Source organism: Acidisoma sibiricum, from assembly GCF_057837225.1.
The window spans coordinates 3685477-3742415 of record NZ_CM174445.1 but is presented as its reverse complement, the minus strand read 5'-3'; the positions used below and the strand labels follow the sequence as shown (position 1 = coordinate 3742415).

Below are 56939 nucleotides of genomic sequence, written 5' to 3'. Positions count from 1 at the left end.
TGGAGCGGTCGAGAATACGTTGCGGATCGACCCGGCTGACGATGCTGTAGCCAAGCGATGGGTCAGAGGCCAAGGCGGCTTCGACGGCCAATGCGGCCTCGCCGGTGCCGATCAGCACGATGGGTAGCCGCCAAGAGCCCAGTTGCACAAGCATAGTTTTGGCGAATGCCGTGGCGAATGTGGCCAAGATCGGAAACAGCACGAAGGTCAGGAGTTGCGGCGCATGGCTGACGATGTGGCCCGCGAAAAATCCAGCGAGAAACTGGACGCCGAAGGCCCAGCATGACGCCGAAAAAAGCTGGCTTGCTTCCGCCCAGAAAGGCGTCCGCGCCGTATAGCGTCCGCGCAGCGCGAGATAGGAGATGGTGACGGCCAGGATGATCGTCATGTTGAAGACGCTTGTCCTGGCAATCGGCAGAGCCGATTGATAGTCGTCACTCAATAGAAATTGCACACCGACCGCGGCCGCTTCAGCCAGGGCGGCCGCGATCAGGTCGGCTGCCAGGAATGAGATTGAGCAGATGATCGGTGCAAGCTTCGGCCGCACACGAGGTGAAAAATCCACCCCGTCTGCCGCTACCAGTTGAGAGCTGGAATGATCCTTCAAAATCTTCAAAATCCCTCTGAAACACGCCGTTTCGGATGGAGGGAGATCTAAAGCGCGCGAGGATCGTTGAGAGGTCGCCATTTCGGGCGAGTACGGGTTTATCGGCGCGCCAGATGAGGCATCGATTTCGTAATGCGTATAGACCACAGTGGTGAGAGCGGGGTTCCATCCAACCTGACGGAGGATGTCCGATGGCGGGAAAAGCGATCCCAACCCAGCCGGGTGGTTGGCGCTTCGGACTAGGCTATGCCGCAGTGCAGCGCTGCGCTACCTCGTTTGGCGGGGGTCCGCACACAGATTGCCCCCTTGGCTGATCATGGAGGTAGCACGGCCGGTGGCATCACGTTCCCGTGCTGACGGGCGGAATGGCCAGGGGAGAGTGGGCCGCAAGTCGTGGTATTTTGCAAGATAGGCTGGATTTGTAACGGCCGGCGGTTATGGTTTAGGCATCAGCCGGCTATGCCTCGTCGATCCTATTCACGCGACCGCCATGATGTCACGCTTGTCTCGCAACCGCGCCATCGGACGGAGTTTTCTTTGATGGAGTTTTCTTCGTCCATGCCGCGCCGCAGTCTTCGACCGGGCCTAAAGCCCTGGATCATTCCCCTGCTCGGCATCGCGCCCGTCGCTTGGGCGCTACCAGCGCAGGCACAGACGCAAGCGAGTGCCTATTTTCCGACGGGCAATTACGGGTATGACCAGGATCTGGGCGTTACCGTGCTGACGCGGGCGCGCCCGGACTATGATCAGGCCGGTATTCGGCTCGGCGGCTTTACCATCCGCCCGCAGCTTGATCAGTCGATTTTCGACAATACCAATGTCAACGGCAATGCCGGCAATGATTCGGGCAGCTGGGGCTCGCGGACATCAGGCAGCATCACGGGCCAGTCGGATTGGAGCCGCAATAGTCTGGCTGCAAGCCTGGGCTTCGACCATGACGCCTTTTTTGCCCTGCCCAACGAAGACTACACCAATTGGAATATCGGCCTTGGAGGTGGATATACGATTGCCGGGGGGGAGCTTAAGGCCCAATACGCCCATTCCACCTATAATCAGCTCGGCACAGAAATCGGCATGGCGCGATCGGAACTGCCGGCTGAGAACACCACCGATACGGGCGAGCTGTCCTATGACTTCAATCTTGGCCGCGTCACTATTACGCCGTCGCTGGATGTCAGCGCCTACCGTTTCGGCGACATCACCGCCAATGGCGTGAAGACCAGCCAGGCCGAGTTCGATCGCAATGTCCTGGCCGGTGGCATTGTCACCCGCTACGCGCTGACGGGCGATTTGGGCTTGCTACTGGTCACGCGGGGCAGCAGTTCGACCTATGTCAATCAGGTTGAGGGTCAGCCGAGCAATGATTCGGTCAGTGGCATGGTGCTGGCCGGTTTCGACTTTCAGCCCAAAGACGTATGGCGCTATTCCTTTGTTGTGGGAGTCGAGACCCGAACCTTCTCGGCGTCGCAATATGGCACCTATACGGCGCCTGTCCTGTCAGGCCAGGTGGTATGGACGCCCGATCCCGTGCTGACCTTGACGGGCAATCTGACCCGGAGCATCGAGGATGCCGATACCACCGGCAATGACGGCTATGTCTTGAACGAAGCCAAGATCGTCGGTGATTACGAGCTGATGCGCAATGTGCTGTTGGAAGGGCGGGTGGGTTTGCAATATGTCTCCTATCTGCAAGGTGGCACGCAGACGAATGAGACAGTCGGTGGTGGCGTCACCTGGCTGATCAACCGCAATATGCGCCTGTCGCTGGATGATGACTTCACCAATCAGAATGCACCTGGCACATCGACCGTGACCAGCATCGCCTCCGATCAGCTCAGCGGTGCCTTTACGCAGAACCTGCTGATGCTGACGCTGCATTTCGCACTGTGACCCGACACCCCCAAAAGGCATAAAAAAACCCGCGGCTGGCGCGGGTTTTTGGGGTTATCGGGATTTCAAAAATAGCGCTCAAAGATAGTGATGACATCGCCGGGCTCGATTTCCTCGCCCCTTGGCGCGCGGCCCTCAATGACATGCCCGTCGACCTTGCGCAGGACGGAGACATAGCCTGTCTGGGCGCGATAGGTGAAGCCGCCGGCGACGGCGACCAGCGTGAGCGCGGTCATGCCGGGCTCATAGCTATACTGGCCTGGCTTCTCGACCTCGCCCAGGATGAAGACCGGCCGATATTTGGCAATTTCGACGGAAACGCTGGGGTTGTTGAGCAGCTTCCGCTGCTGCAGCTCGGTCGAGATCGCCTGTGCCAGCTCATCGGTGGTCTGGCCGCGGGCTGGCACGTCACCCAGCAGCGGCACCGAAATGTTGCCGAGGTCGTTGACCGTGAACAGACCGGTCAGCTGCGTCTGCCCGAAGATGACGACACGCACCTGCTCGCCTGTGCCCAGCGTATAGGTCGAGGCCGTTGTCTGCGGCAGCGGCGGCAATGCGGAGCCTGGCGCACAGGCCGAGAGCGCCAGACACGCGGCGAGCCCCACGGCAGGCAGGCGCCAGCCTGCGCGGCGCGCTGAGGAGGAGACGGAAGAGAGAAGGGTCATTGTGGCCACCATCGGGCTTCAGGTCTGTTCAAGAGATCGACATCTGAGCTGTCTGAGCGCGCTTTCAATGTGCGTCGCTCAGCATAATTGGTGCCGGGCGATGCCGGCGCGAAATCGCTTTGGTTGCAGGCACGGCAAGAAGGCGGGTCCAATTGCCCGACAGGTCAGCCGATGGGGACCCCCCTGCACCGCTGCTGAGCGTCGCATTCCAGGCGGTCTGCAACTGCTGCAGGCGATTGTCCGGGGGTGCCAGCGCCCTGTCTCCACCGCTCAGCATCGCTTCCACGCGCTGGCGGTAGGGAATGGCCAGCGCCAGGGTTTGTGAATGATACTGGCCCGCGGCCTCCTGCCAATCACGGGTTTGGGCGTGTAGCGATATCAGGAATCGGGCGGCGTAATCGGCATTCTGAGCAGGATCAAAAGCATCATCCAGCGTTTTGAAAGCGGTCGGGTGATACATCAAGTTAACCTGCATGCAGCCGACATCGATGGAGCTGATGCCTTGCGCCTGAGCTTGCTGCACCCAGCGAATGGCTGCGGCCTTGGTGGGGAAGAAATGGCTTTGGTTTTCGGCCTGCACGCTCCAGGGCCAGGGCCGGCGGCCGCCATCGGCCGGACGACCGGATTCCACCTGGGCGATGGCGAAAAGCAAGCCCGTCGGTAGCGCGTAGCGGGTTTCCGCTGTCTGCACGGCGTCACCGCAAACCTGGGTCGCATCCTGCGGCGGATCGAGCAAGCCTGCCTGGGCCTTGCCGCAGCCCAGGCCCGCGAGCAGCGCGATGCCCGCCGTCAGGCCGAGTGTCGAGATGAATTTCGACGTCTGACACCTCATGATGGCATCTGCTGCAAAACATTGCCCAGCAGGCGCGCGGCCGAAAGCCAGCTCAACCGCTCGGCACGGTCCAGGCCACGTTGACGAAGATCCGCGCGCAGACCTGGCTGATCCAGCAGCCGCTCGACGGCTTCGACGAGGGAGGCCGGCTTGTCCATGGCGAAATAGAGCGCATCCTCGCCGCATATTTCCTCGACCGCGCCGCCGCGCGTCGCGATGACCGGGCAGCCGCAGATCATCGCTTCCACCGGCGGCAGGCCGAAACCCTCATAGCGGGAGGGAAACAGCAGGCAGGCGGCGTTTTCATAAAGCGTCCGCAACTCGGCATCGCTGGCGCGACCAAGGTTCCGCAGGGCGGCCTGATCGGCGGTGTCCTGAAAGACGGTGCGATTGGCACCCCCGGTCATGGCGACCACCATGCCGCGCCGGCGCAGGGCCTGCACTACGTCGGTGAGCGCGCCGAGATTCTTGTGGGCGGCCCGGCTGCCGACGACCAGGGCATAGCCGCCCGGCGCCAGATCATGGCGCGTCAGCACAGTCGGGTCCGCGGTGACGCGCCGGATATGATCAGCCCCTTCGTAGATGACGGCAATCCGGGCGGGATCGAGCTTGAGCCGGGCCGCGATGCGCTGGCGCGAGAATTCAGAGACCGTCGCGATCTGCGCATCCCGGCGGACCAGCGCATGCTGGAGGCTTTTGTAGAGAAGGCGGAATTTCCAGGAATAGGAATAGGGCGTGTCGAAGACGCCGGCATCATGGATGACGACGATCTGTCGCGCGCCGCTGAGCACGGGGGCGGTATTGCCGAGATTGATCAAAGTGCCGCCGCGCGTGGCCTGGGGCAGGTCGATCTGCTCCCACAGATGGCCTTGCCGGTTTCCGACGGAGCGGACGGGCAGGCGCAGGCCCTGAATCATCTCCGGCTGATGTCCATCTTCCAATTGTGGCGTCAACAAAGCGGTCTCTGGCCACTCTCCCTGAGTGGCCAGACTGTCGATTGCGCGCGTAATTTCGGCGGCAAAGCGCTGCACGCCGGTAACGGGCTGCGACAGAAAGCGCCCGTTCACATAGACGGGGCCGGGCATCATGCGAAACTGCCTCTTTTTCTCGGATTGTCTGAAAGGATGGTGGTGCTGCCGGCCCTGGGTGCCATGGCACGGGCGCTGCGGCTTTCCGCCAGCATGCGGGCGGCCGTGCCGGTGACGCAGCCCAGCTGCAGATAGAACGGCAGCGAGGTGATGGTCGGCGCCGAGACGAGGGCGGCGGCCAATTGGCCACACAAAGCGGCGCCGAAACCGTCCAGCACGATACTGCCGGCATGACCGGGGTTATAGCGGCGCGCGCGGCGCATCAGCATGGTCACCTGCAAGGCCAGAAGCAGCACCATGGCAAGCCCGAAGATGCCGCCATTGGCGGATAGGCCCGGGACCAGGCTGGAGGCGCGAAAACTGCCCCAGCCGACGCCCAGGCCATCGGTCTGCGCGAGGGTGGCCAGGGCCGCGCCGTCCAGCCCGCTGCGTTCCTGATAGGATTCACTGTCACCCTTCGACAGGGTGGAATTCACAACCTCATTCACCGAGGATTGCAGGCTAGGGTCGAGGAGGAAGGCCGGAACCACGATGATGGCACCGACGCACAGCAAGGCCGCGCCCTTTTTGGCCAGGCGCCCGACCGCCCGGCCGTTCCCTGAGAGGGCCGCGAAGGTCATCATCATCGGAAAGCCGGCCGCGAGCGTCAGGATGCCGGTGGTGGAGGTCGATAGCAGCATCGCCAGGATCGAGAGGCCAAGCAGAATATCGACGCGCATGATGCGGTGGCCCCGCGCATTCAGCCACAGGCAGCAGAAGAACAGGCCCGATAGATAGAAGGCCAGGGCGGCAGGCTCCGAGAAGGTTGCCTGAATGCGCGGCACCGGACCCAGGCTTTGGTTGACGATCGCCCAATTGGGATTGGAATAGATGACGGCGGCCGGAAAGGGCACATGGGCGACGCGGTAGGCGAAATCCCAGAAGGTGATGACGATCACCGCGTAGCCGCTGAGCAGATAGGCGCGCAGCAAAGTCTCCAGGCGGAAGCCGCTGCGCGTCACCAGCAGGCCGGCGCAGAGCGCGACCATGGTGTAAAGACCGAGATAGAGCGTCTGCGTGACATTGCCGGAGGTGAAGCTCAGCGGCACATAGCCAGGATTGATCAAGTCCGGCCGCTGCGGCCAGACCATGATGCGGCCCTGAAAAGCCTGCGGCAGCACCATGATGGAGATCGCGGCATAGACCAGCAGAGCCAGAAGCGGCGCCAGGGTTTTGAACACCTGCGCCTCGCCCGGATAGCGCATGCCCAGCATATATTGGGCCACGACATAGGTGACAAAGATCAGACCCGGAACAAGTGCGGGCTGCAGGCCGAAACTTCCGAACAGGAAGGCGGCGCCGGCCTCGAAAATGGCGGCGACGAAGGCAAGCTGCAGCAGCCGGACCGGGTTGGTGGCCCAGACAAGGCTCAGCGGCAGCAAGACGATGCCAAGAAGCGTGATTCCCATGACCGGTCAGGCGCGCTTCGGCTGGTAGCCTTCGTAGTGGCGGAAGGCATAGGAAATCCGCCCGCCGGCGGCTGCGGCTTTCTTTTGATGGACTTGAGTCATCACGATGCCAAGCATGGGAATGCGGCTTTCGCGCATCAGGCGGATTGCGTCTGTCACGGCATCGCGCCGGGTCTTTTCCCACTGCACCACCGCCACCGCCGCATCGACATGCTGGCCCAGCACGAGTGCATCTGCGACCGCCAGGACGGGCGGCGTATCCATGATGACGAGATCGTAGCGATCGCGCACGTCGGCCAGAAGAGCTGCCATACGGGAAGAGGCCAGCAGTTCCTGGCTATCCGCGCGCACCCGGCCTGCGAGCATCACATCCAGATTGGCGGCAGGGCGGTGCATGAGGGATTCGCCGTCACCGATAGCGTGGCCGGACAGGATCTCGCACAGACCCGCCCCGGATTTCAGGCCGAGATGGCCCGCCAGAGAGGGACGGCAGAAGTCGCATTCCAGCAGCAGCACGCGCCATCCGGCGGCGGCCATATTCTGCGCAAGCCGGGCGGCAAAGACCGATTTGCCTTCTTTCGGCAGGGAAGAGCTGATCATCAGCAGCTTCGGCCGCGCTTCGCCCAGCACCCGCATTTGACCGCGCAGCCGGTTGAGCGATGCGGTCATCGCAATATCCGCCCGTCCGGCACGGCGCAGCGCAGGCTTGCGGCGGTTGAGATGCGGCAGCATGCCAAGCAGGGGCAGGCCGAGCACCGCTTCCACTTCCTCAGGCCGGCTGAAACCGCCCCGCAGCCGTTCCAGAAGAATGGCAATGCCCACGCCGACAGCGACCGAGAGGAAGGTCGCCAGCGCCAGGATGCGCATGCGCTTGGGCGAGGAGGCCCCGAGCGGCGGCTCGGCGCTGGAGACGAGCGAGGCATCCGCCTCCTGAATGCCGGCGACATTGGCAAGCTGCGCCGCGCGGGTCAGGAAGCTCTCATACAGATTGCGGGTCGCGCGTGCCTGGGATTCCAGCGTATTGAGGCCGAGTTCGGCGGCGTTTTCGTCGCCGACCGAGCCGCGCAGACCGTCCAGTTGCTGCTGCAACGCTGCTTTCTGGTCGCGGGCCGCCTGAACCTGGACAGAGAGGCTGCGGGCGATGGAGCCCATCTCAGTATTGATGCGGGCCTGCAGGGCGGCGGCGCGCGCCTGGGCCGATTGCAGTTCCGGGTTGGCGGAGCCGAGCGATGCACCGAGTTCCGCCGCGCGCGCTGAGGCCGCGGCCGAATCCTGCACCAATTGGGCAATCACCGGCGAGGCGAGGACCGCCGGCAGATCCGCGGGCGAGACATGGCCTTTGATGGCGGCTTGCGCCTGCGTCAGCGCGCCTTCCTTTTCGCTCAAATCGCGGGAGATTTGAATCAGCTGCGTGCTGATCGCGTCAAGCTGCTGCCGCGCGACGGTTTGGCCCTGGGGCGCGCCGCCGTTATCGGCAGAATAAGGCGATGCCTCTGCCAGGCCGTGGGATACGCGATAGGCCTCTACCGCGTTATCCTTCTGCCGCACATCATCGGCGACGGAGGCAATCTGACCTTGCAGCCAATCATGAGCGCGCTGCATGGCGGCGTATTTTTCCTGCACCTTGAAGGCCAGGAACTGCTTGGCAATCTCATTGGCGATGCGGGCGCTGAGATCGGGATTGAGCGTGGTCACGGTGATGCCGAGCAAGCGGGAATGCGGTTCGTTGGAGAAGCCGATTTTGCCGCTGAGCGTGGCGGCGGCAATGGCCTGCTTCTCACCTTCCGTCAGCGGCCGGTTGTCCGGTGCTGCGATGATATGATGCCGGCTCGCCCAGGCCTGCACGATCGCGCTGATGCCGCTGGCATGGGGCATGAATTCGGGGTTACGCGTCAGATCCAGGGCCTGCACGACACCGAGTGCCAGCGACGGCGAACCCAGCATATCGATCTGCGTGCGCATCAGGCTTTCGGTATCCTCGGCGTCATTGGAGATCGCCTGCAGATCACTCACCTGGGTGTGCTGCGGTTCGATAATGACCGAGGCTTCAGCGGAATAGAGCCTGGGCATTCTCGAGACCGCAAAACCAGCGCCGCCCAGCCCGATGATAAGGGCCAGGACGATAATCCATAGCCGCCGGCGCAGGATTCCAATCAGCCGTCCGAAGGGGACCGCGATAGGTTCGATGCCGGACGCTGGATCAATCACCGGCCTTAGTGCGAACTGGCCGCCCAGGCTCACGTCATTATGGGTAGGCTGAAAATTCTCATCCCGCATAAGGGAAATTGTCCTGCTGCAATGTCAGCGCGATTACTAATACCAAGCAGCAGAATAGCATCGGATCGCAATATTGCTTGATCATTCCTGTGGCCGATGCAAAGGCGGATTCCTAATCCCTTTGGGTAGATCGACTTGCCCGAAGCAGCAGTCTAGCGACATGCGCTGCACAGACTCCGCACGAAAGCCGCGGTTTCGGTACAGTGTTTTCAGCCGCGGGAGGCTTCGGTGACGCTCAATATTGTGATCGGAATACCAACTGTCGGGCGCGCTGGCGTGCTGCGTGAGATCCTGTCCGGTCTCGTGCGGCAGTCCCGGCAGCCGGACCGGGTCATCGTCTGTGGCAGCAAGGCCAGCGATGTCGCGGGACTGGACGCCTGCGCGGGGGTTGAGATCATTCTTGCCCCGGCGGGGCTGCCGCGGCAGCGCAATGCGCTGGTCTCAGCCGCGGCCGGCGCCGATGTCATGCTGTTCCTGGATGACGATTTTGTTATGGCAACGGACTATGTCCTGCGCATCGAACAGGCGATGAGCCGCGACCCCACAATCATGGTTGCGACCGGACGCGTGGTCGCGGACGGCATCGGCGGTCCCGGTCTGGCCATCGCTGAAGCGGAGCGCGCGATCGCTCACGACCATGGCCAAAGCACCGCGATCACGCCCGTTTTTTCCGGCTATGGCTGCAACATGGCGGTTCGGCTGGCGCCGATGCGCGTCCACGGCATCGCCGTCGACGAGCGGCTGCCGCTGTATGGCTGGCAGGAGGATGTCGATCTGTCACGGCAATTGGCGCCCTTCGGTCGTATCGTGAAAGTGGAAGCCGCGGTGGGGGCGCATCTCGGCGTCAAGACCGGGCGCAATTCCGGGCTTCGCCTGGGCTATTCGCAAGTCGCCAATCCGCTGTATCTGGCCGGCAAGGGCGCGGGCTATCCGTGGCGGCGGGCGTTTGAGCATATCGGGCGCAACCTGGCCATGAACATCGCCCGCGCGCCGCGTCCCGAACCTTATGTCGATCGACGCGGACGTCTGCGCGGTAACCTGCTGGCCTTTATCGATCTCGCCCGGCGGCGCATGGCGCCGGAGCGCGTGCTGGACCTGTGAGAGACAGGTCCGTCAGGCGGCTATGACATGGGTGAGCGGGAAATCGACCATGACATTCGTGCAGTCGCGATAAGCCGCCTGCGCGAGCCGTGCCTGCAGTGCCGGGTCCTCGGCCAGCCGGCGTAGGGCCGCACTCGCGGCCGCGAGATCGGGCTCCGCCCAGTGACTGTCACGATAGACGGACGCCGCGTCTTGCACCGGGACAAGCTGGAAGGGCACCAGGATGCTGTTGTCGGCTGTGGTGAAGTCCATGTTGCCGGACCAGCCGGTGGCCACCACCGGCACCCCGCGGGCGAGCGCCTCCAGCATCGGCAAGCCAAACCCTTCCGAGCGATGGAGAGACAACAAGACGTCGGCGCGCGCATAAAGAGCGGACAGCGCCTCGTCGCTCATGAACTCGCGCATGATCTCAATATTGGGTGCGCGCAGCAGACCGCCCAGCCGATCGTCGAGCGCCTGCAGTTCTTCGTCGCGCGCTGAGATTTTGAGAATCAGCCGGGCTGCATTCGATTGTCCGAAAGCGGAGACGAAGGCGCGGATGGCGCCCTCGGGATTTTTGCGTGACAGGCTGGAGCGGCTATCCGCCATGGTCAGCACCGTAAAGGGCGCGCCGGCGTGGCGCTGGCGGGCCGGGTGCGGCGGCAGATAATGCGGAACCACCGCGACCGGCTTGCCCATCATGCGCGCGAGGCTGTCGCGGGAAAAGCGGCTGGGCGTCCAGATCTCGGTCAGGCTGTCATCGCATCCGCGCCAGTCTGGCGGCGGATCAGGCAATTCCCAGGCCCAGTACCCGATGCGCCAGGCATCGCGTGCGGCGGGCAGAACCGCGCTGACCAGGCTTGCCGTCTGTGGCGCGCCTGAGTGGAAGATATAGGCTGTCGCCGGGCTGTGCGGCGCACGGTAGAAGGGGTTGCGCAGCGCCGGGGTCGCATCGACCATCTCGGCTGCAATGCCGATGCGCCGCAGCGCCTGCCATTGCAAGAAGGCGCCGCGGGTGATGCCGTTGTTCTTGCCGAAAGCTGCGACAATGGCGACGCGGTCAAAATGCCGCGGGCCAGCGCGATGGCCGATCATGCGCCTGGTCCAGGCGGCACAGCCGGCAAGATAACCATCCTGCAGATAGCGCTTGAACGTGCCGGTCATGGCTTGATCCTGACAGTTGCGCCTGGCGGGAGGGCCATTTCAACAGGTGGGGTTTGCGGGACCGGCTTGCGGCGGCGGGGCCGGGGGTTGCGCAAGGCGACGGCATCCGGCGCTCCCTGCTCGTCAGACAGCAGCAGGTTCATGGCCGCGAAGGTGCCGCCCGCATGCGCGAAGGCAAAAGACGAAATTGCCATTTCAATCCCGGTCGACCGTGTGGACAGATGGCCGCTGGCGCCCAGTCGCAGCGATTGCTTGACCGCGTCTCTCTCGGCGGCTTCATGCTCCGTGACCAGAATGACGGGCTGGGCGAAACCAGCCTCACGTAGGTTCGTCATGTCTGCCGGCAGATGATCGCCCAGGCTATGGCCATGCAGGACGACCAGATCGACATCGGACGTCGCCGTGCGGGCGATAAAGCCGGCCACATCCTCGTACGGGGCTGCTGATATGCGCGTGCTCCCCCGTGAGAGGGCGGTGCTTATGCATTCTCGTGTCAGCTGGCAGCGGTCTACCCAGGCTATGCGGATCAAACCGTGCATCACCCTAGCCAGACTGCGAGGCATTTTGGCATATTTGAAATCCAGCCTCTTTGGTTGCTGCTATATCGGCAAGGCGAGGCACGCGGCCGACGCGCGCCACGAGACCGCGAAAACGATTGGTGAGCGTATCTCCATTGTTGCGTCATCCCTGTTGTGCGCTACGCCGTGAAATAGAAAAATAGCGCCGCGCGAACAAGGCTTGGGGCCATCATCACTAGTGACGATGGTGGTATGGATTTTGAGCCAAAGGGGTGGAACCAGATGCGGCGCGGGGGTTGGCCGCGCCCTGCGGCCATACAGCCGGTGACCGGCGGCTTATTGCACGGCAGGGCGAGCGTCGCTGCCGGCATAATGCTTGAGGGCGTTGAAAGCGGCCTGCGTGCGGTTGGTGGCGCCCATTTTGCGCATGATGTTGCGGATATGAACCTTGGCTGTGCTTTCGCTCATCCCGAGTTCATGCGCGATTATCTTGTTGGCCTTGCCCTGCTGCAGCTGCGCCAGCACATCGCGCTGACGCGCCGTCAGCCGATAGGGCGAGTCCTGTGCGGGCTCATCGGCAGTCACGGTGGCCTGATCCGACAGCAGCAAATCGAGTGGTGCGAAGGTTCCACCGGATTGGACAAACCGGATTGCCGATAGCGTCATGCCAAGGCCCATGCTGCGCGTCGAGATGAAGCCGCTCGCGCCAGCGCGGAGCGCATCGCGAATGGTCTGGATCTGCGACGTCTCTTCCTGATCGGACAGAACGATCACGGGCCTGTCAGAAAGAAGTCCATTGAGCGTATCGATATCCTGCAGGCTCGAATCGTACGACCGATGGGAGTACAGGATGATGACATCGACATCCGTGCTGTCGCCGGCCAGAAACGCGTCAACCGACTCAAACGGGTGGACGATCAGGTTCGGCTGCTGCAGCGACAGCACCTTTATCATGCAGTCCCGCGTCAGCGCGTAGGGATCGATCCAGGCGATGCGCGAACACAGGCCCTGCGGATTATCCAAAGAGGTGACAACGTCGTCGGAAAGGGCGGCGACGGTACCGATTGATGAAGCGTCTTCATGCGACGTCACATCTTCTGATGTGGCGAAGCTTTGAAAATGTCGTTCAAATTGCAATGTCGAATGACCCATGTGCGAATCCCTCAGGGAAAGTGATGAGCCGTTATGTATGTGCGCGTGCGCTAATGTCACTAGTTGGATCTTCGGGATTGCCCGTTAGTGTAAGATCACGCGTGACTAAACATTATTGGCTGTATTGGCCTAAGCCATTTGGCGTCACGAAGCGGTGACAAGCAAAATGCGTGCTTTGGCGGATTAGATCTTAGCGAGTCCCGTAAAATCCATGAAGCATGCGGGACCCGACTATTAAAGTTGTAAGATCAAAAAATAATCGTTTGAAAATAACAGTCTTTATGTCTGCTGCTGCCGTCCGGCTCCGATATACTGGTCGGCGGTCAAAGCGACCTGCGTGCGATTGGAAACACCCATTTTTTGCATAATGTTGCGGACATGCACTTTGACCGTGCTGGCGCTCATGCCGAGTGTTTCTGCGACGAGTTTGTTGGAATGTCCAAGGCGGATGAGATCGAGTACGGCGAGCTCGCGCTGTGTCAATCTTCCAGTCTCACTGGCTTTGCGCCCGGTTGAAGATGGCGCCGCCTCACCATTCATGAAGATAAAATCTCGCGGCACGAAGGTTCCGCCCGAATGCACGAGGCTGATCGCAGAGATAACCAACTGCAATCCTGTGCGGTGGGTCAGGATGAATCCCGCGACATCGTGCGACAGAATATCGCGCACGAGGGTCGGTGTCAGCGTGGATGCATCAGACAGGATGACGAGACGCGCCTGCGGATAGGCCGCGTGCAGCGCCTGCACGGCGCGGATATCGACCGTGTCTTCGGCATGGCAATAATAGACGACCAGCTCCGGCCGTAATTCCTGCAGGCGCAGACAGTCTTCGACCGATTCCACAGGATGAATGAGGAAATGCGGCTGTGCCGCGCGAACGGCGCTGACCAGGCATTCCCGGCTCAGTTGGGCGGCGTCTACCCACATCATGGTCAAGGATGCCGCGTCGGGCGATGCCGCGTCGGAGAGGTCCAGGCCAGTCATCCGATCACCGATCCCGTCGGAAATGTCGGTCTCTATCGTCACGGTTAGTTCCCCAAGCCGGTGCCCGGCAAATCCTCCCGATGAGGCCTCATCGCGATAGCGTGAGGTCATAACATCGGTGTCACGAAATCCATGTAGCTCTTAGTCGTTTGGCGAAAGCCTCAAACGGGGCTCTTTTCGGTCAATCTTGACCAGATCGGTCGCGCCACTTAACCGTAAGACCTACGGTCGGCGTTTCGACGCAGATGCATAAGACACTAAATTTTTTATGATAACCATAAGCGGCACTATGATTTTGCCGTGATATGGGGCGATTTCAAGCAAAATGACCTAATATTGCTTATGCATAGCCCGAAAGTGGTAGAAATTTGATGCGTCGGGCCTAAGTCTATCGGCGGCCTCTTTTCCCCGTTCCAGACCGAACCGCGGAACACAAAGCTGCGAGATCATGGGGGCGTGATGCTGGCAGAGTGATCGCGCTGCAGCTTACCTCTTTCTGAAAACCTCCTGATGCGGGCGGGACTTCTGGCAAGCCGAGCATGAGGCGCGCAAAGAATGGCAAGTGTGGCGCCAAGTTTGGCTTTTTCCATGGCGGCCCGGGGATGTGCCGACAGAATGCGAGCCTTCCGGCGCAAAACTATGCTGTGGTGAAGCTGCTTGATCTCAGCACGCCTTAAAGCAAGGCGTGACCTCAGCGATCGTCTTGCAACCCTGCTGATCGGCGGAGCTGGTCGATCACAGTGAAACAGACTGCAATAAACATTCTGTCATGTAACAATATTTAGCATGTCTTGGATGATGGGCATGTGCCCAGTATCGGGCGGCTGCTCTTTTATAGCGCCTATTGAACACTGTCGCCGTCTTGGCGCAGGCCAGCCCAGACTCGGCTTGCGCTGGCCCCGTGGCGGCAGCGATCGACGGAGGCGAGATACAGGAATGTTCGCGGCGGGATTCGAACCCACGGCCCCAGGATTCATACCACTTCGGCTTTCGCCGCCGCCGGCGGGCAGGTGCCCGGCGCGTTCGTGGTCTGGACTGTCCCTTCGCCATCGGCCGTGAAGGCCCTTAGGCGCCACCCATCCAGTCTCTACACCTTCCCGGACCTTTCGGGCCGGGCTTGGCTCGGGATTGGCACGGGGTCATCGGCGACCCCAAGCTTTCCCCGACTTTGAGCGGTTCCGCCGCGCGGTTTCCCCTCGCGACGCCCAGTTCATAACAACAAGGAATCCTGTGCTCTATCCTGCTGAGCTACGCGAACACACGGGCCTTTCATACTGAAGCAGAAAGCCTGCCGCAAGCACTGCCCAAAGCCTCTTTTCTTCGGCTAGGCTGGGGAGGATTCGGAACATCCTGCCCAGGGGCTGCGCTGCATGTGCAAAAATTGCGATTTTACGATCCACGCGGCTCAGCACCATTTCGGCTGGGACAATAGCTTCACGCCCGTGCTGCGCACCGAGCCCGGCCGCACCATCGCCTTTGAATGTAACGACGCGTCCGCCGGGCAGCTCACACCATCCAGCACCGTCGCGGATGTGAAGACACTCGATTTTGGCCTCATCAACCCGGTCACCGGGCCGGTCTATGTCGAGGGGGCGGAGCCCGGGGATATCCTCAAGGTCAGCATCCACAGCTTTACCCCGTCAGGCTTCGGCTGGACGGCCAATATTCCAGGCTTTGGCCTGCTGGCCGATCAGTTTCCCGACCCTGCACTGAAGATCTGGTCCTATGACGCGCAAAGCCTGGCGCCGGCGCTGTTCTCGGATATCGCGCGCGTGCCGCTGAAGCCTTTTGCCGGCACCATCGGCGTGGCGCTGTCGGAACCGGGCCTTCATTCCATCGTTCCGCCGCGCCGGGTCGGCGGCAATATGGACATTCGCGACCTCGCCGCAGGGACCGAGCTGTATCTGCCGGTGGAGGTTGCAGGCGCGTTGTTTTCGATCGGCGATACCCATGCCGCCCAGGGTGACGGCGAGGTGTGCGGCACCGCGATCGAAAGTCCAATGAACCTGACGCTGACGCTGGATCTGATCAAGCAGACGCCGCTGGAGACGCCGCGCTTCACGACGCCGGGCCCTGTCACGCGGCATCTCGACGGCGCCGGCTATGACGTCACGACCGGGATCGGGCCTGATCTGATGACGGGCGCGAAGGAAGCCCTGGCACGGATGATCGACCTGCTTAGCCGCCAGCACGGACTATCGGCGATGGATGCCTATATGCTGTGTTCGGTCGCGGGCGATCTACGCATCAGCTGTATCGTCGACATGCCCAACTGGCTGGTTAGCTTCTACTTTCCCCGCATCGTCTTCGCCTGAGGCGGGGCCGGCCTGGGCGCTGGCTTAGGCCGGCGCCAAAGCCTCGGCATTGAGCTGCCGGAGGACGGCCAGGGCATCGCGCGGCTCCGTGCGCTCAAAATGCACCGGCGAGACATGGGCAAAGCGCACGATGCGGTCGCGGTCGATCAGAAATTCGGCCGCGCGTGGCAGTCTGAGATCGCCGGAGGTGTTTTCGTCGGTCAGGTCACAGCCGAGTTTGAGCAGGATTTCACGGCTGAGCGGCTTGACGTTGCTAACGATGCCGAAGGCCTCCGCGACCTTATTGCCGACATCGGCCAAAATCGGGAAACTGACGCCGTTATGCTCCTGAACCAGGGCGGCCCGGCTCGCTTTTTGCGGCGAAACCGCGATAATGGAGCCACCGGCGCTGCGAATCTCTGCAGCGACATCCTGCCAGGCGCGCAATGTCAAGATGCTGTACGGGCACCAGCCCCCTTTGAAAAACAGAACAAAAACAGGTCCCTGGGCGGCATACTTGGCAAGGTGGTGCGGTTTCCCGTCCGCCCCGTGCAGAGCAACGTCCGGGGCCCGATGACCAACCGCCAGCGGCGTCGCCGTCGCGGCTTCAGCGCGATATTCTGCCTCCAAGGTTTTCAAGGAACACGCGGTATGCGCATCCGCGCGCTCGAAAACAGAGGTTTTGAAGGCAAGTAGCTGAGCGTTCAACGATTTCATGGCGGCACCCGAAAACTCGTTATCCAATGCGTTTATCGCAGGGCTGGCGTCGAATTGTCTATATCTAAGACTGTAAGTGGTTCATGCCTTATCCGGTTGAAATGCCTTCTCCTATGATATCATTCATGCTACCGAGTATGCCTTATGGATTTATTGGCCGCTTTTAGATGTTTTGTGCGCGTTGCGGAGACGGGGTCCTTCTCCGCTGTCGCGCGTGAAGTCGGTTCCACCCAGCCGGCGATATCGCGACAGATAGCGGCTTTGGAAGCGCATTTCGACGTTCGTCTCATTCAGCGGACCACCCGCAGCCTGACCTTTACCCAGGACGGGCAGGATCTGCTCGCCCATGCGCGCCGCGTCCTCGATACCGTGGACGAAACCGAGGAAGTTCTGGGCAAGCGCCGCGCATCGCCGTCCGGCACGGTGCGCATCGCGTCCTCCACCTCCATGGCGCGCCTGCATCTTATACCCCGGTTGAAGCGCCTGATGGAGCGTTATCCTGATCTGGAAGTGGAAATCAGCATTTCCGAACAGGTGCAGGATCTGGTGGCCGAAAATATCGACATTGCCATTCGGGCCGGCCAGATCGCGGATTCCTCTCTCGTCGCCCGTCACCTCGGGTCCACCAGCCGCGGCCTCATCGTCTCCACCGACTATCTGGAAGCGCATGGCGAGCCAAAGACGCCGCAGGAACTCGCCCAGCATTCCTGTCTCGTCTATACCGGCGGACAGAGCCGCGCTTCGGCCCATCAATGGGAATTCGACGGGCCCGACGGCACCACCATGGTGCAGGTCAGCGGCCGCTTCCGCTGCGACAGTATTGAAGGCATCTGCGATGCCATCCGCGCCGGTCTTGGCATCAGCCGGCTGCCGACCTGGATGTTCGACGAGGATATCGCGAACGGAAAGGTGAGGGCGATATTGAAAGACTGGCAGCCGCCCCGCATTCCGATCCATGCCGTCTACCCGTCCCGCCGGCATCTGGCGCCGCGCGTCCGCGCGGTCATCGACTTTTTCGTCAATGAATTCCGGCTCGATCCGACGGTATCGGACTACACAGCGCTTTAACGCGGCGGTGCTGACGGCGATCAGAAGAGCTGCGGTCGTCCGCAGATCGTGCTAAGGCCGTCATACCCGCCCGGCACGACCGGGCCAAAAGGGCGCCCGCAGGCAGAACGCTCATGAATATGCTTGCTTTTTCTCGCGCGCCGGTGGTCGTTGAGATCGTCTATGACCTCATCTGCCCCTGGTGTTTCATCGGTACGCGCCGGCTGCTGCGCATGCTGCGGCGGCGGCCCGAGATTGGCCTGTCCATCGAATGGCGCCCGTTTCTGCTCAACCCGGACATGCCGCGCTCCGGCATGAGCCGCCATGCCTATATTCAGCGCAAATTTGGCGCCGAAGATCGGGCCCGCCGCGTTTTTGCGACCATCACGGAGATCGGACGGACGGAGAGCATCGGCTTCCGTTTCGATCGTATCCACACCACGCCCAATACGGTCGATGCGCATCGCCTGGTTCATTTCGCCTCCGGCTTCGGCCGGGCAGAGGCGGTGGCGGATGCCATCTTCTACGCCTATTTCTGCGACGGTCAGGATATCGGCGCGCCGGAGGTGCTGTATGGCATCGCGCTGGCCGCTGGCCTGCCGGCGACCGAGACGCGGGCCTTCCTGGCGGGCGACGTCGCGACCGAATTGGTTCATGCCGACAATTTGCGGGCCCATCGCCTGGGCATCAACGGTGCGCCCTGTTTCATCCTCGGCCGCCGTCATGCCATTGCCGGCGCGCAGGAGGCGGAAGTGCTGGAATGCCTGCTCAATGTCGCTCTGTTCGATCTGTCGGCGGGCGACAGCGAATAGACGGCGCGACGCCGGTTAGTCGGTCTCGACCGGACGCAGGCGGCTCGCGAGCAGGTTGCCGCGGGTCTCCAGCACCGGATAGGCGGCCGCGGCGACCAGATGGGCGTTGACGCGCTTGAGGTCGCGCAGCGCATCCAGATGCAGGGAACTGGTCTCGGCCGTATCGACGCGGCCGGCGCGCAGACGGGCGAAATGCGCGGCCGTCGCCTGGGCTTCCATCTGGCGGAAGGCTTCCTTCTCCTCGGCCAGCAGACGCGCCGCGCGCTGATCCGCCGTCATGAACAGCGAGCCCGCGGCGCGGCTATTGGTGATCAGACGGTCGATGATGCCGATCAGCTCGCTCTCGCCATCCTTCGAGAAAGCAAGACCCCGCCGCAGCTTCTTGGTGACGATGCCGAGCAGATCGCGCTCCACGATATCGCCGGCCTGCTCGATATGGGTGGCGAACGACAGGATCTCCGTCACCCGGTCATGGTCGGCAGGCGTCAGGTAATCGGGGTCCAGACCGGTGAGATAGGCCTTGATCGCCGTGTTCAGCTTATCCAGCACATCGTCCAGTCGTTTGGTTTCGGCAATCTGCCGGCGGTCGGCGCGGCCGAAGGCGTCGCGCAGCCCGAGCAGCATCATCTCAAGCACATCGGACAGGCGCAGCGCCTCGCGGGCGGCGGCGCCGATCGCAATCACCGGCGCTTCGTTGGCGACGGAGGTCAGATAGAGCGGCTGGCAGGGATCGGCCGGGTCTAGCCGCGCCGGCAGCAGGCGGCGCAGTAGGCCGGCATAAGGCTTGAGGAAGGGGAAGAAGGTCGCTGCCAGGACGAGATTGAACACCGTATGGAAGTCAGCGACGGCGCGAGACGGGTCGGGCTCGATCTGGATCAGCAGCGTGCCCAGCCAGGGCAGGGCGGAGAGCGCGATCAGGGTGCCGATGGCGCGGTTGATGAGATTGCCGATCGGCAGGCGGCGGGCTGCCGGGTCTGCCCCCGTTGCCCCCTCCAGCACCGGATTGATGGCCGTGCCCAGATTGGCGCCAAGCACGAGGGCGAAGGCCGCATCGGGTGGCACCACGTTATTGCCGGCGAAGGACATCACCAGCAGCACGACCGCGACCGAGGAATGCGCGGCCCAGGTGAGACCGGCCGCCAGAATGACATCGACCAGCGGCTGATTGGCGACGGCGCCCAGAAAGACTTTCAGGTTCGGCACGTCCTCATAGGGCGTGACGAGGCCGACGAACTGGCTCAGCGCCATCAGCACGAGGCCGAGGCCGATGAAGACGCGGCCGAAATCGCGTGTGCCGGCAGTGGCGCGGCGGAACATCAGCACGCCGATCAGGATCAGCGCGGGCGCCACATCGGTCACGTTGAAGGACAGCAGCTGCACGATCAGCGTGGTGCCGACATTGGCGCCCAGCATGACCGCCAGGGCAGGGACCAGGTCCACCAGGCCGCCGGCCGCGAAGCCCGTGACCATCAGGCCGGTCGCTGTGCTGCTTTGCAGAATGGCGGTGACGCCGATGCCGGCCAGGAAGGCCTTGAAGCGATTGCGTAGCGCCTGTCCCAGAAAGCCGCGCAGCTTGGCGCCGAAGGCTCTCTGCACGCCGGTCTGGACCATGTGGACGCCCCAGAGCAGCAGGGCGACGTAGCCGGCGAGCTGAAGCAGGGTCAGCGGTAGGTCCAAAGCGATCTCCTCAAACGTCCAAGCGCCGGCAGCGGCGTGAAAGCCTCATGTGCTGTGTTGGGTGATCGGGTAAGATGGGCCTTCAGGCGCGCGGGGCCATTGTCAAAAACAGTCCCCTGGTTTGATGTCGGGCGACATGCCGGCCGCAGCGGCCGGCATGCAGGTGATCAGGTCTTGGTTTTCAGCGGTTTATGGGCATGGTCGAGCAGGCGGGACAGCAGTCCAGGCGGCTTCGGTGGCGCGGGCGGCAGCTTGGCGGTGGTCGCCTGCTTCTTTTCCTGCTCCTTGCTCGCCAGCCATTTGTCCAGGCTCATGCCATTCTTCGCTGCGCGCTTGGCTTCGTAAGCACGCTGGGATTCGGTCATCTTTCGGTCCATTGAGGCCCTCCTCGTCTCTCGCCTCATCTGGCAGGCAGAGCGCGGCGAGTCGAGTGGGCAAAGGACGGTTTCATGGAAGCACGTGTAAAAGCCCAGATCTGGGTGCAGGCCGCTTTGCGACTGGGCGATAAGGACGGCCGCCCGGGCATGGTCCTGCGGCGGGGGGACGCGGATGCCGGCGGCATCCTGGTGGTGCTGCGCGACCGCGAGAACCGGCTTGTGGTCCTGTCGCAGACGCGCAGCACGGGCGGCGAACTCGCCTGGCTGCGCGCGACGGGGCCCGAGCCGGTCGATCAGGCCCGCGCCGATGCCTATATCGACCGGCAGGTGAAATTCGATCCCGACCTTTGGGTCGTCGAATTCGAGTCGCCGGATTTCCTGCCGCCGTTCGAGGGCAAGATTCTTTAGCTTGTCCGCACCGAGTGGTGGTTCTCCAGCTTGATTGTCGCGTCGACGGAATAGCGACCGCCGCCGCCGACATAGAGGGCGAGGAGACCACCGATGATCGAGATATTCTTAAAGAAATTCAGTTCGGCATCGGCCGCGGCCCCGCCGGTCATCGTCCAGAAGGGATGGCCGATGATGGCGGTTGCCAGCGTATAGACGGCCATCAGCAGCGCGAGCAGGCGGGTCATGACGCCCAGGACAATGCCCAGGCCGATGAAAAACTCCATGACGATGGCGAAGACCGCCGCGGCGGGCGCGTCCGGCACCCCGGTCTGCGACATATAGCCGATCGTGTCGCCGAACTGGGTGAACTTGTCCCAGCCGAACAGAACGAAGAGCAGCATCAGGAGGATGCGGGCGGCGAGCAGGGCGCCGTCCTTTGTTTTGCCAATACCTAAGTCGAGCATCGCCGGAACTCCTTCTTGCGGGAGTAATGAAGGCAGCCTGATCAGGATCTCTGAACGCCCTAGCTTGGGCTCCTGTTGCTTCGCTTTGTCAACAACTTGGCGATCACGCCCCCGCGTGCGCGGGCACCGCGTCGGATGGCCTAGGGCCAGCGCACCTCGGGCGGCATGCTCATCAGGATCGCTTCCGTCTTGCCGCCGGTCTTGAGGCCAAACAGCGTGCCACGGTCGTAGAGCAGGTTGAACTCGACATAGCGGCCGCGGCGGATCAGCTGGTGCTCGCGCTCCTCTGGGGTCCAGGCGTCAAACATGCGGCGGCGGACGATGCGCGGATAGACGTCGAGGAATGCAAGCCCGACATCGCGCGTGAAGGCGAAATCGGCTTCGACATCGCCGGTCTTGTGCTGGTCATAGAAAATGCCGCCCAGCCCGCGCGGCTCGTTGCGATGGGGCAGAAAGAAATACTCGTCGCACCAGCGCTTGAAGCGCGGATAGAAATCGGTGCCATGGGCGTCACAGGCGCCCTTCAGCGCGGCATGAAAATCCGCGCCATCTTCCTGCGCTTCCGGTGTGTCCATGCGCATCGGCGTAAGATCGGCGCCACCCGCGAACCAGCCGTGACGGGTGATGATCATGCGCGTGTTCATATGCACCGCCGGCACGAGCGGACTATGCATATGGGCGACAAGGCTGACGCCGGAGGCCCAGAAGCGCGGGTCTTCCGCGGCACCGGGGATGGACTTGCGGAATTCGGGGCTGAATTCGCCGGACACGGTCGAGACGTTGACGCCGACCTTCTCGAATACCCGGCCGTGCATCACGCTCATCACGCCGCCGCCGCCCTCTGGACCCTCAGCCGCGTCACGCTGCCAGGGCGTGCGCGCGAACCGGCCGGCCGGCCGATCGGCCAGCGGGCCGGTCTGCGCATCCTCGATGGCCTCGAAAGCGGCGCAGATCCGATCCCGCAGGGTCGCGAACCAGGCGGTCGCCTCGGCGCGCAAATTCATATGGGCCAGGGCAGGGTCGGCCGCCGCGTCCTGTGCCGGGGGAAGGGTATCGGGCATAGGGTCCATTCCTTCAGCAATGCGGCGGAAGGTGTGCCACCCGCCGCGGGGTCGCCTGCCTAAGGCCGCTGATTCCTATACGCGTCTTGCCAGCGAAATTCACGCTGCGGCATTGCTCTAAATCAAGAGGCGCCTTGCCTCATCCGGCCGGCTGTTGTTGAAGCCCACATAGATTGCGCACACCCTCTGGCACCTGGCCAGACAGGGCCACCCACAGTTTTACCGAAGGAGAGCCCTATGGCTGATAACGCGACCGGACCGGTGGTGGAGCCCCTTGTCGGGATTATCGGCGGCTCTGGCCTCTATGACATCGACGGCCTGGAAGAGAAGACCTGGCAGAAGGTCGAGACGCCCTGGGGGCCGCCTTCCGACGATCTGCTCTTCGGCCGTCTGCATGGCCTGCGCTGCGTCTTTCTGCCGCGTCACGGGCGGGGGCATAAGATGACGCCGAGCGGCCTCAACTACCGCGCCAATATCGATGCCCTGAAGCGGGTCGGCTGCACCGATGTGCTGTCGCTCTCGGCCGTCGGCAGCCTCAAGGAAGAGCTGCCGCCCGGCCATTTCGTGGTCATCGACCAGTTCATCGACCGCACCTTCGCGCGCGAAAAAAGCTTCTTCGGCACGGGCTGCGTCGCCCATGTCTCGATGGCCCATCCGGTCTGCTCGCGCCTGGGCGATGCATTGGAAGGGGCGGCGCGCGGCCTGGGCCTGCCCGTCACGCGCGGGGGCACCTATCTCACGATGGAGGGCCCGCAATTCTCAACCTATGCCGAGAGCGTGCTCTATCGCAGCTGGGGCTGCAGCGTGATCGGCATGACCAATATGCCGGAGGCAAAGCTCGCCCGCGAAGCCGAGCTTTGCTACGCGACCGTCGCCATGGTCACCGATTATGACTGCTGGCATGAGGGGCACGACGCCGTGACGGTCGATCAGGTCGTGAAGGTGCTGTTCGGCAATGCCGACAATGCCCGCGCGCTGGTCAAGGCCGTGCTGCCGGTGGTGGGCCAAAGCCGTGATCTGTGCCCGGCCGGTTGCGACCGCGCGCTGACCTATAGCCTCATCACTGCGCCCGCGGCGCGTGATCCTGAGATGGTGGCGAAGCTCGACGTCGTCGCCGGCCGCGTGCTCAACGCCTGATAGTCTCGCGTCATCGCTCTCAGCCGGGGTCTTGGGCTCCGGGCTGAGAGGCTTTGCTTCGCTTTGCCGTCCCCTTGCCCAAGGCGCCCCCATGCATCTGACCTCCGTCATTTTGCTCCTGCTGTTCATTACGGCATTGACGAATCTCGTCGTCGCAGTGGTGCGCGTGCCTTTGCCGCTGCTGCAGATTGCCGTGGGCGCCGTCTGCGATGCCCTGGGCTTCCACCTGTCCTTCGATCCGGCCCTGTTTCTGCTCCTGTTCATCCCGCCGCTGCTGTTCTCGGATGCCTATCGCATTCCGAAACGGGAATTGTCGGAGTCGCGGGTGCCGGTTTTCGCGCTGGCCTTCGGCCTCGTCCTCTTCACCATTTTCGGTGTCGGTAGCTTCGTGCATTGGCTGCTGCCCTTCGTGCCGCTGGCGGCGGCCTTCGCCCTGGCTGCCGTGCTGTCCCCGACCGATGCCGTGGCTCTGTCCGGCATTCTCAACGGCCGGCCCTTTCCCCGCCGCTTCATGCATATCCTGCAGGGAGAGGCGCTTCTCAACGACGCGTCCGGCCTCGTCTCCTTCAACTTCGCCGTCAGCGCGATGGGCGGCGCTGCATTTTCGCTCGGCACTGCGAGCCTGGAATTCGTCGGTGTGGCGGCCGGGGGGCTGGCCGTGGGCGCGGCCCTGGGCTGGAGCTTTATGCAACTCGACCGCCGGGTCCTGTCCCGGCTGGCCGAAGAAGCCTCCATCTATGTCGTGCTCGTCCTGCTGCTCCCCTTTGCCGCCTATCTGGCAGCGGAGGAGCTGCACCTGTCCGGCATTCTGGCGGCGGTCTCGGCCGGGCTCACGCTCAATATGCTCGACCCGTTCGGCGGCAGCCATGGTGCCATCCGGCGCCGCACCTTCGCGCTGTGGAGCGTGCTGGAATTCGCCTTCAACGGGCTCATCTTCCTGCTCCTGGGTCTTCAGCTCCCGAGCATTCTGGGGGAAGGGCTGAAACGCACGATGCATGCGGGCTATTCGCCCTGGGCGCTGGTATGGCTGATCACCCTCGTCACCCTGTCGCTTCTGCTGCTGCGCTTCGTCTGGGTGATGCTGACGACACTGCTGCGCTCGGGCGTGCGCCGCGTCAGCGGTCACGGGCGGCGCCTGCCCAGCATCGGGGTCATGGGCCTTGCCTCTGTCGCCGGCGTGCGCGGCGCCGTGACGCTGGCAGGCATTCTCTCGCTGCCTTTGTTCCTGCCCGACGGGTCCGAGTTTCCGGCCCGCGCGCTGCTCATCAGCGTGGCGGCGGGCGTCATCGTGCTGACGCTGCTGATCGCGACCATCTTCGTGCCGCTGCTGCTCGCCCGTATCGACATTCCAGACGACGACCATTTCGAGGACGAACTCGCGTCCGCACGCCGCCAGATGGCGGAGCATGCGCTGAAAGAGCTTGAGGAGCGGGTAAGCGATGGTTTGCAGCGGCGGGAGGGGCCCGGGCGCGAAGCGTATCAGGAGGCGGCCAATCGCGTGATTGCCGACTACCGGCTGCGCCTGCTTGGCCGGGACGACGATAATGACGACCAGGCGCAGGCGCAGGAGGATCACCGGCTGGAAATGGCGCTGCGCCTGCGCGGCGTGCGCGCGGAACGGGCGGAAATGCGGGCCTTGCGCCAGCGCCACGCCATCAATGACGAGGCTGTGCAGATTTTGATCGAAGAGCTGGATCTGGAGGAGGAGGCGCTGTCCCGCACCGCCGCCAGCCTGCCGCCGCGCCCGCCAGCGGCGACGTGAGTGCGAGCGCATAGGACCATTGCAAGCCTCCCGGTTGCACGCAGGCCAGCGTGAAGGCACGGTCGCGCCGTTATGACGATGCAGGACATCCCTTCGGACGCTTTGGCGCTCCTTCGGCGACTTACGACCGCGGCCCTCTGACAAAGGCCGTTTGTCCTGCTGCGCGCGGCTTGTCCGCGCTGCTCCCCCATCGTCGTTGCCGGAAGTCTCCTCCTCATGCCCCGTCTCTATCCACAGTCTTCATCCGCTCGGCGGCCCTGGCGTGCGGCACCGCGACTTCGATGCGGTCGCGTGCGCTGACCGGCCAGCCCGCGACCGTATGACGCCGTCCTGAACCGACTGATGCGTTCCTGAAGGCCTAAGAGGACTCGAGACCGTTATGATGCTGAGCAACCCGGCTTCCAAATACCGCCCCTTCGCGACCATCGACCTGCCGGACCGGCAATGGCCCAGCCGCCGCATCACCCAGGCGCCGCGCTGGTGCTCGGTCGATCTGCGCGACGGCAACCAGTCGCTGATCGACCCCATGGATGGCGAGCGCAAGCGCCGCTTCTTCGACCTGCTGATCAAGACCGGCTTCAAGGAGATCGAGGTCGCTTTCCCTTCGGCCTCGCAGACCGATTACGATTTCGTCCGCAGCTTGATCGAGGGCAATCTCATCCCCGAGGATGTCGCGATCCAGGTGCTGACGCAGAGCCGGGAGGAGCTGATCCGGCGGACCATCGAAAGCCTGTCCGGCGCGCACCGTGCGATCGTGCATCTGTATAATGCGACTTCGGAAGTCTTCCGCCGTCTGGTTTTCAACCAGGACAAGGCGGGCACCATCGCGCTGGCAGTATCAGGCACGAAACTGATCAAGGAACTGACGGACCAGCATCCCGAGACGATCTGGACCTATCAGTATTCGCCCGAGACTTTTTCGTTTACCGAGCCGGAATTCGCGCTGGAAGTGTGTGAAGCGGTGATGGATGTCTGGCAGCCGACGCCTGAGCGCCCGATCATCCTCAATCTGCCGGCGACGGTGGAAGTGGCGACGCCCAATGTGCATGCCGACCAGATCGAATGGTTCTGCCGGAACCTGACGCGCCGGGATTGCGCCATCATCTCTCTGCATCCGCATAATGACCGCGGCACCGGCATTGCGGCCGCCGAACTGGGGCTGATGGCGGGGGCCGATCGCGTCGAAGGCTGCCTGTTCGGCAATGGCGAGCGCACCGGCAATGTCGATATCGTCACCATGGCGCTGAATATGTATACGCAGGGCGTCGATCCGCAGCTGGATCTGTCCGATATGCGCCGGGTCGTCGGCACGGTTGAGCATTGCAACCAGATCGCCGTGCATCCGCGCCACCCCTATGCAGGTGAGCTGGTCTTCACGGCTTTCTCTGGCTCGCATCAGGACGCGATCAAGAAGGGCTTCGCCGCGCGCCAAAAGCAGAATGACGCCTTCTGGGAAGTGCCTTATCTGCCGATCGACCCCGCGGATATCGGCTGCTCCTACGAGGCCGTCATTCGCGTCAACAGCCAGTCCGGCAAGGGCGGCGTCGCCTGGGTGCTGGAGCAGGACCAGGGGCTGCGCCTGCCGCGCCGGCTGCAGATCGCCTTCAGCCGCGTGGTGCAGGAAATTGCCGACCGCACGGGCCGGGAGACGACGACGGCGGTAATCGTGGAGGCCTTCCGCCAGACCTATGGTCTGGATGGGTCAGGGCGGTTCTCGCTGGTCGATTATAGCATCTCGGGCGCCGACCGCACGGGCGCGCCGCGCGCCTTCACCGGACGGATTGAAGTGGACGGGCAGACCCGCAACATTACGGGCCAGGGCAATGGGCCGCTGTCGAGCTTCGTCGATGCGCTGAACAGGGCGCTGGGCCTGAGCCTGGATATTGTCAATTACGACGAGCATGCGATCGGCACCGGGTCTGGCACGCAGGCCGCGGCCTATGTGGAATGCGTGCTGCCGGACGGCCGGTCCGTCTTCGGGGTCGGTATCGACGTCGATAGCAGCGAGGCCTCGATGCGGGCCGTTTTGAGCGCGGCGAACAACGCCGCCGGTGAGAGTGGAGTGGCGGCATGAACGGGATCAGTCAGGCAGAGACGGTCGAAAGACAGTTCGGGCCGCAAGCCGAGATGTATCTGCAAAGTGCGGTTCATGCCCAGGGCGAGGATCTGGCCTATTTCTCGGCCATGCTGGCCGAGGACGGGGCGGGGACGCGCGTTTTGGATATGGGCTGTGGCGGCGGCCATATGTCCTTCGCGGCGGCGCCCTTCGTGCGCGAAGTGGTGGCCTATGATCTGTCACCCGAAATGCTGGCCGTGGTGGCCCATGCGGCGGGCGACCGTGGTTTCGGCAATTTGCTGACCGAGCAGGGTGAGGCGGAAGCGCTGCCCTTCGAGGATGAGAGTTTCGACTGGGTGGTGTCGCGCTTCAGCGCCCATCACTGGGCCGGCTGGCGGGCCGGGCTGCGGGAGGCGCATCGGGTGATGCGCCCTGGCGGGCGCGGCATCTTTATCGATGTCGTGTCACCGGGCGCACCCGTGCTCGACACTTATCTGCAGACGGTGGAAGTGCTGCGCGATACCTCTCATGTACGGGACTACAGCCCCGGCGAATGGGAAGTGGCGCTGGCCGAAAGCGGCTTCATGACCCAGGCGACGCGCCGCCACCGCCTGCGCATGGAATTTGCGAGCTGGACCCAGCGCATGCGCACGCCCGAGGTGATGGTGGGGGCGATCCGCGCCCTGCAGATGGCGGTGGCCGAGCCTGTGCGCCAGCATTTTGCCATCGAAGCCGACGGAAGCTTCATGATTGATGTGGCAACATTCGAGGTCGTGCGCGGGTTCTGAGCGAGGCCTGTCACGCCGGCTTGCGATGGCGTATCGCGGGCCGGCTTGCGGGCTGCGGTTTGTGAGATCCTGATTGAAACAATTTACCCCGTCATGCCTACGAAAGTGGGCATCGTCTTGACTGTCGCAGGCGGTCACCGCCCCGGGACTGGCGCCGCGCCGTCATAGGATACCCGCTTGCGCGGGTATGACGGTGTTGATTGGGCTACACTAACCGAACCTGACAAACGCTGCAGGCACGAAGCCCAAAGTCCTGTCAGGTCCAAATTTATTCATGCAGTAATAGCATACGCAGACGTCGCTCTGGCTGACCAGAGTGTGATTATGCCGTGATGCGCGCCGCGCGTCGTTGAAGGGGGCAGGTGTGGTATCATTGCAATGACCTCACCATGGCTGCTATCTTAATGTGAAACCCCCACTTTCATAATGTAAAATCTTGTCTTGAAATCGAACTATGTCTTGAACCGCGACGGCAATGGCAATCTCTATGCCGTCGACAAGCAGCAGGTCACCAGGGGCAATGTCATCTCTATTGTCATAAAGGCCGATGGCAGGCTGTGATTCAATCGCATCATTGTTCAAGGTCGATTCGATCCACATGAGAGCGGGAACCGCGTCCCTGTTAAATCGGCTTCTGAATGCGTTCAGCAGGATTGCTATTCTGCTCTTTGCTTCAACGGAAATCGACAATCGAATATCGGTTTGCATGCTGACCTCATCTGACGGCCGCCATTAATCTGGCCATCGTCTACTATGGGCCTTGCCTATGTGCAGCCTCAGCCATGACGGCTGCTGCCGCGAGCGCCCTCAGCCGAAAAGCTCGGGCAGCGCGAACCAGATTCCACCCAGCGACGGTTCAGCGAAGCTCCACCCACTCCACTCAACGATTATCTTTTGAGCAATTTCTTCCGGCGTCGAACCGTAATGAGTCTGCTCGATCCAATCGTGCTCAGTTCCCCGACCACCGCGAACCGGCTTTGCACCATGTTGAACGAGCGTGATAATGGCGCGCCTGACGCAGGCGGTCAGTTCTTCGCCTTCGAGGCCAAAATCGTCTATCGCCACTGGAATTATCTGCCAGAGACCTACGGCGTCACGAGGCAGTTCCTCAGGCAGAAGATCGATCCATTCGGTCAGAGTGATGCCATCGGATCGGCTGGTGGGGTCATTGCTCACGCTGGTGTACCTTCAATTTTCGATTGAGTAAGCTTGTTTTCGTGTACAGAACGTCGATAGTTAAACCGTGCAGCTTACTCATGCGAATGCCGAAAATCTCTCCATCGTGTAGTTGATATATATCGCCTTCGTAGCTTTCATCTTTCTGAAGTCTTTTCGCATTCTTCAGTAGTTCCTGAACGATTTTTTTAAACTGGTTAGGCGTGACGGTTCTCACAGTCTTGTTCGACCCTTCTGCCCATCCGACCCTTTTCCCTCCCGGTGCGAGGATGCGGGAAAGCTCCGTCTCGCCACTATAGCTCGGCTCGGTCTTGCGGCTGTCGAGAAGGACCGGCGTATTGGCGACCGGTGGACGGCCGGGCCGCAGCAGGATGGGTGGCGGGGCCGGGGTAGAGCCGCTTTACGCTGTTGCGGACACCCTCAGCCAAAAAGCTCGGGCAGCGCGAACCAGAGGCCGCTGACGGTGGGATTGCCCAGGCCCCAGCCGCGCCACTCAGCGATGATATTGCCTACAATCTCGTCAGGCTGCGTACCGTAGTGAGTTTGTTCGATCCAGAAATGCTGGGTGCCGGCACCGCCTATGACAGGTCTTGCGCCATGCGCAAGGAGAGCATGAATTGCGCGTTCTACGCACGCAATAAGTTCTTCGTCGGCGAACCCAAACTCTTCTCGTGCCTCAGGTACAAACTGCCAAAGGCCGACCGCGTCCACAGGGAGTTCCGCGGGGAGTTGGTTGATCCACTCACTGAGCGGAATGCCATCGGTTCTGTGTATCGGTTCGCTGTTCATTTCTGATGTACCTTAAAGCCTCGTCTGATCAGACGAGTGGTGCTAGACAAGATGTCGATCGTTTCCGCATTTTCTTTACTTATCCGTAAGCCGAAGACATCGCCATTTGGCAAATCGTATGCGTTGCCATCGTAACGTGGGTATCGCGAAGGATCAGTAATTAGCCTAGCGTTGCGCAGCAGTTCCTTCCTAATTTCGTTAAATTGCTCAGCAGTGACGGTCCGAGTAGTGGATCGCACCCGCGATTCAACCCACCCGACCGGCTGCCCACCGGGGGCGAGGATGCGGGAAAGCTCCGTCTCGCCACTATAGCTCGGCTCGGTCTTGCGGCTGTCGAGAATGACCGGCGTATTGGCGACCGGTGGACGGCCGGGCCGCAGCAGGATCGGCGGCGGGGCCAGGGTGAACCTGGGAAGCGGCTTTTCGGCGGGCGTTGGCGTGAAGCCGTATTTTCACACTGGGCCCCGTATGCAATCCGCCGTCGAATTACAGTTATTATGCGGCCATTACCCGATCATTTTCGGTAACGCGAACCAGGGTGCATCCACAGTTGGATTTCCCATCCCCCAGGCACACCATTCGATAATAAGATTCGCGACAATCTCATCGGGCGTCGACCCATATTGAGTTTGTTCAATCCAACTTTGGGCCATGCCCCGCCCGCCGATGACGGGCTTTGCGCCATGGTCGAGAAGAGCCAGCAAAGTGGCGCGCACAGCCGTTACTAGGGCGTCACCTTCCAGTCCGAAATCACGGCGCAGCTCGGGAATAATCTGCCAAAGACCGACAGCATCGACGGGCAACTCACCAGGCACGAGTTCAATCCACTCGCTAAGCAGAATGTTGTCTACACGGTGTTTCACGTCATTGCTCAATTCGTTTGCCTTCGACATGAATTTTAAACCCGTCGGGGAGTGCTGATTGGTTGACGCTATGAAGAACGTCAATTGTATCGCCAAAACGCTTACTAAGCCTTATGCCAAAAACATCACCGCTAGGCATTAGATAGGCTTCGCCGTCATATTTTTGATAGGGTAGAGGTTTGGGTAAGCTGACGGCCTTTCTCTGCAGCGCGTTCACCAGTTGATCAAATTCGTCCTGTGTCACGGTCCTTATACTGGCCTTTGTGCGTTTGGATGTTCTGCCGACCGGCTGCCCGCCGGGGGCGAGGATGCGGGAAAGCTCCGTCTCGCCACTATAGCTCGGCTCGGTCTTGCGGCTGTCGAGAATGACCGGCGTATTGGCGACCGGTGGGCGGCCGGGCTGAATCGGCCGCGGCGGCGGGGCCGGGGTAAAGCCGGGACGCGGCTTTTCGGCGGGCGTTGGCGTGAAGCCGCCTTCGCCGGGATTTCGCTTGGGTTCTGGCGGCGGCACCAATCCAGGCAAGGGCGGGCTGGGTGGCAGCATGTCAAAATGCTGCCCGCCCTTAGCCTTAAGGCCGGCCAGCGCGCGGCGCAGCGCCTGTTCCTCCCCCGCACCGGCGGGGTTTGGCGTCAGCAGGATGGTGCCCGCGATGGCGGCAGGGTTCATGAATTCCGCGACCGCCGCAGCGCGCGCAGCCTGGCCCGCCAAACTATCCAGCATCGCCTGGGTTGACCGGATCAGCGCGGCCCGGCCGGTGGCGCCGGTCGCGGCTGTGGCGGCGAAAGCGCCGGTCAGGCTCTGCGGCCCCGTATAGGCTGCGGGTAGGGGCGCCTGAGCGCTGGGCAGGTGCGGTGGCGGCGCCGGCTGCTTGACGATGCGGGGCGCCGCCAGACGGGCGCTGTGCTGGAGGGGCTTTGGGCTCCGCGCCTCCTCCATCGGGACGATCTGTTCGTCCGCCTCCGTCTCCGGGGCCATGGTGGCGGCGAGGGGCGGCAACCCCGGTTGCGGCCGGAAGGTCGCCCGGAATGTGACCCAGCCGGGATAATCCGCCTTGAACTGCGCGAGCGCCGTCAGATCGGCCGTGCCATCGGGCACGAAGATGAAAGGAACCCGAAGATGGCTGGAGAAGGATGGCAACTGCGTGACGGTCATGGCATCCAGGTCACAGAATGTCAGAATTTCTAACGCAAATTAGAACGATTATGCAATGAAAATCCCTTTTCGGCCCCTTTCTGCCCGTTATAGCGAGGGCGCAGTCTTTTTCCGGCAAGACTTGGGAAGGCAGGGCCGCGCTCAGGGCAATAACCGGTCGAAATAAGGCCCCGATAAGTAATGCCATGTCAGGCCTGATCGGCCTCTGGACAGGCTGATCAGAGACTTAACCACAAATCGGTTAACGACCTATATTGCGTTGCAACATAAGGCTTTTTCCACCTCGGCTTGTGGCCGGCGGCAGGAATGGCTAGGTGTCAGGCCAGAGTTTTCGACGACGCGGCCTCTCGCTTGCGAAACGGAGAATGGCATGGCCCAGGCAGCGGCACCCCGCAAACGGACCAAAACCCCCGAGGTATCAATGGGCAAGGACGACCTTCTGCGCTTCTACCACGACATGCTGCTTATCCGGCGTTTCGAGGAGAAGGCGGGTCAGCTGTACGGCATGGGGCTGATCGGCGGCTTCTGCCATCTTTATATCGGCCAGGAGGCCGTGGTGGTGGGCTTGCAGGCGGCGCTGAAGCCGGGCGACCAGGTCATCACCAGCTATCGCGATCACGGCCATATGCTGGCGACCGGCATGGAAGCCCGCGGCGTCATGGCGGAACTGACCGGCCGCGCCACGGGCTATTCCCGCGGCAAGGGCGGGTCGATGCATATGTTCAGCAAGGCGAAGGGCTTCTACGGCGGCCACGGCATCGTCGGCGCGCAGGTCTCGATCGGCGCGGGCCTGGGCTTCGCCAACTGGTATCGCGGCAATGACAATGTCTCCGTCACTTATTTCGGTGAGGGCGCGTCGAACCAGGGCCAGGTGTTTGAGAGCTTCAACCTGGCGGCGCTGATGAAGCTGCCGGTGGTCTTCGTGATCGAGAATAACCGCTACGGCATGGGCACCAGCGTCGAGCGCGCCTCGGCGTCGAAGGACCTGTCCAAGAACGGCAGCCCTTGGGGCATTCCCGGCCTGCAGGTGGACGGCATGGATGTCGTCGCCGTCAAAGACGCGGCCGAGAGAGCCATCGCCCATTGCCGCGCCGGCAACGGGCCTTTCCTGCTGGAGATGAAGACCTACCGCTATCGCGGGCATTCCATGTCCGACCCCGCGAAATACCGCACGCGTGAGGAAGTGCAGAAGATGCGCAGCGAGCGCGACTGCATCGAATCCGTGCATCACCTGCTGACGGCGCAGGGCGTGGACGAGGCTGAGATCAAGAAGATCGACGACGCCGTGAAGGCGGTCGTGCAGGATGCGGCGGACTTCGCCCAGACCAGCCCCGAGCCCGATCCGAAAGAATTGTGGACCGATATCCTGGTGGAGGCGTGAGCGCTATGGGCACCCAGATTTTGATGCCGGCTCTGTCGCCCACCATGACGGAGGGCAAGCTCGCCCGCTGGCTGAAGACGGTCGGTGACGAGATCAAGGCCGGCGACGTGATCGCCGAGATCGAGACCGACAAGGCGACGATGGAAGTGGAAGCGGTGGACGAGGGCACGCTCTCCTCCATTCTCGTCGCTGAAGGCACCGAAGGTGTCGCCGTGAATACGCCGATCGCCGAAATCGGCGGCGGCAGCAGCAATGGCGCGGCCGCAGCCTCGCCGGCCGCGTCCCCGGCCGCCGAGGCTCCGGCGCCTGCCGCGAATACGACGCCGTCTGTCGCCCCCACGGTTGCCGCCGTGGCGCCCGAGAAGGATTGGGGCCCGACCAAACCCATCACCGTCCGCGAAGCGCTGCGCGACGCCATGGCCGCCGAGATGCGGGCCGACGCCGATGTGTTTCTGATGGGTGAGGAAGTCGCCCAGTATCAGGGCGCCTATAAGATCAGCCAGGGCCTGCTGGATGAATTCGGCCCCCGCCGCGTCATCGACACGCCCATTACAGAACATGGTTTCACCGGCATGGCCGTGGGCGCGGCGATGAGCGGCCTCAAGCCCATCGTCGAATTCATGACCTTCAACTTCGCCATGCAGGCGATTGACCAGATCATCAATTCCGCCGCTAAGACGCTGTATATGTCCGGCGGCCAGATGGGCGCGCCCATCACCTTCCGCGGCCCCAATGGTGCGGCTTCCCGCGTCGCGGCCCAGCACAGCCAGTGCTATGCCTCCTGGTACGCCCATTGCCCCGGCCTGAAGGTGGTCTCGCCCTATTCTGCGGCGGACGCCAAGGGCTTGCTGCGCGCCGCCATCCGTGACCCCAACCCGGTCATCGTGCTGGAAAACGAAATCCTCTACGGCCAGACCTTCGACTGCCCGACCGATGAGGACTTCATCCTCCCCATCGGCAAGGCCAAGATCGAGCGAAAGGGCGAGCACGTCACCATCGTCGCCTTCAGCATCATGGTCGGCGTCGCCCTGCAGGCGGCGGAAGCGCTGGCCGAGCAGGGCATCAGCGCCGAGGTTATCAACCTGCGCAGCCTGCGTCCGCTGGATACCGCGACGATCGTCGAAAGCGTCAAGAAGACCAGCCGCCTGGTGACGGTGGAGGAGGGCTGGCCCTTCTCCGGCATCGGCGCCGAGGTCGCGATGCAGATCATGGAAAATTGCTTCGACTGGCTGGATGCCCCGCCGGTGCGCGTGCATGGGCTGGATGTGCCGCTGCCCTATGCGGCCAATCTCGAAAAGCTCGCGCTGCCGCAGCCGTCCTGGGTTGTGGACGCCGTTCGCAAAATCGTCTGAGGGAGCAGGTCCATGGCCATCAATATCCTCATGCCAGCGCTCTCCCCCACCATGACGGAGGGCACGCTGGCCCGCTGGCTGAAGAAAGAGGGCGAGGCGGTGAAGGCGGGCGACGTCATCGCCGAGATCGAGACTGACAAGGCGACCATGGAAGTGGAAGCCGTGGATGAAGGCATCCTGGGCAAGATCCTGGTCGCCGACGGCACCGAAGCCGTGAAGGTCAACGAGCCGATCGCCATTCTGGTGCAGGATGGCGAAGCGGTGCCGAGCGGCGCTGCCGCGCCGGCGCCTGCTGCCGCGCCGGCTCCGGCCGCCGCCCCGGCTGAAGCACCGAAGGCCGCACCGGCTGCGGCCGCATCTCAGCCGGTCGTCAATGGCCATGACACGGGCACGCGGATTTTCGTCTCGCCACTGGCCAAGCGCATCGCGCAGGACAAGGGCGTCGACCTTGCCAGCGTGACGGGCACGGGGCCGAACGGCCGTATCGTCCGCGCCGATGTCGAAGGCGCCAAGGCAGCGCCAGCGGCTGCACCCGCCCCGGCGGCCAGCTCCGCTACCGCCGCTCCGACCCCTGTTTCCGCGCCGGCGCCTGCGCCCAAGGCAGCACCGATCAGCGCGCCGCATACGCTGGTGCCGCATACCAGCATGCGCCGCGTCATCGCCAAGCGCCTGACCGAGAGCAAGCAGAACGTCCCGCATTTCTATCTGACGATGGATATCGAGCTGGACGCGCTGCTGAAGCTGCGCGCCGAACTCAATGCCCGCTCATCCAAGGATGGCGCCGCGTCCTTCAAGCTGTCCGTCAACGACATGATCATCAAGGCGGCGGCGCTGGCTTTGCGCCGCGTGCCCAAGGTCAATGCGAGCTTCACCGAAGAGGGTGTCGCCTTCTATGACGACGTCGATATCTCGATCGCCGTCGCCATTCCCGATGGGCTGATCACGCCGATCATTCGGAAGGCTGACCAGAAGGGCCTCGCCACCATCTCCAACGAGATGAAGGATCTGGGTCTGCGGGCGCGGGCCGGCAAGCTGAAGCCGGAAGAGTTCCAGGGCGGCGGCTTCTCCATCTCCAATCTCGGCATGTTCGGGGTGAAGGACTTCCAGGCCATCATCAACCCGCCGCAGGCAGCCATCCTGGCCGTCGGCGCCGGTGAGCCGCGGGCCGTGGTGAAGGATGGGCAGCTGGCGGTCGCGACGGTGATGTCCGCGACGCTCTCCGTCGATCACCGCGTGGTTGACGGCGCGCTGGGCGCGGAATGGCTGCAGGCCTTCAAGGCCATCATCCAGGAACCGCTCAACCTGATGCTCTGACCAGGACGCGGATCACAGACATGGCGAATGTGACACTCCGCCTTGCGACGGCTGAGGATGTGCCGACCATCCTCAGCTTCGTGAAGGCGCTGGCGGCTTTCGAGCATCTGGAAGACGAGGTCGAGGCGACGGAGGCGGATTTGCATGTCTCCCTGTTCGGCGTGCCACCGCGCGCGGAAGCGCTGATCGCAGAGCTGGACGGCGCTGCCGTCGGCTTCTCGGTCTGGTTTTACAATTTCAGCACCTTTCGCGGCCGACACGGTCTGTTTGTCGAGGATATCTATGTCGATCCCGCTCATCGCGGGGCTGGCATCGGCCGCAAGATCTTCCGTTTTCTGGCCCAGCACGCCATTTCCCAGGGCTGCGCCCGCATGGATTGGGATGTCTTGAACTGGAATGCCGCGGCGATCGGTTTCTACCGCTCGATCGGCGCCTTTCCGCTGGATGGCTGGACCCGCCAGCGCCTGACCGGGCCGGCCTTGACTGCGCTTGCCGAAGGCTGACGGCGGGTTCGCGCCGCGTCGATATAGAGGATAAGATTCATGGCCGAGCAAAGCTTCGACGTTGTTGTGGTCGGTGGCGGCCCCGGCGGCTATGTCGCCGCCATTCGCGCAGCCCAGCTCGGCCTGAAGGCAGCCGTGGTAGAGCGCGAGCATCTGGGCGGCATCTGCCTCAATTGGGGCTGCATCCCGACCAAGGCCCTGCTGCGCAGTGCCGAGATTTCCCATCTGCTCGCCCATCTCGATGAATTCGGCTTCGCGGCCGACAATATCCGCTTCGATCTCGACAAGGTGGTGAAGCGTTCCCGCGGGGTCGCGAAGCAGCTCGCGACCGGCGTCGGCTTCCTGCTCAAGAAGAACAAAGTCACCGTGTTTGACGGCCAGGCCAAGCTGGCCGGCAAGAACACCGTGTCGGTGGAGAAGGACGGCAAGCCGGTGGCGACCCTGAAGGCGCCGCATATCATTCTGGCGACAGGCGCGCGGGCGCGCGATCTGCCGGGCATGGAAGCGGACGGCAAGCTCATCTGGAACTACAAGAGCGCCATGGTGCCGACCATGATGCCGAAGTCGCTGCTCGTTATCGGTTCGGGCGCCATCGGCATCGAATTCGCGAGCTTCTACCTGAACATGGGCGCCAAGGTCACCGTCGTCGAAGTCATGGACCGCATCCTGCCCGTGGAGGATGAGGAGATCAGCGCCTTCGCGCGCAAGGCGCTCGAAAAGCAGGGCATGGTCATCCACACGGGCATTGCCGTGAAGGGCCTCAAGAAGGGCGCGGACACTGTGACGGTCACCATTGAGGTTGCCGGCAAGCCGCAGGAGATCACGGTCGATCGCGTCATCTCGGCCGTCGGCATCGTCGGCAATGTCGAGAATCTCGGCCTGGAAGAGGCCGGCGTGAAGGTTGAGCGCACGCATGTGGTGGTCGACGGTTTCGGCCGCACCAATGTGGACGGCATCTACGCCATCGGCGATCTGGCGGGGCCGCCCTGGCTTGCCCATAAGGCGAGCCATGAGGGTGTCATCTGCGTCGAGCTGATCGCGGGCCGCCATCCGCATCCGCTCAATACCGGCAATATTCCGGGCTGCACCTATTGCCGCCCGCAGGTCGCCTCCGTCGGCCTGACCGAGGCGAAGGCCAAGGCCGCGGGCTACGAGGTGAAGGTTGGCCGCTTCCCCTTCATCGGCAATGGCAAGGCCATCGCCATGGGTGAGCCGGAAGGCCTGGTGAAGACCGTCTTCGACGCCAAGACCGGCGAGCTGCTGGGCGCGCATATGGTCGGCGCTGAGGTCACCGAGATGATCCAGGGCTATGTCATCGGCCGCACGCTGGAGACGACGGAGGCCGAACTCATGGAGACGGTCTTCCCGCATCCGACGGTGAGCGAGACCATGCATGAGGCGGTGCTTGACGCCTATGGTCAGGCCATACACTTCTAGGCCGTCAGAGCTGTCCGGGTGGGCGTTGCGCCCGGCCGCGGCTCTCGGCGAGGATAGGGACCATGGCCACTCGTCTGGTTATCGACCACCGCCATCCTGAAAAGGCCCACCGGCCTGACAATCCCGTCGTGCGCAGCAAGCCCGACTGGATACGCGTGCGTGCGCCGCAGCACCCGATTTATCATGAGACGCGGGCGCTGATGCGCGACCACAAGCTGGTGACGGTCTGCGAGGAAGCGGCCTGCCCGAATATCGGTGAATGCTGGTCACAGCGTCATGCTACCATGATGATCATGGGCGATACCTGCACGCGCGCCTGCGCCTTCTGCAATGTGCGCACGGGGATGCCGGACGCACTGGACGCGGATGAGCCCAATCGTGTCGCGGACGCGGTAGCCAAGCTCGGCCTGCGGCATGTGGTGATCACCTCGGTGGACCGCGATGATCTGGCCGATGGCGGGGCCCGGCATTTCGCGTCCGTCATTGGTGCCATCCGCAGGGCCGCGCCCGACACCACGATCGAGGTGCTGACGCCGGATTTTCTGCGCAAGCCGGGGGCGATCGAAATCGTCGCGGAAGCCGCACCCGACGTCTTCAACCATAATCTGGAGACGGTGCCGCGCCTGTATCCCGGCATTCGTCCGGGTGCCCGCTACTACCAGTCGCTCCGTCTGCTCGATCAGGTGAAGATGCTCAATCCCGCGATCTTTACGAAGTCTGGACTGATGGTGGGTCTTGGGGAAGCGAGGCCTGAGATCGGCCAGGTGATGGACGACCTGCGTATCGCCGATGTTGATTTCATCACGCTGGGCCAATACCTGCAGCCGACTCCCAAACATGCGGCGGTCGCCGCCTTCGTGACGCCGGATGAATTCGCCGATTACGCGACCCTCGCCCGCGCCAAGGGCTTCCTGATGGTCTCAGCGACGCCGCTGACCCGCAGCTCTTATCATGCGGATGCGGATTTTGCGCAGCTGCGTGCGGCGCGCGAGGCCCAGCACACCCAGATGGCAGCAACGGCCTGATGCCCCGCTACGCTGAGCAGAAGCGCGTTCCCTATTCGCCCGAGCAGATGTTCGATCTGGTCGCCGATGTCGGCAAATATCCGCAATTTCTGCCCTGGTGTGTGGGCGCGCGCATTCGCACCCAAACTGCCCAGGAGATGGTGGCGGATCTGACGATCGGCTTCGGTCCGTTCCGCGAAAGCTTCACCAGCCGCGTGAAGCTGGAACATCCGCATACCATCATGGTCCATTACGAAAACGGTCCGTTCAAATATCTGAACAACCGCTGGATCTTCAAACCTGATGCCCAAGGATGCGTGATCGACTTCTTTGTCGATTTCGAGTTTCGCAGCCGTGTGCTGCAGATGGCGATCGGCACGGTTTTCGCGGAAGCCGTGCGCCGTATGGTCAATGCGTTTCTCAAGCGGGCGCGGGATGTCTATGGCGCACCGAAAGCGACGACGCATGTGGTGCCGGCCGCGGCCAAGGGGTGACAGCGCCGGCGATGGCAGCTTGGCTTAGGCGCCCTCTGCCATCCTGACGGCATAGGCCGCGCGCGCAGCTTCGAGCGCCGGGAAATGTGTCTCAGCCCAGTGATCCAGCAGCACAAGCATGCGGGTGAGGGAGATACCCAGATCGCTGAGTGAATAATCGACATGGGGCGGATTGGCGGCATGGTCGCAACGGTTGACCAGTCCGTTACATTCCAGGTCCTTCAGCGTCTGGGTCAGCACTTTTTGGGAAATCCCGCCGATCCTGCGTAGCAGCGCGCCATTGCGCACGGGACCGTCTTCAAGCGCCGTCAGCACCAGGATCGCCCATTTCGATGAGATGAGTTCGAGCGCAGCGCGCGCGGGGCAGGTGGCGTCGAAGACGCTGGGCGGGTGGCCGGAGGGCGAAAGCTCCGAAGACATGCAATCCTCTCCCTAGGTACTTTCAGGTGCGTACTTGTCTCAAAGGCGCGCCGCTCCAAAAAAGGAAGAGACGCCGCAGGCGCGTCGATCAAGCGGAGACGATGGCATGAGTTGGCTGTTTCTGGTCGCGGCCGGTTTACTCGAAATCGGCTGGGCGATGACGATGAAATATTCGCAAGGCTTCACGCGGCTGGTGCCCAGTGTGCTGACGGTGGTGCTGATCATGGCCAGTCTCAGCCTGCTCAGCCTGGCATTGAAGACCCTTCCCATCGGCCTTGCCTATGCCGTTTGGACCGGGATCGGCACGGTGGGCGTGGCGTTGGTCGGCATTCTTGTCTTCGCCGAACCAGCCAGCGCCGCGCGGCTTGGCTGCATGGGGCTGATCATTGCGGGCGTCGCCGGCCTGCGGTTTTTGAGCCCAGGTTGATGTAACAATAAGGTCACATCGTGCGCGGCTTGGCCAGCCGCGCATCATGCCGTGCATCTATTCGGCCAGGCGCCGAAACGGGTAGGTATTCGAGACCAGCCCAGGGATGACGGTGTGGAGCTAGTCCTTCGGCACGCCGTTTTCCCAGTCCGGCCAATGCGTGACGATCGCCTGCACCAGCGGATTGCCGGCGCGGTAGAGGTTTTCGAGCGCGATCATGAAGCCGCCCTGCTCGCCATATTTGAGCAGGTTCGTGGCATTGTCTGCGCCCGGCGCCGCACGGTCGAAATCCGAGCCCGCGCGCAGCACGGCGACCCGGGTGTCATCCGCGAGGCCCGCGGCGGTGGCGCGGGTCAGCGCCTCATAGGTTGCGTTGTCTTCCTGCTGGGTGGTGCAGTAAGTGCCGTGACCGTCGGTCAGGATTTTGGTCCAGGCTTCGGCCCGCTCGCCTAAGCGCGTGCCGCTCCACCAGGTATCGCCCGCCAGCGTATCGCATTGAATGACGGTGGGCGGCTTGCCCCCGATGCCGGGATAGCCAGCGCGGGCGTGGACTGCCTCGGGGGCGTCAGCCAGCGTCACATTCTTCGACAGGGCATAGGCGCGGTCGAGCAGCGCTTCGTTGACCTGGAAAACCTCCGTCTTGTAATCGAGCGGCGGCTTCTGGCCCGGTCCCGTCGTATTGATGCCGGTATAGCCGGTCGGCCAGGATGCCGGTGCCTCGCGGTCATCCAATTCCCATTGCAGCCCCCAGGAGACGAGATAGCGCGCCCAGGCAGCGGAGCCGAGGGTTCCGTCATGCGGGTTGATGCCGGCGATGCCGGCGATCAGCCAATAGGTCTTCCGAAAATCAAACTTGCCGGAGAAGGCGAGGGCGGTGACTGAGGCGGCGGCATTGGCCTCGCCCATGCCGGTCGTCAGCAGGCAGACACCGCTCGGGGCGCAATGGATGTCAGGATAGTCGGGCGAGAGGCCCGGCACCGGAATGCTCTGCGTCAGCGGCAGATGCTTCAGCCAGACGCCGCCTTCCGGCCCGAACATGGAGACGATCACGACCTTGACGGGAATGGGGGAGGCGGCCTGCGCGGCCTGTCCGGCACCGATCGTCAAAGCCGCGATGGCCGCCCCTGCCAGCCATGTCCGAAACCGCATCCCATAACCCCCAGCGCTGAAACAGCGTCTATTCTGCCGGTTCTCCCGGCGCAGGGGCAAGGACTGTCCGCTCAGCCGGGAATATACGGCCGGTAGGCAGGTTCCCAGATCGTCGCGTCCACGCGGGCGGCAATCTCATCCTCGGTGAGTGCCGGGATCAGCCCATCCTGCACCGCCGCCAGTCCGACCTTGATGGCGATATGGCGGGAGACGGCGCGCACATCGGACAGCGGCGGCAGCAGCCGCGGCACGGTGTCACCCGCCTCCGCCGGTGCGGCTTCCGTCAGCGCGCGGGAGGTCGCCATCAGCATGGCGTCCGACACCCGTGGAATGCCGAGGGCCAGCACGCCGAGGCCGAGACCCGGGAAAATATAGACATTATTGGTCTGGGCGATGGGAAAGGTCTGGCCGCCCAGATCCACGGGCGGGAAGGGGCTGCCGGTGCCGATGATGGCGCGGCCCTCCGTCCAGGCGAGAACATCGGCCGGCTGCGCTTCGGCGCGGGAGGTCGGGTTCGAGAGCGGGAAGATGATCGGCCGGTCGACATGCTGGGCCATTTCCCGGATGATCTCTTCGGTGAACAGGCCCGGCTGACCGGACACGCCGATCAGAATGGTGGGCTTCACGCCACGGATGGTTTCGAGAAAAGAAACCTGTTTCGGGTCGCTATGCGCGATCCGGGCGAGGTCGGCCTGGCCGCGGGCCAGTTTCTGCTGGAAGGGATAAAGCCCTTCCTGCCCGTCATGCACCAGGCCGAAACGGTCGACGATGTAGAAGTGGTCGCGCACCGTCGCGGGGTCAGCACCTTCCTGAAGGGCGGCGGCGATCAGCTGCTCGGCAATGCCGCAGCCGGCCGATCCGCCGCCCAGCACCACGACGGTCTGTTCCGGCAGCGGCTTGCCCGAGGTGCGCACGGCGGAGAGCACCGTGCCGACCACGACGGCGGCGGTGCCCTGTACGTCATCATTGAACATGCAGAGCTGGTCGCGGTAGCGCTCCAGAAATTTGGTCGCATGGTCGATCGCGAAGTCTTCAAACTGCAGCAGCACGTTCGGCCATTTGCGCTTCACGGCCTGCACGAAGGCATCGACGAAATCTTCGTAGTCCTGGCCGGTGATGCGTGGATTGCGCCAGCCGACATAAAGCGGATCGGCGAGCCTTTCCTGATTGTTGGTGCCGACATCAAGGGTGATCGGCAGGGTATTTTCAGGCGCGATGCCGCCGCAGGCGGTGTAGAGCGACAGCTTGCCGATAGGGATGCCCATGCCGCCGGCGCCCTGGTCGCCCAGGCCCAGGATGCGGCCGCCGTCAGTGACGACGATGGCGCGCACGTCGAGGTTTCCCACCGCGTCCAGCATCGCGTCCATGCGGTCGCGCAGGGGATAGCTGATGAAAAGGCCCCGCGGCCGGCGATAGATTTCGCTGAATTTCTGGCAAGCCTCGCCCACGACGGGCGTGTAGACCATGGGCAGCATTTCGACGACGTGATCGACCATCAGGCGGTAGAACAGCGTCTCGTTCCTGTCCTGCAAGGACCGCAGATAGATATGCCGTTCGATATCGGCATCTTTCTGGCTGTAGGCGGCATAGGTACGGGCGACCTGGGTTTCAATCGTCGTGACCGCGGGCGGCAGCAGGCCATGCAGGCCGAAGGCGCTGCGCTCATCATCGGAAAAGGCGCTGCCCTTGTTGAGCAGAGGCTCGTCGATCAATTCAAAGCCGCGGACGGATACGGTTTTGGGCGAGGTGCTCATGCCGATGTCTCCTGCAGAGGAAGGCGTGAAGGTTCGCAGAGTCGTAAGAAAGCCTCAGTGCATTAACGAATAATCTGATAATGCATGGTTGCCGTGACCGTCACAGTGTCTGATTTCGCGTCCTGCCCGAGTGGGGGCAGTTGCGCATTGCGGAACAAGCCCAGCCAGTCCTGATCGAGCAGAGCATAGCCTGTTGGGGTGACCATAGTGAGACCGGAAACGTGGCCCGCTTTGTCCACGGTGAAGCGCACCGTCACATCGCCCTGCTGCCCCATCTCGCCCGCAATTTCTGGATAATCGGCACGATCGTTCACCCATTTCTGGAGTTCGCTCATCCAGTTGCGGCCCGGGTTGCCCTGAACGGTGACGTCGCCGCCGAGTTGCGGCTGCATGGAGGAGGGCAGGTTGAGGTTCATGCCCTTTGTCTGCCCGGCGGTCCCGCCACCGCCATTGAAGGACATGCCGTTTACCATCACGCCCTGGCTGAAGGCATTGCTGCGGCCGTGGCCGGACCGGCGCGCCGGCACGGCCTTTTGTGGCGCCGGCGGGGCGGGCGGCATAGGCGGTGGCGGCGGCAGGTTCAGCGGTGCCAGTTCCGGCATCGGCGGCAGGTTGAGGTTCACTTCCGCCGGCGTGTTGTCGGTCAGTTCGGACGGTAAGGGCACCGGCGCTGGGACCGGCTTAGGCGTCTTCGGTACCGCCGGCGTGGGGGGCGGTGGTGGCGGCAGATTGACCTTGGGCAGCGGCAGCGGCGGCGGCGGCTTCGGCGCGGTCGGTACTGGTTTCGGCTGAGGCGGTTTCGGCACGGGCGGCTTGGGCAGCGGCGTCGGCGTCGGTTTAGGCGCGGGTACCGGCTTGGGCGCCGGCGGTGTCGGTGCCGGCGGCACCGGGGTGGGCGGCTTAATGGTGGGCTGCGGCAACGGCGCAGGCGGGGGGGCGGCCTGCACCGTGCGCTGCGGCGTCGGGCTCGGCTTGCCACGGGGTGCGGCAGGACGCGCGGGTACGGGCGGTCCCTTCCGGCTGGGCGCCGTCGGCGTCTTGTTGCCCGGCTCAAACACCACATCCACGCTATTGGTCGGCGGCGGCTCGGGCGGATTCTTGTCGGGAAAGCTGATGATCATCAGCGCCAGGATCGTCGCATGCAAGGCGACGGATATCCCGCCGGACCATGCCAGCAGGTTGCGCGGCCGCTCCAGCCTGCGGCGGGGCACGAGTGGCATCCGGCTCAGACGCGGCTGGCCGAGACGCGGCGGCTCCCCGGGGGTCGATAGTTTCGGCGTCCGCCGCGGGCTACGCATTCTGTCCGACGCAGGCCTTCTAGAGAGGGGCTTTCGCATAGCACGGTCCGCGGCGATGGGTAACGCCTCCCCTTGCTAAGGTTGGCCGGCCCATTGCGGCCCGCGCGGCGTGATTTATGCTTAACCTTCGGGTTATGATGATGAGACCGGCCCGACAGAACCGAGGCGAGGAAGATTGCGCATGTATGCCCATTCCATAGGCGGCACCCGCTACAGCTTTCCCGACCTCAAGACGCTGCTGGCGCGCGCCACGCCGCATCGTTCGGGCGATGTTCTGGCAGGCGTGGCCGCCGGCTCGATGGCTGAGCGCGTGGCCGCGCAACTGGCGCTGGCCGACCTGCCGCTTAAAACCTTCCTGTCCGATGTCATCGTGCCGTACGAGACGGATGAGGTGACGCGGCTGATCATCGACAGCCATGATCGGGCGGCTTTCGCGCCCGTCGCCGCCATGACGGTCGGCGGTTTGCGGGACTGGCTGCTGTCGGATGAGGCGGATGCAGCAGCGCTGGCGGCGCTCGCCCCCGGGCTGACGCCGGAAATGGCGGCAGCGGTCTCCAAAATCTGCCGGGCGCAGGATCTCATTCTCATCGCCGCCAAATGCCATGTGACGACGCGCTTCCGCGACACAATCGGCCTGCCGGGCCGGCTCGCCTCCCGCCTGCAGCCCAATCACCCGACCGACGATCCGAAGGGGATTCTCGCCAGCATCGTGGACGGCCTGCTGCTGGGCTGCGGCGATGCCGTGATCGGCATCAACCCGGCCTCCGACAGTCCCAGCCGCGTGCATGACCTGCTCTCCATGCTTGACGATCTGCGCCAGCGGCTGGACGTGCCGACGCAAAGCTGCGTGCTGACGCATGTGACTACGGCGATCGACCTGATGGCGCGCGGAACCCCTGTCGATCTCGTTTTCCAGTCCGTCGGCGGGACGGAGGCGACCAATACCAGCTTCGGCTTCAGCCTTGCCACGCTGCAGGAAGCGCATGAGGCGGCGCTCGCGCTGAAGCGCGGCACGGTCGGCGACAATGTCATGTATTTCGAGACCGGCCAGGGCAGCGCGCTGTCGGCCGACGCGCATCACGGCTGCGACCAGCAGACGATCGAGGCGCGGGCCTATGCGGTCGCGCGCCGTTTCTCGCCGCTGCTGGTCAATACGGTCGTGGGCTTCATCGGGCCGGAATATCTTTATAACGGCAAGGAAATCATCCGCGCGGGGCTGGAGGATCATTTCTGCGCCAAGTTGCTGGGCGTGCCGATGGGCTGCGACGTTTGCTACACCAATCATGCCGAGGCCGATCAGGACGATATGGACCTGCTGATGACCTCGCTTTCCGCGGCGGGCCTGACCTTCATCATGGGCATTCCGGGCGCCGATGATGTGATGCTGGGCTATCAGAGCACGTCCTTTCATGACGTGCTGGCGCTGCGCCAGATGCTGGGGCTGAAACCCGCGCCGGAATTTGCGGCCTGGCTGGATCGCGTCGGCCTGACCGACGCTGCCGGGCGCGTGCGGCCGCTGGACATGCCCGAGCGGTTTCAGCGCCTGCTGGCGGCCGCGTGAGGATGAGCATGGATCGCTTTGCGCATCTGCGCCAATTCACCGCGGCCCGCATCGGCCTCGGCCGCAGCGGGCCGGGCATTGCGACGGCCGATCACCTCGCCTTCCGGGCTGCCCATGCGCTGGCGCGGGACGCGGTGCATACCGAGCTTGATCTGGTGGCCCTTGCGGCCTCCCTGGCGCCGCTGGACCTGCCGCTGTTCCGCGTGGAAAGCCGGGCGCCCGATCAGCAGACTTATTTGACGCGGCCTGATTTCGGCCGCCGCTTGAGCGATGCCTCGGTCGCGACCTTGCAGGCAGCAGCACCAGGGCAGGAGATTGCGGTTCTGATCGCGGGTGGGCTTTCGGCCTTGGCCACTGCGAGCCACGCGGCCGATCTGCTGGCGCTGCTGGTACCCGCCTTCCAGCGCGCCGGACGCAGCGTGGGGCCCATCTGCATCGCGCCGCGCGGTCGTGTGGCGCTGGGTGATGAGGTCGGCGCCATCCTGGGCGCGCGGCTGGTGTTGGTGCTGATCGGTGAGCGGCCGGGACTGACCTCACCCGATAGTCTCGGCGCCTATGTCACGGTGGCGCCCCGGCTTGGCCGCACCGATGCGGACCGCAACTGCATCTCGAACATCCGGCCTGAAGGCATGGTGCTGACCGAGGCCGCACGGCGCATTCTGTGGCTGACCGACCAGGCCATGACGCGGGGCATCACCGGCGTCGGGCTGAAGGATGACAGCGAGGGGGCATTGGTCGGGGAAACCAGCAGGACGGCGCTGGCAGGGTGATGGGATTGTCGTTAGAGAAATTCCTCAGTATGTGCCCGACCGCATGCGGTCGGTGCTCATGAAACGTGCGATTCTGCTGCGTGCGTGGTTCGCGACACGCAGCAAGATCAGAAATTAACCGAGGATGCTCCCGACCATGAAACGTGCACTCGTGACAGGTGTCACTGGCCAGGACGGCGCCTATCTGTCTCAATTGCTTCTGGAAAAGGGATACGAAGTCTACGGTCTTCTGCGACGCTCCGCATCGGCGGATGTCGTCGATAGCCGGCTGCGGTGGCTCGGTATCGCCGGGCAGGTCCGCATGATTGACGGAGACATTCTCGATCTCGCGTCGGTTTTGCGGATCATGCGGGAGGTTAAGCCGGACGAGGTCTATAATCTCGGTGCGCAGAGCTTTGTTAAAACATCCTGGAATCAACCGCTTTTGACAGGGCAAGTGACTGCCCTTGGCGTGGGCGTCATGCTGGAAGCTGTCAGACTGGAAAATCCAGATTGCAGGTTTTATCAGGCCAGCTCGTCCGAGATGTATGGGCTGATCCAGGAACCGGTACAGAATGAGAAGACGCCGTTTTACCCACGCTCTCCTTATGCTGTGGCAAAGCTGTACGGCCATTGGATGACCGTGAACTATCGGGAAAGCTTCGGGATGCACGCGAGTTCAGGCATTCTGTTCAATCACGAAAGTCCTCTGCGTGGGATCGAATTCGTAACCCGTAAGGTCACTGACGGTGCGGCGCGCATCAAGCTCGGACTCGCTTCCGAGTTGCGCATGGGCAATCTGGACGCCAAGCGCGACTGGGGCCATGCCCGCGATTACGTGAAGGCGATGCATCTGATGCTGCAGCAGGAGACGGCGGATGACTATGTCGTCGCCACCGGGCGCACAACCTCGATACGCGACATGTGCGCGATCGCCTTCCAGCATGTCGGACTCAACTACGAAGATTACATCAAGATCGACCCCGCTTATCTCAGGCCCGCCGAAGTTGACGTGCTGCTCGGCAACCCGGCCAAGGCGACCAGCAAGCTTGGCTGGAAAGCCGAAACGACCCTTGAAGCGATGCTAGCTGAAATGGTCGAGGCCGATCTCGCCAGACATCGTGCCGGTCTCGCCTTCGTATGAGGAGTTACAGTCGCCTGCTTGTCACGGGCGCTGACGGATTTGTCGGACGGCATCTGCTGCCGGTGCTGCGAACGACCTTCCCGACGGCGACCCTGATTGCGGCAACGCGGCAAGCGGATCTCGTACCTCAGGATCTTGCGGCCGATGAGGTTCTGCCGTTTGACTTGCTGCAGCCCGACCAATGCAGGACGATGATCGGGACGGCCCGGCCGGACGGCTTGGTTCATCTGGCCGCGCAGGCATCGGTTGCGGCGTCGTTCAGCGACCCTCTCGCCAGTTGGCAGGCCAATCTCTTCGGCACCATTGCCTTGGCCGAGGCGGTGCTGTCGGAGGCACCGCAGTGCCGTTTTGTCCTGGCGTCGTCTGCGGAGGTCTATGGGCTGAGCTTTCGCGCCCCTGAGCCACTGGATGAACAGGCATTGCTGCGCCCGGCCAATCCCTATGCCGCGTCGAAGGCCGCGTGCGATATCGCAGTGGGCGAAATGGCACTGCGGGGGCTTGATGCGATCCGGCTGCGTGCCTTCAACCACACGGGGGCAGGGCAGTCCGAGAATTTCGTCATTGCGGCCTTTGCTCGCCAGCTTGCCCGGATCGAGGCTGGCGTTCAGGACCCCGTCATGCATGTCGGGGCGCTCGATCGCTGGCGGGACTTTCTCGACGTTTCCGATGTCTGCGTAGCCTATGCGGCGGCTCTGAGCAGGGAGCTTACGCCGGGGGCGGTCTATAACATCGCGTCAGAGACGCCGCGCGCCATAGGTGACATTCTGGACGCGATGATTGCGCAAAGCGATGCCAAGCCCCGTGTTGACGTGGAAGCGGGCCGGCTTCGCCCGACCGATGTCGAGCGTGTCGCGGGCAACTCAGCCCTGGCCCGCCGGGATCTGCACTGGGCGCCGCAGATACCCTGGGCGCAAACGCTGGCGGCCGTTTTGGAAGACTGGCGCGCCCGGATCAGGGACTGATCTGGATTTCGGTGCCAAGGCGCTCGTGTCCGTGAGAGTGAGGAATTCCATCCGCCAGTGTTTCAGCGACAAAATGTGACCCTGCGCGTGTGAAACGGACCGTATCAAATTTCATCGGCATACCGCCTGCACCGCCGACATCCGACTTGCAAGCATGTGCTGACGAAGGCCGCGCAGCCTATCCGGTGGCCGACCGACCGGGCGATGACTGTATCAGCGGTGTTTGGCTGAACGATGACAGCAAGGCAGGAGCAGCGGTCTAGTGCCAGGCGCCGAGATTGTTTGCGACCGGGGCTCGTCAGGAAGCCTGACGAGCCCCGGTCGCTGACTAGAGATGCAGATGCTGCAGCACAGTGTCGGCGATCGCCCGAAATGGCTCGAAGCGGAATGCAACGTCGTGCTGCCCAGGCGGCACGCAGACGCCACGAAAATAGCTGTCGGTGCGATAGAGCGGGATTTCCCGTCCGTCGATATAGGCGTGCCAGCCGCGCGTCGCTGGATCGGTCATCACCAGCCAGCCGCTTGAGACGCCTGTCGTGACGTCGATGCTGACATGGTTGTTTGCGTAGTAAACGAGCGTGATGGCTGACAGGGGAGTGGTGCCACAGGCGGCGACTGCGGAAGCGGGGCCTTCGATGACGGCGCGCCGGGAGAGATCGGGCACCGCGGCGGTCAGCGCGGGCGAGTTATCCGCTCGCGCAGCGACGACGCTGCTCGGGCTGAACAGCCTGGGCACGCGGTTGTCACTCTCCCAGAATGTCATGCCGTCCATCGTCGCGGCGCGCTTCAAGTGATTACCGGCCGCCATGTGTGGATCATTGGCTGACGATGTTGCTACGTATTTTACGCCCAGGAGCGAAAACATGGGGGACTGTTCGTTGGGGGTCCACCGGGTAAACACGACGGGCGCGTAGCCGTTCGGCGTCGTGCCGAAAACATCGACATACCGGGACAGCTGCATCGGATTATAGCCTTGCGTGGAGTAGATTTTCTCCGCGGCCGGCAGGTCTGGCCAAAATGGCGCCGGTTGATTGAATTCCACACGCCATGCGGGCTGGCCCGGATTGGCGGTGTTGGCGTGGAGCCAGGCGATTGCCGGGAAATGATCGGGAACCGCGCTGATCACGGCCCGCGGCCAACTATTGGCGCGATTGGGGGTGAGGGCATGGGCGCTCAAGTCCCAGCACATCAGCAGGATAGGAAGGACGCTTGCCGTCCAAAGGATCGCTTTCGCCTGCGTTCTGGTGGCGATCGCGCGCTTGAAAGCCTCCATCCCCAAAGCGGCCATCGGGCAAAGCAGCAGGGTGAAGAGAAACAGGGCGTCGACCGGGCGCCGGAACAATTTCAACCCGGGCAGAACATGGAAGAGCGCACGATAGAAGACGGTATGGGTACCAAGTGCATAGAAAAAGCAGAAAGTAAGGCAGATGAGTGTGATCCAATAGACTGGTGCCAGACCCTGCGGCACCAGTGGATTGTTATGGCGCCGGATCATCGACGTGACGGCGGCCACCAGCCCTGTCAGAGCGGCAATGGGCGTGAGAAAGCCAGCGTAGATGATCGACTCGGTGATATCGATCGGCCCTTGATAATCAGCGGCGAAGGTATGCATCGCTCCCGGCCACAACAGTGTCAGCATGACACGCCAAGGGGCCGAGTCTGGAGCGCTGGCCGAAAGCGGAAGCTGGCTGCGCACTGTGTCAGGTAGGAAAGTTAAAAGGGCGGCAATCTGGACGCCGCTGATTGCCACCGTCACGACCGCTGCCAGAACCAAAGGCAGCAGAAGCTGTCGGAAATAGATCAGCGGTTGGCGATGGAGGGCGATCGTCAAAGCGAAAGTAAAGCTTAACAGAACGAGTGCGATATAGGTTGTCTGCACCAGGTGCAGCCCCATCCAGCCCATGGTGATCCCGAGGAACAGCCCACGTCTCAAGGTGCATTTCCGCAGAAGAGACATGGCGGCCCATCCAACCCAGGGAATGGTGCTCGTGGCTATAAGGAGCGCGGTGTGCTCAAGCCTTGCAGGCGCGCAGCCGCCTCCGATCGCAATGACAGCGCCAAAGATGGCGGCGGTATTGGATAGGCGCAGCGACTTCAGAAAGCCGAAGACCCCCAGTCCGCCAATCAGCACATGGGTGAGAACGACGATATCGAGCCAATGAGGAGTGGGATTGGCGACCAGCGCCATGGGCAATGTCACGAGAGGGGCGAAGATAAGGGCCTGTGGATCAGCGATCTGCGGCATGCCCGTAAACAGATACGGGTCCCACCAGGGGGCCTGCCCATGTCGAATTGATTGTGAGGTAAAGAAGAGCGTCGGATAATTTTCGTCGATCGCATCATAAGGGATGACGTAATGGCCAAAAAGCCACGGATGGTACAAGAACATCCAGCATGCGAATAACGCGACAATTGCAAATGCAAGCGACGTTGCGTTGGCTATTTTATTGGGCTGATGCATTTGGGCTCAGGAGAAGATGATTCGATATTTGAGCATGGCGTATATCATAGGAACCGCCGCTGGTGTTTGATAAATAGAGGCGCTATCAGACAGACCCGGAATGACTGATAGCCGATCGTGATGAGCTGTATCGCGGTTCTCATCCTGTGCCACAATCAGCAGGCGACCATCGCCTCCGTGGTCGCTGATTGCAGGGCCGCGTCGGGTGATCTTCGGCGACCGCATCAAGGATAGGCTGGCGGGCTCTCGGGTCTTCAGCCGTCGATTCATCAAATCCTGCCCGGCGCGCGCCTCCCGTTCGGTCCGTGCGGGCCGCAGCTGACGCGCTGCCTATGCGAGCAGGGCACGCACGCGCGCACCGAAGACTTCGGGGGCGTATTCGGCGCGCACACGCTGCTGCGCAGCGGTCTGCATGGCGGTCCAGGCCGACTCATCATTGTGCAGCGCAATGCAGGCGCGGGCGAAATCCTCGGCCGTATCGGCAGAGCCGATTTCCACGCCCGCCTGCCATAGCAGCTGCTCGTCCATCAGCCGGGTGCCCACCACGGGCATGCCCGCTGCCCCAGCCTCAATCACCTTAAGCGGTACGCCGGCGGCGAAATGAACTGGCGCCACGAAGACCCGCGCGGCGTCGTACAGGGGGGTCAGATCGGCGACCGGCCCCTGCAGACGCACACCGGGCGCGGCCAGTGACTCATGGTCTGGGTGCAGCCGGCCCACAACTGACAGTGTGGCATTCGGCACGGATTTGCGGATGATGGGCCAAACCTCGCGGATGAACCAGGCAAGTCCCAACCAATTGGGAGAATCGCGCTCCATCAGACGTCCGATGAAGAGGAAGCCGGAGCGGTCCTGCCAAGGCGGCGGGGCCACGGCGCTTTCAATGGCGTGGGTGAGCACATGCACGGGCACGCCTCGGCTGCGAAAGGCCTCGGCCTCCGCCTCATTCACGCAAACAATAGCATCCACATCATCGGCGAGGGCCAGTTCCTCGGCCATCATCGCGCCAGCTTCGGCGTCGGATACAGGCATATTGTAGAATTTTGCCTTCGAGATCTCGCGTGTTGCGGCGAGGGCCTCGGAATCATAGATGATCCTGGCACCCTCGAACATATCTGGATGGCAGGCCAGAAATCCGCGGATCAACGCCATGTTCTCAGGTCGACTGATTATGATGACATCATAATAGCCGTGCCGTTCGCGCATAAATTCAATCAAGCGAGGCGCCGCGTATTGGCTGACGATCTCGACCTCGGGCGGCAATTCGGCATGCGCCGCCGCCCAGTCGATCTCCAGGGCATGGAGCGGGAAGAGGGTCACCAGCCAGCCGGCCGATACGGCGGCGGACAGCATTTCACGCGCACGCGGATAGCCTGCCCCGCCGGCGCCGAGCGGCACCTCATTGTCTAGAACCAGCAGCCGCGGCTGCGGCCGCCCCGCCGCGGTGCGGGCCGCCAGGATATTCGCGGCTTCGGGCGGCAGATGGCGCTGACGCAGCTGGCTGGCATGCCGTTCCTTGAAGCGCTGCTGGTTGCGCTGCATGGCGGCGACACTGTCGCCCCCCTTTGCCTCGCTGCCGAATTCAAAATGATCGACGACAGCGGCGGGTTCGTAGACGACGCGGTAGCCCGCCTCCCATAGCCGCAGGCAATAATCGGTTTCTTCGTAATAGGCGGGCACATAAGCTTCATCCAACCCACCCAGCTGGTCCCACAGGGTGCGACGGGTCAGCAGGAAGGCGCCGGAGCAATAGTCGACGTCGCGACGGAACAGGGCCGGGAAGGCATCTGGCGCCGCGCCGCGCTCATAGCCAAGGCAGCTGCCATCCGCCCAGACCAGACTGCCGGCTTCCTGCAGGCGCCCGTCCGGCAGAACCAGCCGGGCCCCGACAGCGCCGATATCGGGCGCGGAGTCGAGCGTTGCTAGCGCATGTCTCAGCGTATCGGGACGTGGGAAAGCATCGTTGTTGAGCAGAAGGATGGCGCGTCCGGTGGCGGAAGCTGCCCCCCTGTTGCAGCCCAGCAGGAAGCCGGCATTGCTCTCGTCACGAATGACGGTCACCCCGTCGACGCGGCTGAGCATCGCCGCTGTCTCGTCCGTCGATCCGTTGTCGTAGAGGATGATCTGGCGCGATGGGGTGCTCTCTGCCGCAAGGGCGCGCAGGCAGCGCAGCGTCAGATGCGCCTTGTTCCACAGGACGATGACGATGGAGATATCCGGCGCGTCGACCGCCGGGAAGACTATCCTCTCGCCCGACTGCAGGAACTGGCGCAGATCGGCCAGGGCGCCGGCTGTGTAGGCGGCCTTATCATCTGGTCTGCCAGCCAGGGCGGCAGGTGGTGGGGTACGACGTCGGTTACGGAGGCGGGCCGGGAGTTGCAGCGAGATTGTCCACCAGAACAGCCTGGCGCTTCGCCGCAGCAGTTGCCGCAGACGTGGCCGGCCGTCCAACAGGGTGCGCATCGGGGCGGTGGCACGCCACCAGGACGAGCCGCGTATAAGCTCAAGCTGGCCCAGCAGGTAGTCGCGCTCCTGGGCAAGGCCCGCGGCACGGATCGCTTCGCGTTCCAGCTCCTGCAGGCGCATCGCCGTCAGCCGCTGTTCAGCCTGCAGCGCCACGACATGCGCGGCGACGCGGCGCGTGACAGCCTCGCGGGCTGCATTCTGCTGCTCCGCCTGCGCCAGAGCGGCGCGGGCCGCCGCCTGCGCGGCCTCCTGCTGGGCTGCCTCGTCTCGGATGCGCTCCTGTTCCTTGTGCGCTGCGCCAAGCGACGCCTCCAGCTTGCGGGCATAGTCACCGCCGCGCTCGATCTCTTCCTTCAGCAGCCGGGTCTCGGTCGTCTGCTTATCAGCCTGGAATTGCAGACTGACGGCGCGGCCAAGCCGGGCATAGTTCGCCTGGATGCGGGCGCGTTCCTCTGAAGAGGCAAATACCAGGGGCTGCAGCCCCTCAGGCACGTCCGGGCCCACCGCGAGGATACCAAGGCCATGGCTATGCAGGAACTCAAAGGAGGGATGCTGCTCGCGGAGACGGTGCCAGAGCTGCCAGACACCGAAATTGCGCTCGCGCACATTGATATCGTGGAATAGCACCACGGCACGGTCTGAGAGTTTGGGCAGCCAGCTCTCGTAATCCTCCAGCACGTCCTCGTAACCATGCCGCCCGTCTATATGGAGCAGGTCTACCGAGCCGTCCGGGAAATAGGAGACGGACTCCGAGAAAAGTCCGCGCATGAGAGTGGAAAATCCGGCGTAATGGGCCGTATTGGTGGCCGCCACGCCGGCATAGACGTCTCCGCCGTAGAAGCCGGCATGATCGTCGCCCTCCCAGCTATCCAGAGCATAACAGGCGGTGGCGAGACCGAGGCGCTGCACCGTCTGGCAGGCGCAGAAATACGAAAATCCGTTATGGGTGCCGAGTTCCACGAAGGTCCGAGGCCGGATTTGGTCAATCAGCCAAAAGGCAAAGGGCCCATGTTCAAGCCAGGCCGACTCGACGATATGCGCGGGCGACCAGAAAGAAACCTGGCTTAAACAGATGGTGTCGGTGGCGGCACCAGGGGCCTGTGCCATCTCAAGGCGATCGGAAAAACTGTCGTTCACGCTCATTCAGGTCCCAGCGGTTGTTGCTTCCCGGCTGGGAGGCTCATCCGCCTGGGCGGTCCGGTTGCCTCCGCCGGTCGGCAAACGTCACCCTATCCCTTCCCCGATCGGTGGGCCTGGGTCAAGCGCGACGCTTGCAGGACGCTGAGGGCTAGCCGGCCGGATCGGGGCGCAGCTTGATCGATACGCTCTGGAGGAAATTCACCAGAACGGTGTCGCCCTTCTTCAGATGGGTCGCGAATTTCTGCATCGCCGGGCTATGCAGCTCCACCGCATGGGGTACGCGATTGGAATCGGTGAAGGTCACGATATGGTCGTGGCGGTCGTAGCTCACGACCGTGACCTCTTCGGCGACCGCCACGAACCCGGCGCTGGCCGGAAGCTGGCCGAGCGCGGCGCGGCGCGCACCGACGAGCGCCGCCGGCGGGGCTAGCGGCTGGTCCTTCGGGGCGAGTTGCACGGCAATCGCCTTGCGGAAGGTCAGATAGAGCCGGTCGCCGGCCTGGATCTGCGCGAAATTGCGGATTTCGGGGCCCGCCACCACGGTCACGAGCTTGCCGTCCGGGCCGCTCAGCAGCACTTCGCGGGTCGCGGGATCGACGGATTCAACCACAGCCTCCGCCTTGACGATCTTGCCGACGATGGTCGGCTTGGGCGTGTCTGCCCAGGCGGCAGGCAAGGTCAGGCTGCCGAAGGCAACCATGATCGCCGCGGAAGCGGCAAGAAGAGACTGGCGGAGGGTCATGTCGATTCTCTTATCGTTATGGGCGAAACCATGGCATCGGAAACCGGATAGTCCCTTTGCTATCCGGCCTCCTTTGCTCGATATAGAATCAAAATGGTTAGGAAGCGAGGGCCTGGCTCATTGCGCCCGGCGCCGTGACGTGGCAGGCGGCCTCATGTCCTGGCTCCAGTTCCGCCAGTTGCGGCGTCACGCTGGCGCAGATCGCGATGGCCAGCGGGCAACGCTGGCGGAAGCGGCAGCCCGGGCCAGGGTTGACCACCCGCGGCGGTTCGCCGGTATCGGCCGCTGTGATGGTGATCGGGGCCTTCGGGTCCGGCACTGCGGAGAGCAGCAGCCGCGTATAGGGATGCACGGGCCGGTGCAGCACCTCCTCCGTCGGTCCCGTCTCCGCCACCCGGCCGGCATACATGACGACAATGCGATGCGCGACATAGCGGGCGCTGGCGATGTCATGGGTGATGTAGAGGAAGGAAATCCCTTCCTCCGCGCAGAGCCGCGCCATCAGATTGAGCACGCCGATGCGGATGGAGACATCGAGCATGGAGACCGGCTCGTCCGCCAGCACCAGCTTCGGCTTGTAGGACAGCGCCTGGGCGAAGCCCACGCGCTGGCGCTGGCCGCCGCTCATCTCATGCGGATATTTCGCCAGAACCTGCCGTGCGGGCGACAGGCCCACCGCTTCCAGGGCGCGGATTGCCGCAGTCTCGCGCTCGGCGGCGGTCAGCGTCGGCTGATGCAGGGCGAGGCCGCGGTCCAGCGCATAGCCGATGGTATGGACCGGATTGAGGGAAGCGAAAGGGTCCTGCAGCACCATCGGCACCTGCCCGCGATAAGCGAGCAGGTCGCGACGTGACTTCACATCATGCAGCGAGCGGCCGCGAAACAGGATATCGCCGTCGGTCGGCTCGTAGAC

Annotated in this window: 50 protein-coding genes (2 of these 50 only partly in view); 22 read left to right on the top strand and 28 right to left on the bottom strand. The window is 63.1% G+C overall.

Annotated features, from left to right (window positions below; all coding sequences use genetic code 11):
- Nucleotides 1–565, bottom strand: the 5' portion of a protein-coding gene (locus tag AC3G7M_RS17725) for an exopolysaccharide biosynthesis polyprenyl glycosylphosphotransferase (protein WP_489213455.1). The gene continues 842 nt to the left of window position 1, outside the view; only the first 565 of its 1407 coding nucleotides appear in the window; it begins with the start codon at nucleotides 563–565; its stop codon lies beyond the left edge, outside the window.
- Nucleotides 566–1147: 582 nt separating this feature from the next.
- Between AC3G7M_RS17725 and AC3G7M_RS17720 the strand changes: the two genes are divergently transcribed.
- On the top strand, nucleotides 1148–2497 hold the full coding sequence (locus AC3G7M_RS17720) for an outer membrane beta-barrel protein (protein WP_489213454.1): 1350 nt from the start codon (nucleotides 1148–1150) through the stop codon (nucleotides 2495–2497).
- Nucleotides 2498–2562: 65 nt separating this feature from the next.
- On the opposite strand, the gene AC3G7M_RS17715 is transcribed toward AC3G7M_RS17720, so the two are convergent.
- From AC3G7M_RS17715 to AC3G7M_RS17695, 5 genes are all read right to left on the bottom strand, one after another.
- Entirely contained in the window at nucleotides 2563–3162 is a 600-nt protein-coding gene (locus AC3G7M_RS17715; protein ID WP_489213453.1) for a polysaccharide biosynthesis/export family protein, read from the bottom strand.
- Between the two features lie 64 nt (nucleotides 3163–3226).
- On the bottom strand, nucleotides 3227–3994 hold the full coding sequence (locus AC3G7M_RS17710) for a lysozyme family protein (protein WP_489213452.1): 768 nt from the start codon (nucleotides 3992–3994) through the stop codon (nucleotides 3227–3229).
- Complete coding sequence (locus AC3G7M_RS17705; protein WP_489213451.1) at nucleotides 3991–5082, bottom strand: glycosyltransferase family 4 protein; 1092 nt, start codon at nucleotides 5080–5082, stop codon at nucleotides 3991–3993. The genes AC3G7M_RS17710 and AC3G7M_RS17705 overlap by 4 nt, the downstream gene beginning before the upstream one ends.
- Nucleotides 5079–6530, bottom strand: a complete 1452-nt coding sequence (locus AC3G7M_RS17700) for a hypothetical protein (RefSeq protein ID WP_489213450.1) — start codon at nucleotides 6528–6530, stop codon at nucleotides 5079–5081. Before AC3G7M_RS17700 ends, AC3G7M_RS17705 begins: the two co-directional genes overlap by 4 nt.
- Nucleotides 6531–6536: 6 nt before the next feature.
- On the bottom strand, nucleotides 6537–8807 hold the full coding sequence (locus AC3G7M_RS17695) for a GumC family protein (RefSeq protein ID WP_489213449.1): 2271 nt from the start codon (nucleotides 8805–8807) through the stop codon (nucleotides 6537–6539).
- A gap of 228 nt (nucleotides 8808–9035) precedes the next feature.
- Between AC3G7M_RS17695 and AC3G7M_RS17690 the strand changes: the two genes are divergently transcribed.
- Nucleotides 9036–9908, top strand: a complete 873-nt coding sequence (locus AC3G7M_RS17690; RefSeq protein WP_489213448.1) for a glycosyltransferase family 2 protein — start codon at nucleotides 9036–9038, stop codon at nucleotides 9906–9908.
- A gap of 12 nt (nucleotides 9909–9920) precedes the next feature.
- Here AC3G7M_RS17690 and AC3G7M_RS17685 read toward each other — a convergent pair whose 3' ends face one another.
- The 4 genes from AC3G7M_RS17685 to AC3G7M_RS17670 form a co-directional block, all read right to left on the bottom strand.
- Nucleotides 9921–11051: a glycosyltransferase gene (locus AC3G7M_RS17685; RefSeq protein ID WP_489213447.1), complete on the bottom strand. Its 1131-nt coding sequence runs from the start codon at nucleotides 11049–11051 to the stop codon at nucleotides 9921–9923.
- A complete protein-coding gene (locus AC3G7M_RS17680) occupies nucleotides 11048–11476 on the bottom strand; it encodes a hypothetical protein (protein ID WP_489213446.1) in 429 nt (142 codons plus the stop codon). The genes AC3G7M_RS17685 and AC3G7M_RS17680 overlap by 4 nt, the downstream gene beginning before the upstream one ends.
- Before the next feature lie 429 nt (nucleotides 11477–11905).
- On the bottom strand, nucleotides 11906–12781 hold the full coding sequence (locus tag AC3G7M_RS17675; protein ID WP_489213445.1) for a LuxR family transcriptional regulator: 876 nt from the start codon (nucleotides 12779–12781) through the stop codon (nucleotides 11906–11908).
- 219 nt (nucleotides 12782–13000) lie between these two features.
- Nucleotides 13001–13747: a helix-turn-helix transcriptional regulator gene (locus tag AC3G7M_RS17670; RefSeq protein WP_489213444.1), complete on the bottom strand. Its 747-nt coding sequence runs from the start codon at nucleotides 13745–13747 to the stop codon at nucleotides 13001–13003.
- A gap of 1328 nt (nucleotides 13748–15075) precedes the next feature.
- On the opposite strand from AC3G7M_RS17670, the gene AC3G7M_RS17665 reads away from it, so the two are divergent.
- Nucleotides 15076–16020, top strand: a complete 945-nt coding sequence (locus AC3G7M_RS17665) for an acetamidase/formamidase family protein (protein WP_489213443.1) — start codon at nucleotides 15076–15078, stop codon at nucleotides 16018–16020.
- A 24-nt stretch (nucleotides 16021–16044) separates the two neighbouring features.
- On the opposite strand, the gene AC3G7M_RS17660 is transcribed toward AC3G7M_RS17665, so the two are convergent.
- Nucleotides 16045–16716: a peroxiredoxin-like family protein gene (locus AC3G7M_RS17660; protein ID WP_489213442.1), complete on the bottom strand. Its 672-nt coding sequence runs from the start codon at nucleotides 16714–16716 to the stop codon at nucleotides 16045–16047.
- A 174-nt stretch (nucleotides 16717–16890) separates the two neighbouring features.
- On the opposite strand from AC3G7M_RS17660, the gene AC3G7M_RS17655 reads away from it, so the two are divergent.
- Together AC3G7M_RS17655 and AC3G7M_RS17650 are read left to right on the top strand one after the other, a co-directional pair.
- A complete protein-coding gene (locus AC3G7M_RS17655; RefSeq protein WP_489213441.1) occupies nucleotides 16891–17784 on the top strand; it encodes a LysR family transcriptional regulator in 894 nt (297 codons plus the stop codon).
- Between the two features lie 113 nt (nucleotides 17785–17897).
- The gene (locus tag AC3G7M_RS17650) at nucleotides 17898–18575 is read left to right on the top strand and encodes a DsbA family oxidoreductase (RefSeq protein WP_489213440.1); all 678 of its coding nucleotides are present in this window, start codon (nucleotides 17898–17900) and stop codon (nucleotides 18573–18575) included.
- A 15-nt stretch (nucleotides 18576–18590) separates the two neighbouring features.
- On the opposite strand, the gene AC3G7M_RS17645 is transcribed toward AC3G7M_RS17650, so the two are convergent.
- Complete coding sequence (locus AC3G7M_RS17645; protein ID WP_489213439.1) at nucleotides 18591–20252, bottom strand: Na/Pi cotransporter family protein; 1662 nt, start codon at nucleotides 20250–20252, stop codon at nucleotides 18591–18593.
- 167 nt (nucleotides 20253–20419) lie between these two features.
- Entirely contained in the window at nucleotides 20420–20617 is a 198-nt protein-coding gene (locus tag AC3G7M_RS17640) for a hypothetical protein (protein ID WP_489213438.1), read from the bottom strand.
- A gap of 84 nt (nucleotides 20618–20701) precedes the next feature.
- Between AC3G7M_RS17640 and AC3G7M_RS17635 the strand changes: the two genes are divergently transcribed.
- Complete coding sequence (locus AC3G7M_RS17635; RefSeq protein WP_489213437.1) at nucleotides 20702–21037, top strand: DUF1491 family protein; 336 nt, start codon at nucleotides 20702–20704, stop codon at nucleotides 21035–21037.
- On the opposite strand, the gene AC3G7M_RS17630 is transcribed toward AC3G7M_RS17635, so the two are convergent.
- Together AC3G7M_RS17630 and hemF are read right to left on the bottom strand one after the other, a co-directional pair.
- Nucleotides 21034–21483: a DoxX family protein gene (locus AC3G7M_RS17630; protein WP_489213436.1), complete on the bottom strand. Its 450-nt coding sequence runs from the start codon at nucleotides 21481–21483 to the stop codon at nucleotides 21034–21036. The genes AC3G7M_RS17635 and AC3G7M_RS17630 overlap by 4 nt on opposite strands.
- Nucleotides 21484–21623: 140 nt before the next feature.
- Complete coding sequence (hemF, locus tag AC3G7M_RS17625; RefSeq protein WP_489213435.1) at nucleotides 21624–22544, bottom strand: oxygen-dependent coproporphyrinogen oxidase; 921 nt, start codon at nucleotides 22542–22544, stop codon at nucleotides 21624–21626.
- Nucleotides 22545–22781: 237 nt separating this feature from the next.
- Between hemF and AC3G7M_RS17620 the strand changes: the two genes are divergently transcribed.
- The 4 genes from AC3G7M_RS17620 (at nucleotide 22782) to AC3G7M_RS17605 (ending at nucleotide 28287) form a co-directional block, all read left to right on the top strand.
- Complete coding sequence (locus tag AC3G7M_RS17620; protein WP_489213434.1) at nucleotides 22782–23681, top strand: S-methyl-5'-thioadenosine phosphorylase; 900 nt, start codon at nucleotides 22782–22784, stop codon at nucleotides 23679–23681.
- Between the two features lie 91 nt (nucleotides 23682–23772).
- Nucleotides 23773–25443, top strand: coding sequence for a Na+/H+ antiporter (locus AC3G7M_RS17615; RefSeq protein WP_489213433.1), 1671 nt, complete (start codon nucleotides 23773–23775; stop codon nucleotides 25441–25443).
- A gap of 379 nt (nucleotides 25444–25822) precedes the next feature.
- Nucleotides 25823–27517 carry a 2-isopropylmalate synthase gene (leuA, locus tag AC3G7M_RS17610; RefSeq protein WP_489213432.1) on the top strand — a complete coding sequence of 565 codons (1695 nt, stop codon included), beginning with the start codon at nucleotides 25823–25825 and terminating at the stop codon, nucleotides 27515–27517.
- Nucleotides 27514–28287 (top strand): class I SAM-dependent methyltransferase, encoded by a 774-nt coding sequence (locus AC3G7M_RS17605; protein WP_489213431.1) that lies wholly within the window; start codon nucleotides 27514–27516, stop codon nucleotides 28285–28287. The genes leuA and AC3G7M_RS17605 overlap by 4 nt, the downstream gene beginning before the upstream one ends.
- Before the next feature lie 396 nt (nucleotides 28288–28683).
- Here the strand turns inward: AC3G7M_RS17605 and AC3G7M_RS17600 are convergent, their stop codons facing one another.
- From AC3G7M_RS17600 to AC3G7M_RS17580, 5 genes are all read right to left on the bottom strand, one after another.
- On the bottom strand, nucleotides 28684–28995 hold the full coding sequence (locus AC3G7M_RS17600; RefSeq protein WP_489213430.1) for a hypothetical protein: 312 nt from the start codon (nucleotides 28993–28995) through the stop codon (nucleotides 28684–28686).
- A 99-nt stretch (nucleotides 28996–29094) separates the two neighbouring features.
- The gene (locus AC3G7M_RS17595) at nucleotides 29095–29463 is read right to left on the bottom strand and encodes a hypothetical protein (RefSeq protein WP_489213429.1); all 369 of its coding nucleotides are present in this window, start codon (nucleotides 29461–29463) and stop codon (nucleotides 29095–29097) included.
- 420 nt (nucleotides 29464–29883) lie between these two features.
- The gene (locus tag AC3G7M_RS17590; RefSeq protein ID WP_489213428.1) at nucleotides 29884–30252 is read right to left on the bottom strand and encodes a hypothetical protein; all 369 of its coding nucleotides are present in this window, start codon (nucleotides 30250–30252) and stop codon (nucleotides 29884–29886) included.
- A 506-nt stretch (nucleotides 30253–30758) separates the two neighbouring features.
- Complete coding sequence (locus AC3G7M_RS17585; RefSeq protein ID WP_489213427.1) at nucleotides 30759–31127, bottom strand: hypothetical protein; 369 nt, start codon at nucleotides 31125–31127, stop codon at nucleotides 30759–30761.
- Nucleotides 31117–32268, bottom strand: a complete 1152-nt coding sequence (locus AC3G7M_RS17580; protein ID WP_489213426.1) for a hypothetical protein — start codon at nucleotides 32266–32268, stop codon at nucleotides 31117–31119. The genes AC3G7M_RS17585 and AC3G7M_RS17580 overlap by 11 nt, the downstream gene beginning before the upstream one ends.
- A 421-nt stretch (nucleotides 32269–32689) precedes the next feature.
- Between AC3G7M_RS17580 and pdhA the strand changes: the two genes are divergently transcribed.
- The 7 genes from pdhA (at nucleotide 32690) to AC3G7M_RS17545 (ending at nucleotide 39753) form a co-directional block, all read left to right on the top strand.
- On the top strand, nucleotides 32690–33649 hold the full coding sequence (gene pdhA / locus AC3G7M_RS17575) for a pyruvate dehydrogenase (acetyl-transferring) E1 component subunit alpha (RefSeq protein WP_489216092.1): 960 nt from the start codon (nucleotides 32690–32692) through the stop codon (nucleotides 33647–33649).
- Between the two features lie 5 nt (nucleotides 33650–33654).
- Nucleotides 33655–35001 (top strand): pyruvate dehydrogenase complex E1 component subunit beta, encoded by a 1347-nt coding sequence (locus AC3G7M_RS17570; protein ID WP_489213425.1) that lies wholly within the window; start codon nucleotides 33655–33657, stop codon nucleotides 34999–35001.
- A gap of 12 nt (nucleotides 35002–35013) precedes the next feature.
- Nucleotides 35014–36315, top strand: coding sequence for a pyruvate dehydrogenase complex dihydrolipoamide acetyltransferase (locus AC3G7M_RS17565; protein WP_489213424.1), 1302 nt, complete (start codon nucleotides 35014–35016; stop codon nucleotides 36313–36315).
- A 20-nt stretch (nucleotides 36316–36335) separates the two neighbouring features.
- The gene (locus AC3G7M_RS17560) at nucleotides 36336–36818 is read left to right on the top strand and encodes a GNAT family N-acetyltransferase (RefSeq protein ID WP_489213423.1); all 483 of its coding nucleotides are present in this window, start codon (nucleotides 36336–36338) and stop codon (nucleotides 36816–36818) included.
- Nucleotides 36819–36857: 39 nt separating this feature from the next.
- Nucleotides 36858–38255, top strand: coding sequence for a dihydrolipoyl dehydrogenase (gene lpdA, locus AC3G7M_RS17555; RefSeq protein ID WP_489213422.1), 1398 nt, complete (start codon nucleotides 36858–36860; stop codon nucleotides 38253–38255).
- A 62-nt stretch (nucleotides 38256–38317) separates the two neighbouring features.
- Complete coding sequence (lipA, locus tag AC3G7M_RS17550; RefSeq protein WP_489213421.1) at nucleotides 38318–39280, top strand: lipoyl synthase; 963 nt, start codon at nucleotides 38318–38320, stop codon at nucleotides 39278–39280.
- The gene (locus AC3G7M_RS17545) at nucleotides 39280–39753 is read left to right on the top strand and encodes a type II toxin-antitoxin system RatA family toxin (RefSeq protein WP_489213420.1); all 474 of its coding nucleotides are present in this window, start codon (nucleotides 39280–39282) and stop codon (nucleotides 39751–39753) included. The genes lipA and AC3G7M_RS17545 overlap by 1 nt, the downstream gene beginning before the upstream one ends.
- Before the next feature lie 24 nt (nucleotides 39754–39777).
- On the opposite strand, the gene AC3G7M_RS17540 is transcribed toward AC3G7M_RS17545, so the two are convergent.
- On the bottom strand, nucleotides 39778–40173 hold the full coding sequence (locus tag AC3G7M_RS17540; RefSeq protein WP_489213419.1) for a winged helix-turn-helix transcriptional regulator: 396 nt from the start codon (nucleotides 40171–40173) through the stop codon (nucleotides 39778–39780).
- A gap of 106 nt (nucleotides 40174–40279) precedes the next feature.
- Between AC3G7M_RS17540 and AC3G7M_RS17535 the strand changes: the two genes are divergently transcribed.
- Nucleotides 40280–40600, top strand: a complete 321-nt coding sequence (locus AC3G7M_RS17535) for a DMT family transporter (RefSeq protein ID WP_489213418.1) — start codon at nucleotides 40280–40282, stop codon at nucleotides 40598–40600.
- Between the two features lie 120 nt (nucleotides 40601–40720).
- Here AC3G7M_RS17535 and AC3G7M_RS17530 read toward each other — a convergent pair whose 3' ends face one another.
- From AC3G7M_RS17530 to AC3G7M_RS17520, 3 genes are all read right to left on the bottom strand, one after another.
- Nucleotides 40721–41749, bottom strand: a complete 1029-nt coding sequence (locus AC3G7M_RS17530; protein WP_489213417.1) for a purine-nucleoside phosphorylase — start codon at nucleotides 41747–41749, stop codon at nucleotides 40721–40723.
- Nucleotides 41750–41820: 71 nt separating this feature from the next.
- Nucleotides 41821–43503: an NAD-dependent malic enzyme gene (locus AC3G7M_RS17525; RefSeq protein ID WP_489213416.1), complete on the bottom strand. Its 1683-nt coding sequence runs from the start codon at nucleotides 43501–43503 to the stop codon at nucleotides 41821–41823.
- A 62-nt stretch (nucleotides 43504–43565) separates the two neighbouring features.
- Nucleotides 43566–44714, bottom strand: a complete 1149-nt coding sequence (locus AC3G7M_RS17520; RefSeq protein ID WP_489213415.1) for an energy transducer TonB — start codon at nucleotides 44712–44714, stop codon at nucleotides 43566–43568.
- A gap of 268 nt (nucleotides 44715–44982) precedes the next feature.
- On the opposite strand from AC3G7M_RS17520, the gene AC3G7M_RS17515 reads away from it, so the two are divergent.
- The 4 genes from AC3G7M_RS17515 (at nucleotide 44983) to AC3G7M_RS17500 (ending at nucleotide 49217) form a co-directional block, all read left to right on the top strand.
- Nucleotides 44983–46362 carry an ethanolamine ammonia-lyase subunit EutB gene (locus AC3G7M_RS17515; RefSeq protein WP_489213414.1) on the top strand — a complete coding sequence of 460 codons (1380 nt, stop codon included), beginning with the start codon at nucleotides 44983–44985 and terminating at the stop codon, nucleotides 46360–46362.
- An 8-nt stretch (nucleotides 46363–46370) separates the two neighbouring features.
- Nucleotides 46371–47132, top strand: a complete 762-nt coding sequence (eutC, locus tag AC3G7M_RS17510) for an ethanolamine ammonia-lyase subunit EutC (protein WP_489213413.1) — start codon at nucleotides 46371–46373, stop codon at nucleotides 47130–47132.
- 136 nt (nucleotides 47133–47268) lie between these two features.
- Nucleotides 47269–48255, top strand: coding sequence for a GDP-mannose 4,6-dehydratase (locus AC3G7M_RS17505; RefSeq protein ID WP_489213412.1), 987 nt, complete (start codon nucleotides 47269–47271; stop codon nucleotides 48253–48255).
- Nucleotides 48252–49217, top strand: coding sequence for a GDP-mannose 4,6-dehydratase (locus AC3G7M_RS17500; protein WP_489213411.1), 966 nt, complete (start codon nucleotides 48252–48254; stop codon nucleotides 49215–49217). The genes AC3G7M_RS17505 and AC3G7M_RS17500 overlap by 4 nt, the downstream gene beginning before the upstream one ends.
- A 328-nt stretch (nucleotides 49218–49545) precedes the next feature.
- Here the strand turns inward: AC3G7M_RS17500 and AC3G7M_RS17495 are convergent, their stop codons facing one another.
- The 4 genes from AC3G7M_RS17495 to AC3G7M_RS17480 all read right to left on the bottom strand — a co-directional run.
- A complete protein-coding gene (locus AC3G7M_RS17495; RefSeq protein ID WP_489213410.1) occupies nucleotides 49546–51678 on the bottom strand; it encodes a YfhO family protein in 2133 nt (710 codons plus the stop codon).
- 330 nt (nucleotides 51679–52008) lie between these two features.
- The gene (locus AC3G7M_RS17490; protein ID WP_489213408.1) at nucleotides 52009–55287 is read right to left on the bottom strand and encodes a class I SAM-dependent methyltransferase; all 3279 of its coding nucleotides are present in this window, start codon (nucleotides 55285–55287) and stop codon (nucleotides 52009–52011) included.
- 145 nt (nucleotides 55288–55432) lie between these two features.
- Nucleotides 55433–56026 carry a hypothetical protein gene (locus tag AC3G7M_RS17485; protein WP_489213407.1) on the bottom strand — a complete coding sequence of 198 codons (594 nt, stop codon included), beginning with the start codon at nucleotides 56024–56026 and terminating at the stop codon, nucleotides 55433–55435.
- Nucleotides 56027–56123: 97 nt separating this feature from the next.
- Nucleotides 56124–56939, bottom strand: the 3' portion of a protein-coding gene (locus AC3G7M_RS17480; protein WP_489213406.1) for an ABC transporter ATP-binding protein. The gene runs 213 nt beyond the window's last position; 816 of the gene's 1029 nt are visible here — the last part of the coding sequence; its start codon lies off the right edge, out of view; the stop codon is at nucleotides 56124–56126.

Coding starts and splice junctions, on each gene's coding strand:
- AC3G7M_RS17540 (WP_489213419.1), bottom strand. CDS start 40,173: ATGTCTTCGGAGCTTTCGCCCTCCGGCCACCCGCCCAGCGTCTTCGAC.
- AC3G7M_RS17695 (WP_489213449.1), bottom strand. CDS start 8,807: ATGCGGGATGAGAATTTTCAGCCTACCCATAATGACGTGAGCCTGGGC.
- AC3G7M_RS17615 (WP_489213433.1), top strand. CDS start 23,773: ATGCATCTGACCTCCGTCATTTTGCTCCTGCTGTTCATTACGGCATTG.
- lipA (WP_489213421.1), top strand. CDS start 38,318: ATGGCCACTCGTCTGGTTATCGACCACCGCCATCCTGAAAAGGCCCAC.
- AC3G7M_RS17495 (WP_489213410.1), bottom strand. CDS start 51,678: ATGCATCAGCCCAATAAAATAGCCAACGCAACGTCGCTTGCATTTGCA.
- AC3G7M_RS17505 (WP_489213412.1), top strand. CDS start 47,269: ATGAAACGTGCACTCGTGACAGGTGTCACTGGCCAGGACGGCGCCTAT.
- AC3G7M_RS17630 (WP_489213436.1), bottom strand. CDS start 21,483: ATGCTCGACTTAGGTATTGGCAAAACAAAGGACGGCGCCCTGCTCGCC.
- AC3G7M_RS17545 (WP_489213420.1), top strand. CDS start 39,280: ATGCCCCGCTACGCTGAGCAGAAGCGCGTTCCCTATTCGCCCGAGCAG.
- AC3G7M_RS17500 (WP_489213411.1), top strand. CDS start 48,252: ATGAGGAGTTACAGTCGCCTGCTTGTCACGGGCGCTGACGGATTTGTC.
- AC3G7M_RS17605 (WP_489213431.1), top strand. CDS start 27,514: ATGAACGGGATCAGTCAGGCAGAGACGGTCGAAAGACAGTTCGGGCCG.
- AC3G7M_RS17685 (WP_489213447.1), bottom strand. CDS start 11,051: ATGACCGGCACGTTCAAGCGCTATCTGCAGGATGGTTATCTTGCCGGC.
- AC3G7M_RS17640 (WP_489213438.1), bottom strand. CDS start 20,617: ATGACCGAATCCCAGCGTGCTTACGAAGCCAAGCGCGCAGCGAAGAAT.
- AC3G7M_RS17485 (WP_489213407.1), bottom strand. CDS start 56,026: ATGACCCTCCGCCAGTCTCTTCTTGCCGCTTCCGCGGCGATCATGGTT.
- AC3G7M_RS17590 (WP_489213428.1), bottom strand. CDS start 30,252: ATGAACAGCGAACCGATACACAGAACCGATGGCATTCCGCTCAGTGAG.
- eutC (WP_489213413.1), top strand. CDS start 46,371: ATGGATCGCTTTGCGCATCTGCGCCAATTCACCGCGGCCCGCATCGGC.
- leuA (WP_489213432.1), top strand. CDS start 25,823: ATGATGCTGAGCAACCCGGCTTCCAAATACCGCCCCTTCGCGACCATC.
- AC3G7M_RS17570 (WP_489213425.1), top strand. CDS start 33,655: ATGGGCACCCAGATTTTGATGCCGGCTCTGTCGCCCACCATGACGGAG.
- AC3G7M_RS17715 (WP_489213453.1), bottom strand. CDS start 3,162: ATGACCCTTCTCTCTTCCGTCTCCTCCTCAGCGCGCCGCGCAGGCTGG.
- AC3G7M_RS17660 (WP_489213442.1), bottom strand. CDS start 16,716: ATGAAATCGTTGAACGCTCAGCTACTTGCCTTCAAAACCTCTGTTTTC.
- AC3G7M_RS17535 (WP_489213418.1), top strand. CDS start 40,280: ATGAGTTGGCTGTTTCTGGTCGCGGCCGGTTTACTCGAAATCGGCTGG.
- hemF (WP_489213435.1), bottom strand. CDS start 22,544: ATGCCCGATACCCTTCCCCCGGCACAGGACGCGGCGGCCGACCCTGCC.
- AC3G7M_RS17665 (WP_489213443.1), top strand. CDS start 15,076: ATGTGCAAAAATTGCGATTTTACGATCCACGCGGCTCAGCACCATTTC.
- AC3G7M_RS17620 (WP_489213434.1), top strand. CDS start 22,782: ATGGCTGATAACGCGACCGGACCGGTGGTGGAGCCCCTTGTCGGGATT.
- AC3G7M_RS17580 (WP_489213426.1), bottom strand. CDS start 32,268: ATGACCGTCACGCAGTTGCCATCCTTCTCCAGCCATCTTCGGGTTCCT.
- AC3G7M_RS17490 (WP_489213408.1), bottom strand. CDS start 55,287: ATGAGCGTGAACGACAGTTTTTCCGATCGCCTTGAGATGGCACAGGCC.
- AC3G7M_RS17710 (WP_489213452.1), bottom strand. CDS start 3,994: ATGAGGTGTCAGACGTCGAAATTCATCTCGACACTCGGCCTGACGGCG.
- AC3G7M_RS17560 (WP_489213423.1), top strand. CDS start 36,336: ATGGCGAATGTGACACTCCGCCTTGCGACGGCTGAGGATGTGCCGACC.
- AC3G7M_RS17720 (WP_489213454.1), top strand. CDS start 1,148: ATGGAGTTTTCTTCGTCCATGCCGCGCCGCAGTCTTCGACCGGGCCTA.
- AC3G7M_RS17515 (WP_489213414.1), top strand. CDS start 44,983: ATGTATGCCCATTCCATAGGCGGCACCCGCTACAGCTTTCCCGACCTC.
- AC3G7M_RS17525 (WP_489213416.1), bottom strand. CDS start 43,503: ATGAGCACCTCGCCCAAAACCGTATCCGTCCGCGGCTTTGAATTGATC.
- AC3G7M_RS17700 (WP_489213450.1), bottom strand. CDS start 6,530: ATGGGAATCACGCTTCTTGGCATCGTCTTGCTGCCGCTGAGCCTTGTC.
- lpdA (WP_489213422.1), top strand. CDS start 36,858: ATGGCCGAGCAAAGCTTCGACGTTGTTGTGGTCGGTGGCGGCCCCGGC.
- AC3G7M_RS17600 (WP_489213430.1), bottom strand. CDS start 28,995: ATGCAAACCGATATTCGATTGTCGATTTCCGTTGAAGCAAAGAGCAGA.
- AC3G7M_RS17530 (WP_489213417.1), bottom strand. CDS start 41,749: ATGCGGTTTCGGACATGGCTGGCAGGGGCGGCCATCGCGGCTTTGACG.
- AC3G7M_RS17635 (WP_489213437.1), top strand. CDS start 20,702: ATGGAAGCACGTGTAAAAGCCCAGATCTGGGTGCAGGCCGCTTTGCGA.
- AC3G7M_RS17565 (WP_489213424.1), top strand. CDS start 35,014: ATGGCCATCAATATCCTCATGCCAGCGCTCTCCCCCACCATGACGGAG.
- AC3G7M_RS17650 (WP_489213440.1), top strand. CDS start 17,898: ATGAATATGCTTGCTTTTTCTCGCGCGCCGGTGGTCGTTGAGATCGTC.
- AC3G7M_RS17705 (WP_489213451.1), bottom strand. CDS start 5,082: ATGATGCCCGGCCCCGTCTATGTGAACGGGCGCTTTCTGTCGCAGCCC.
- pdhA (WP_489216092.1), top strand. CDS start 32,690: ATGGGCAAGGACGACCTTCTGCGCTTCTACCACGACATGCTGCTTATC.